We start from the raw sequence: 56,615 nt of genomic DNA, 5'->3' as shown, positions 1-56,615 counted from the left end.
CGGGGTCCGCCTGATGCCCGGAATCGCCGGCGTACGTCGCATACCCGCGTGCCAGCGGGGTCCGCACGCTCTGCAGTCCGAAGGGGACGTTCGCGCGAACGTCGGGGACGGTGCCGTTGTAACCGCCACCGCCGAACATCATGGATCTGCGGGTCCACTCCAGAGGCAGAGCGACGCGCATCCGGATATCGGGTGCCGACGGGTCGGCCGGGAAGAGTGCCGCATCGACGCGGCAGTACGTGACGCTCGTACCGCTGATGGTCTCCGACACCTCGGAAGCGTCCTTCACCCGGCCGCCGCCGGTGGGCAGTGAGATCACGGACGCGGGTATCGCTGTCCCTGCCAGCGCCTCACACCTCACAGCGGCGACGGTGGAGCTGGCCGTGCCCGGGTGTGCGTTGGGTGTGGTGGCGAGAAGTGCGGCGACGGCGGCGAGTGCCACACCGGCACGTACCCCGGCTCTTCGGGCGCTCCTGGGGTTCATGACTGTGTTCCTCCTGGTCTGCCGGCGTGGACATCGCGGAGAGGGGCGGCACCGCCCGGGCCCGTCATCGACCTCTCGCAGTCCATCAGGGCGTTGGCGCGCCGGTTCTCCGGTCGCGCAGTTCCGAGCGCCGCACCTTGCCCGCGGCGTCGCGCAGTGATTCGTGGACCAGCTCGATCGACCTCGGCACCTTGTGCCGGGAAAGCCGCCCGTCGAGGAAGAGCCGGATGTCGTCCGCCGCGACGCCGGCGCCTTCCGGCGTGTGGACGATCGCGTGCAGCCGATTGCCGGTGTCGGCATCGGGAAGACCGATCACGACCGCGGTCAGCACCTGCTCGTGTTCCACCAGCGCGGCCTCGATCTCCGCCGGATACACGTTGACCCCGCCCACGGTGATCATGTCCGACCGCCGGTCCAGCAGGTACAGGTAGCCGTCGTCGTCGAAGCGCCCCATGTCCCCGAGTGAGGACCAGCCGTCGCGCACGGTCGGCTCGGCGCCGATGTAGCGGTATGTGGCATCGGTCCCCGGCGTCACCCGCATATGGATCTCACCCGCGGTGCCCGGCTCGGTGATGTCAGCGCCGTCGGGATCGAGCAGCTTCATCTCACCCCACGTCACCCGCCCCACCGATCCGACGTGCTCAAGCCATTCGTCCCCGCCGAGAGTGCACCCCGCCTCGGCTTCCGTGCCCCCGTACAGCTCCCAGATCCGCTCGGGACCCAGCCATTCGATCCACCGCCGCTTCAGCCAGATGGGGCACGGTTCGGCGCAGTGCCAGACCGAACGCAGGGAGGCGAGCGTGTACCGGTCGCGGACCTCGTCCGGGAGCGCCACGATCCGGCGCATCATCGTGGGAACCAGATACACCCAGTCCACGCCGTGATCGTCGATCGCGGACAGGGTGCGTTCGGCGTCGAACCGGGTCAGCAGGACCACCGATCCGCCGAGGAAGATCGTCGAAAGAGCGGTCACGAACGGGGCGTTGTGGTGTAGCGGCGCCGTGATCAGCGCCCGTGCCCCGGCTTCGATTCCCCACATGCCGGTGTCGAAGCCGGACGTCACCGCCGGCCTGCCGGACAGGATGATCTTCGGGCGGCCGGTCGAGCCGCCGGAGGTCGGGGCCTTCCACGACGCGGCCACCGCCGGTTCCAGGTCGCCGTCGGGCTGTCGCCTGCCCAGGCCGTCCACGGTCACGGCCTTCGGGTGGCCGGCGAGCGTGCCGCCGGGTTCCGTGACCAGCACGGCGGGGTCTGCGAGTTCGAGGACCGCGTCGAGTTCCGCGGGCCTCATCCGCGTCGACAGCACCTGAGGGGTCGCCCCGGCCTTGTAGCACGCGAACACGGCCAGGACGAGGTCCGTCGAGTTGGGCAGCAGCAGGGACACGATCCGACCGGTGGTCGCCCCGGCGGCCAGCAGCCCCCGCGCGACCCTGTTGCTGCCGCGGTGCAACGCGCTCCACGTCAGTGTCGCGGTGCCGGCGCGCACCACCACGGTGTCCCCGAACCCGGCGGCGTACGCGCCGGGGATCTCGGACAGCGGGAATCCGTTCGGCGGCAGGAAGGTCACGGCTGTACCTCCAGGTCGGGCTGGACCGTCGTGGTCCGGGCGGTCTTCCTGTCCTCTCTGCGCAGTGCCCCGTGCAGGGCCACCGCGAGTGCGCCGCCGGCGAGGGACGTGGCGATGACGACGGGGAAGCCGGAGGTCGGATCACCGGAGTCCGACTCGGCGAGCCCGAACAGGTACGGGCCCACGAATCCGCCGGTCAGACCGATCGTGTTGATGAACGCCAGCCCGGCGGCCGCCACGATTCCCGACATCCGGGCCATGGCGACGGACCAGAAGATCGGCAGGGTGCCGAACGTGAGGGCGGACATGACACCGATCAGCGCGATGCGCACGCCGGGCGAGGAAACCGTCAGGAAGACCGCCGCGACCAGGGCGGGCGCCGCGGCGAGGACGCCGATGGTGAGGGACTCGCGCGGGACGCGGCGGAAGACCACCGGCATCACCAGCACGCCGATCATGCCTCCGACCCCCGTCACGCCGCTGAGGAGACCGATCAGGAACGACCCGCTCACATCCAGCGACTCGATGATCGAGGGCACGTTGAACGTCACCCCGTTCATCGTGATCTGGTTGAGGAAGTAGATGACCCCGATGAGCAGGATGAACGGCCGCCCGAACGCCTGCCCCATGGTGCCTCTGAGGGTGTGCCCGGTGTCCGGACGAGATCCCCGGCCGGCCTGCTCGCTCAGCGCCGCCGCCTCCTGCGCGGTCAGCCATGTCGCATCGGCCGGCACCTCTGGCAGGGCGGCCAGGACGACCAGCCCGATGCCCATGGTGATCAGTCCCTCGACCAGGAACATCCACTGCCAGCCGTGGAGTCCGCCCAGATCGTCCAGCTCCATCAGGGCGCCGCCGAGCGGACCGCCCAGGAGCAGACCGAGTGTGGGAGCGAGGTAGACGAAGCCGACCGCGGTGGCACGGTCCTTCTGCCCGAACCACCGGGTCACCATGAACATCATCGCCGGATAGAGACCGGCCTCCGCCGCACCGAGCGCCATCCGCCCGAGATAGAAGGTGACGTCGTCCTGGATGAACATCATGAGCGAGGTGACCGCGCCCCAGCTCAGAGCGATCCGCGCGATCCAACGGCGGGGCCCGATCCGGTACATGACCAGGTTGCTCGGGACCTCGAAGAGCGCGTACGTCAGAAAGAAGAGGCCGGCGCCGAGGCCGAAGGCGGCCGCACTGATGTCCACGTCCGCCTGCAGGTGGGTCTTGGCCAGCGCGATGTTCGTCCGGTCGACGTAGGACATGAAGTAGGCGAGGCACAGGACCGGGAGCAGCCGCAGCATCGCCTTTCGGACGGCGACGGTGTACAGACCGCCGGCGGCAGGAATCGACATCCTTGTCACTCCCCATGAAGTCAGGCCCGGACGCGGGCGCTTGCGCGGTCGAAAGTCGGGTCACCACGGTGTGCCGTGGGGCGAGGGTAGGGCCGCGCACGCCCGCCATATGATGGAAAGCCCCTCCACTCATGACGAAGCAGGGGTGTATGAATCCACCACCCGGGTCCTTTGCGGATCGGTCCTCCGCGGGTCGGCCTTCCGCGGATCGGTCCTCCGCGGAGCCGTCGACGGCCCGGACCCGTTCCGACGGGGCCGACACCGACACCGGTGCCGATGTCGGCGCCGAAGGCGAACTGGCCGCCTACCGGCTGCGCCGTGAACGCGAACTCAACAGCCTCTACACGACGGCCCGCTCCCTGACCGCGCTCGGCGAGGTCGACGAGGTCCTGCACCTGATCGTGAGGCACGCCCACGAGCTGATCGGCAGCGACTTCGCGTATCTGTCGCTGCTGGACGCGGAGGGGTACCTCGCCGTGAGAGCGTCCGCCGGCACGATCTCGCCGGAGTTCTCATCGGGCCGGCTGCCGCCCGGAACGGGCCTCGGCGGGCGGGTGATCGAGTCCAGGGCTCCCTTCTGGGTCAGCAACTACCGGCAGGCCCGAGCCCTGCCGCACGACCCCACGTTCGACCTGCTCGTGCCACGCGAAGGGCTCATGGCGCTGCTGGGCGTACCGCTCATGGTGGGTGACCGGGCCATCGGCGCCCTGTTCGCCGCCGACCGCACCGAGCGTCCCTTCGAGAACGACGAAGTGGCCCTCTTCAGTGCCTTCGCCGGCCATGCCGCGGTCGCCCTGGACAACGCGCGGCTCTACGAGGAGACCCGCGTCTCGCTGCGGCGCCTGGAGGACGCGTACCGCACGATCGAGGACCAGGTCACCACCATGGAACGAGCGGCGGCCGTCCACGAGGCCCTGACGCACGTGGTGCTGACGGGCGGCGGGCCCGGTGACATCGCGCAGCTCCTGGTCGAGCATCTGCGGGGCACGGTGACGGTCCGGGACCGGGACGACGAGGTCCTCACGATCCGCTTCCCCCGAGCGCGGGACGGCGATCCGGACCGGAACGAACGTCCGGACGTGCCGGGCGACTTGGCTCCGGACGCGCCTGGGGGCACCGCGCGGGACATGCCTGCGGATGTGTTCCGGAGCGTGTGCGAGGAGGCGCGGGACACCGGGCGGTGTGTCTCGGTGCGAGGGGCGGACGGCTGCTTCCGCAGCGTGGTGGCCGTCCGGCCCGGCGGAAACCACTTCGGCTTCCTTTCCCTGGCGCGCCGTGCCGCGCCGGAGCCCGCGGACGTCCGCATGCTGGAGCGCTCGGCCCAGATCATGGGCCTGCTGTTCCTCATGCGCGACGCCCACGCCGAGGCGGAGGAGCGGGTCCGCGGTGAGCTGCTCATGGAACTCATGTCCCGCTCGCCGCTGCATCCGGCCCAGCGCGACCGGGCGCTCGCCCGCGGCGTCGACGTCGACCACCTCGACGTCCTGGTGGTGGCCGACTGCCCCGAACGACCCGTGAGTGAAGTCGTCCGGCACTTGAAGCCCCTGTCGACCGAGCTGTCAGGACTGGCGGGCGAGTACCTGGGCCGGGCGACGATGCTGCTGCGTGCCGACGACGTGGAGGAGGTCGCGCGCACACTGCACCGCAGGCTGCGGCGCACGCTCGGTGTGCCCACGCTCGTGGTCGCCGACCGGATCGCGGGGGAGCGGTCCCGCGCGTTCACGCTGACCGAGCGCTGCATCAAGGTGATCCGCGCCCTGGGCGAGAACGACCGTGGGGCCGGCGCCCGGCAGTACGGGATGTACGCGCTCGCCTTCGACCCCGAACGCTCGGGCGACCTCGACCGGTTCCTCGACGACAGCATCGGCACGCTGCTGGAGTACGACCGACGACGGTCGACCGACCTCGTGGCCACGGCGTCCGCCTACTTCGCCCACTCCGGAAACCTGAGCCGGACGGCTCGCGCCCTGCACGTGCACCTGAACACGCTGCTGAAGCGCCTCGACCGTATCGGGTCCCTGCTCGGTGAGGACTGGCGCTCGCCGGACTCGGCGCTGCGCCTCCATCTGGCCCTGAGACTGCACGGGTTGAAAGCGGTGGTCGAGGGGACCCCGCCGGACACCGGCGGTTGATCCGAGCAGGGCAGGGCGAGTCGGAGCGGCCGGTCGAGGAGTAGTCGAGGAGCAGGAGTCCGTCGAGCAGGCTCATGTCCCTGTCGGAGGCGCTATGCGGCGGGTGGCGGCATCAGGCCGCTGATGGTCGCGGTGAGGATGCGGGCGAGGCGGGGTTCGACCTCCAGAACGGCGTGGGCGAGACGAGGATCGCTGCGGTAGAGCTCGGCGATCTCCGGGCCCGGTGTCGCGATCTGCCAGAACGCGCCGGCGAGTGCGACGGCGGTGGCGATCACGTCGAGGGCACCGGCACGGTCGAGCAGGGGCAGCCGCTCGTCCAGGGCGGTGAAGATGTCCTCGCGGGCGGCGAGCGTGGCCAGCTTGAAGTCGCGTACGGCGTCGACCGAGACGTTGCGTTCCAGGTTGAGCGGTGCCTGGGCGAGCAGGTCGCAGAACATCCCGCGCTCCGCGAGTGACGCCGCGAACGCCTGCGCCACGGCCGCCGGACCGGGTTCCTCGATCTCCCGCAGCCTCGCGGACAGGGCCGGCGCCCATTCCTGCCAGCCCGCCGCGGTGAGCCGCAGGAAGATCTCCTCGCGCGTCTCGAAGTACCGGAGCAGTGCCGACTTGTGCATCCCCGCCCTGGCGGCGATGTCCGTGAGGGTGACCTGCCTGATGCCGTGCTCGGCCCCGAGGGCCCTGGCCGCGTCGAGGATGGCGGCCTCGCGCAGCCGCTTGGCTTCGGGGGAACGCGCGCGCTGGAACTCCGAAGGGGTCATCGCACGATCTTAGCGGAACGCGGTTGCGTTATTAGCGCAACAGTGTTTTGCTAAGTGCATGCAGCAGACATGGTTCATCACCGGCTCCTCCCGCGGCCTCGGCCGCGCCCTCGTCCGTGCGGCACTCGAAGCCGGCGACCTCGTCGCCGCGACCGCCCGCGACCCCGAACAGCTCGCCGACCTCGTCGCGGACTTCGGCGACCGGGTACGGCCGATCCGACTGGACGTGACCGACCCCGAAGCCGCGCGCTCGGCGCTGAGCGAGGCGATACAGCACTTCGGCCGTATCGACGTACTGGTGAACAACGCCGGCTACGCCAACGTGTCGCCGATCGAGACCACGGACGACGCCGACTTCCGTACGCAGTTCGAGACGAACTTCTGGGGCGTGTACAACGTCACCAAGGCGGCCCTGCCGATCCTGCGCGAGCAGAAGGCGGGCCTGGTCGTCCAGATCTCCTCGATGGGCGGCCGGGTGGGAGGCAGCCCCGGAATCGCCTCATACCAGGCGGCGAAATTCGCGATCGACGGCTTCAGCCGTGTGCTGCGCACCGAGACGGCTCCGCTCGGGGTCAAGGTGCTCGTCGTCGAGCCGAGTGGCTTCCGGACCGACTGGGCGGGTTCCTCGATGGCCGTCCACGCGATCCCGGAGGCGTACGCGCAGACGGTCGGAGCCATGAACACACGCGTCCGCCAGAGCGCCGAAGGGCCGGCGGGTGACCCGGTCCGGGCCGCCGAGATCCTGGTCCGGGTGGCCAAGCGCCAGGACATCCCGGACCACCTGCCGCTCGGCGTGAACGCGGCCGAAGGATCCATCGGACTCGACGAGCGGCTCCTCGCGGAGGACCGGAGGTGGCGCGAGGTCAGCCGTTCCGCGGACTTCGCCGAGCCCTACCCCGTCCCGTTCCCGCCCGACCGGGCGACGGCCTGAGCGCTGATGGGCACAGGACGGCCGCCCGGGAGAACGGCGTCCCGCTCGCTCCCGGCGGCCCGGCCACCGCGAGACGCCCGGTCGGCAGCCCGGTCAGATGCCCGTCACCTTGCTGCTCGCCGAGATCTCGTACACCAACGTCACCGTGCGGCGACCACCGGAGGGGACCGTGACGTTCCAGCGGGCGATGCCCTCGGCGTCGAGGACGTCGGGCGCAGGGGAGCAGACTTCCCGACGGACGCGGATCTCGACCCCCGAGACCTCGGAGACGGGCACGCGCTCCCGCAGGACGACGACTCGCTCTCCGTGGTCCCCCGGGGCGGCGAAATGGGACAGATGCAGGCGCACCGTGCGGGTGACCACCGTGCGCTGGGACATTCCGGCCGAGGTACGGGACTCCTCGGTGTGCCGGACCACCCGGAAGTCGTCGGAGCTGCCGAAGGCCAGCTCGACGGGTGCCCCGGGAGCCGCGAACTCCAGCGTTCCGCGGCCGGTGAAGCCGCTGCCCCGGACCAGGTCGACGGGGCCCGCGAGCAGGGCGTGCCCGGACCTGTTGTCGAACCGCACCACCCGGGTGACCAGCGGGGAGAGTTCGGGCGAGCAGGCGTACTCGGTGCCGGCCGCCGTGCTGAAGGCGGAGAGCGGTACCCGGTGGGCGCGGCCGTCGCCGGGGACGGACACCGGCGCGGGGGCACGGAACACCCGTGTCTCACCGTCGTCGTCGACGCCCGGCAGACCGAGCACGGGGGCCGGGCCGAGGTCCCCGATCTCCTCCTCCCTCAACTCGACGTCGACCGTGCGGCGTTCGGCCGACGAACGGTCCCGCAGGGTCAGCCTGTCCTGGCCCAGCCGCGGCGGCTCGGTGGCCAGAGCCGACCGGGCCGTCGAGAGCGTCAGGCGTACGTCCGACCAGTCCTCGCCGGTCCGTTGCCAGACCACCGCATCCGTTTCGAGCGTCAGCGAGTCGCCGTCGAGTACCGCCCGGTAGGCGGGTCGCCACAGCGCGCACGGCAGGAGATGGCTCAGGCGCAACCCGGCCGGCCCCGCGGTCTCGGCCTCCACGGTCAGCTCGACATGGGCCACCAGTTCGGTGGGCGTGTCCTCCGCGAGGTGCAGGGCATGCCGCGCCTCGCGGAGTTCGACGCCGAGCGCCGCCAACCTGCTCTCCGTGGCACGCAGTTGCTCGCCGTACGTGTCCCGCCCGGCGTCCGCGCGGTCCAGTTCGGTTGTCCACCGGGGCCCGTCGACGGCACCGGAGCCCGCGCTCCGGCCGATCTCCCGCAACAGGTCGGCGGCCAGTCGCTCCAGCAGATCGAGACGGACGAGGAGACGATCGCGTACCCGGCCCAGGTCGCGTTGCTCCTCCTCCAGCGAATGCACGCGCCGGCGCAGCGCCGAGTCGTCGGCGGGGGACGGCCCGGGGGCCCGTGGCGCCCAGGTGCGTACGATCCGCGCGTCGAGGACCGTGGCGGGGTGCCCGGTGGTCAGCTCGGCGTGGAGCGAGCGGTCGACGGTCAGCGCGCTGACCGGGCCGAGCCGCAGCCGCTGGACGCCGGGCCCGAGATCGAGGACGGCGCCGCGTTCGACGAGGGAGCGGTCCTCCAGGCAGGTGACGGCGGTGACGGGCAGGGCGATCGGCTGCGCATCGGTGGACATGGGGTGGGTCAGCTCCTGCGGTTGCCGTCGACCAGGGCCTTGCCGGCCGGGATGCGTATCTCGTAGCCGCCGTCGAGCGTGGCGGAGCCCCCGGCGGGCAGCTCCACCCGCCGGACGCGGGTGCCGGGGGCGAATGTGTCGGGCCCCGCACCCTCTTCCGGGGTCGTCCACTCCGCCCGTTCTTCGATGCGGATGTCGGGGTCGGAGGTGACCGGTACCCGCTCGCGCACCTCGACGGCGACCGGCCGTGCCAGCCGGTTCACCAGCTCCACGTGGACGCGGTGGTCGAGCACGGTGGTGGTGTTGCGCAGCCCCGCGGTCGACTCGCGCAGTTCCGTGCGGCGGGTGACACGGATCGCCTCGGCCGGCCCGAGCCCGACCCGGCGCGTCCCGCCGGGAGCTAGTGTCGGGAGCGCCGTGGTCAGGAGGAAGTCGTCGTCGGCGGTGACCTCCACCGGTCCGGCCAGCAGCGCCTGATCGGTGGCGTTGGAGAGCACCAGTGTGGTGTGGACGGTCTCCTCCACGGACGGTACGCAGAGGTACTCGGTCCGCAGACCGACCGGGATCTCGGTGATGGTCACCGTGTGCCAGGTGCCGTCCGACGGGATGTCGGTGCGCGCGTGCGCGTCGAAGCGGTGGTCGAAGGAGCCGGCCGACTCGCGGGGCCGCACGGCGTGGCCGGGCAGCGGCAGCGATGCCACGGACTCGGCGTCGCGGCGACCCTCGGCGGCCACCGGGTCGAAGGACGAGTCCGGGAAGAGCAGGCCTCTGCGACCGGCCGGCTCCTCGGGACCGGCCAGGACGAGGCCGGCGTAGTCGAGTTCGGCGCCGGCGGGGTGCGGTGGGCCTACGGGTGGAGGCGCGGCCGGCATCGCACTGCCGGGTGCCGCGGGGGCCGGCGGGCCGCCGGGAGCCGACGGCAACTTGCCGACCGAGCGCGAGCTGCCGGGAGCCGGGGGAGGCGGGGCGCCGTAGGCCGGCTGGGGCATGTGCGGCGCGGGAAAGCAGGCCGCCGGTGCCGGTGCCGCAGAACCGTATTCCTGAAGTGGCGGTGGCGGGGGCGGTGGCGGTGCTGATACCGGCGCGGGTGGGGGAACGGCTGTGGAGAGTGCCGCGGTGTCGTACGCCGGAACGGCCCCGCCGGCCGCGGGCGGCGTCACCGACGCCTTCCGCGCGGCGGCCGAGGGGACGCGAAGGCCCGACGTGCGAGGGGCTGGGGTGCGGGGCGCCGCGATGTCGTACCCGGTGAACAGATCGGACAGCCCGGCGGGAGGCTCCCGCCAGCCGGACGGCGCGGGAGCCGGCTGACGACGACCGATCCGGATCGAACGCAGCCGGGGCAGATCGGTGCGGCGGCGAAGGTCCGCGGTGGCCAGGGAGAGGCGTACGGCGTTCCAGTCCTCGCCGGTCCGCTGCGCCACCGAGGCGCGCAGCACCAGCCGGCCGCTGCCGTCGCCCTGCCGGTGTTCCAGCCGGTAGGCCGGGATCCAGAGGGCGCCGGGCACTTCGTACTCCAGCTCCAGTTCCACCTCGGGGTCCTGCTCCGCGGCCTGTCCCTCAGGTGTGCGGCCGAGGGTCACCAGGGCCGAGACCGTGGTCGACAGATGCGCCGGGGGAGCGTCGGTGGAGGAGCGGGCCAGGGCGTCCACCGCGACGCGCAGGTCGTGCTCGGCACGAAGCAGTGCTTCCTCCGCCTCGTCGAGCCGGGCGTGCAGAGCGGCCAGCCGCGCGTCCACGAAGTCGGACAGTTCCAGCCACGCGTCGACCGGAGTGGGACGGGGCGGGTCGTCGCGCTTGCGGGCGGGCGGTATCGGACGGAGTCCGCGGACCTCCTCGACCAGACCCAGCGTCCGGTCCCGGCGCGCCCGCGCCGCCGCACACTCCTCGTGCAGTCGCTCCACCTCGCGCTCCACCTCATGAGGCGCGGCGACGTCGTTCGGTACGGAGTCGACCTCGACCCGCGCCTCGACCACCCGCATCCCGGAGGTGCCGACGACGCGGGCCGTGAGGGAGCCGGGGCCCAGTGCCCGGGGCAGCCCGGTGATCCGCACCCTGCCGTCCGCCGGCACACCGCCCCGCGCGACGCGCCGGCAGACCGCGCCCTGTGCGTAGACCACGACCGAGTCGAGTGCCGAGTCCCAGCTCTGTGTCGCCCCAGCCTTCAAGTGCTCCCCCTGGCGGTGTTCCTGGCTGTGTCCGTACGGCCGCCCGCGTCCGTAGCGCTGACAGCGTACGCCTGACGAGGTACGCGTCCTGAGACGGCCGGTGAGCAGGCCGGCGCGTGGGCAGGTGCGCAGGTGAGTACGGGGACGACGGACCGGATGAGTACGCCGACTCAGGGCTTCGGGCGGTCCCGAGGCGATGATGAATCCCGTCGCTCCACTACCGAGTTGCTCCACTACCGAGTCGCTCCACCATCGAGTCGCTCCACCTCGGTCATCGATCCGCCGCCCGAACGCAGGAGTCGCGTGTTCAGTCGCACAGCAGCCGCCGTCGTCCCCGCCTTCGGGCGTCTGACGACCTCCACCGACGTCAGCAGCCTCCCGGCCCCGGCGGTCCTCGTCGCCAACCACACCTCGCCCGCGGACCCCGCCGTCATGCTGGCCGCCCTGCGCTCCATGGACATCGAACCGGTCGTCCTCGCCACCGCCGGACTGTGGCGCGTACCCGTCCTGCGGTACCTCCTGGACCGGGACGGCCATGTCCCCGTGCACCGCCGTACCTCGCGAGCGGCGGACTCCCTGGACGCGGCCGCGGCGGCGCTCGCTGCCGGCCGCCACGTCCTCATCTACGGTGAGGGCCGGCTTCCGAGCCGGACGGACGCCGCCGAAGCCGCGCCCGAACCCTTCCGCAGCGGCCCCGCGCGGCTCTCCCTGGCCTCCGGCGCCCCCGTCGTTCCGATCGGCCAGGCCGGAGCGCGCCGGATCGCCTCCGGCAGCCGTGCCAAGCACATCGCGGGCTTCCTGACGGCACCGGCCCGCCGCCCGCGCCTCCACGTCCACGTGGGCGCGCCGCTCCACCTGCCCGCCGGGATCGAGGCGGCGAACGCGTCCACGCACCAGGCCGTCGTGTCGGCCTGGCGCGTCGCGGCCGGACGCCTGCTCGAACCGGCGGCTCTCACTCGCTGACGGGCCTCGTCCGCGAACGCTTGAGCCTGTCCGGCGTCCGAGGACGAGCCCACGCGTTCCGCGCCGTCGTGAGCGCCCGGCCCCGGTAGGTGCGCAGTTGACTGCGGGAGAGCCGGGCGCGTTGTCCCCCGCCCGTCATCATGGCGTTGACCGAGGCCATCGGGTCACCTCCGACCGCCCGTGCGGCGAGGGCTCCGACCACCAGGGGGAGGATCACGACCGCGAGCGCCGAACCGGTGGTGACGGCGGTGCGGGTGGCGGAGCGCAGGGGGCGGGCCGGGGGCATGTCCTTGGTCATGACGACAGTTCAGCAGCCGTCGCCCGGCGGAGCATCGGACGACCTACTCAGCAAGCCCGGCCGACGTACTCAGTCGCGGGGCGTGGGGAGCGGGCGGAGCCGACGCGCCGCCCGCCGGGGAGGGGGTGGATCAGGAGGTCAGCCGGAAGGACTGGGCCGCCGAACCGGAACAGGTCTGCTGGGAGAGCTTCGCGCCGTTCGCGGTGGACGATCCGTCGACGGCCAGGCACTTGTTGCTGTGCCGCGCCACGAAGCGGTACTGCCCGGACGCGACCGACTCGGGGCGCCACTGCTGGTTGGTGCCGCCCGTGTAGTCCCACAGATGGACCTTGACGCCGTCCGCGGTCGCGCCGGCGCCGCCGTCCACGTCCCAGGACTTGTTGTTGTGCTGGTTGACGGCCTGGTAATAGCCGTCGCCGGTGGAGCGGAACTGCCACTTCTCGTTGGCGCCGTCACCGCACGACCACTGCTGGAGCAGGGTGCCGTTGGCGGTGCCCCAGTCGGTGGCGTCCAGGCAGGCCCCGCTGTTGGTGTTCGCCACCCGGTACCAGGCGCTCGTGTCGATCGGACCGGTCGGTTCGCCGCCGGAGGGGTTCCACACGAAGGTGGCGACCGCGCCGCCCGGCAGGGTGTAGGCCAGCGAGCGGCCGTTGTCGGTGAGGGAGAAGCGCTGCGTGCCGCCGGTGTTCACGACGTACGCGACGCGGGTGCCGTCCGGATTCTGGAAGGCGACGTTCTGGATGCCGCCTCCCGGGCTGGTGGAGCCGATCCGGGTGGCGCCGACCTTGACGAACTTGCTGATGTGGCCGAGCGAGTAGTACTCCGCGCCCCGGGTGACATTGCCGTTCGCGATCTCCACCACGCCGTTGCACCGGGTACCGCACAGGCCCTGGTGGGGGCCGCCGCTCTGGTTGAGGGCGAGGTTCCAGGTCACCACGGTCTCGCCGCCGTTGCGCATGTTCTGCACGACGAGGTTCTCGGCCTGCCAGCGCAGACTGTCGGCGAAGGTGCTCGCGGTGTTGTCGCTGTCGGTGCCGGAGCACTCGGTGAAGAAGACGCGCTTGCCGGTGCTGTGGACCTGCTGCTGGGCGGTGGGACTGCCGGCGTAGCAGTGGAAGGCGGCGCCGATGACCCGGCTGATCCCGTTCGTACGGGAGAACACGTCGAGCGGGTAGTTGGGGTGGTCCCAGTTGTGGTCGAAGGCGAGCAGGTTCGTCGGCAGGCCGGCCGCGGTCAGCCGCTGGTCCAGGACCCGGATGAAGTCGGCCTGCTGTGCCGGGCTCATCGACATCGAGGGGTAACTCGTCGGATTCTCGGGCTCGTTCTGCACCGTGAGGTCGGTGAGGGTGATGCCCTCCTGGCCGTACGCCTTGATGGCCTTGACCACGTAGTCCGCGTAGTCGCCGTAGTTCTCGGTCCGGAGGCTGCCGCCGTTGAGCGAGTTGTTCGTCTTCATCCAGGCGGGCGGCGACCAGGGAGTGCCCATGAACCGGATGGACGGGTTGACCGCGAGGGCCTGCTTGACGACGGGGATGATCTCCGCCTTGTCGCGGTCGATGGAGAACTGCCCGCGGGTGTCCTCGTAGGAGTAGGGGCTGCTTGAGGCGTCGAAGTCGGTGCTGGCGAGCGGCTGGCGCAGATAGGACAGGCCGATTCCGTCGCCCGAGGTGGAGAACAGCGAGCGCATCAGCTCGCCGCGCCGGTCCGCCGGGAGTCCCTGTACGAGGCGTGCGGACGCCCCGGTGACCGAGGCGCCGGCGCCGGTGTAGCGCTGGCTCCGCTGATTGCCGTCGATCCGTACGTCGGTGCCCTGCGGCGAGCCGTTGAAGGTGAGGGTGCCGTCGGAGCTGAGCTTGCGGGCCCCGTCCCCGGTGGTCACCCAGACCTGGGCGACCGGGTCGGCGGCGTGTGCGGTGCCGCCGCCGGTGAGCCCGAGCCCGGCGGCGGCGAGAGTCAGGGTCAGGGCGGCGGCCCCTGCCCGTGAGGAACGAATTCTTCGGAGACGGAGACATGACACGGGTGCGGCTCTCCTTCGGTCGATGACGCGTGGGGGACCCCGGCCGTCCCACCGCGCGGTCAGGGAGGCGGCGGGGCGGCCGGAGTTCGAAGGGGTAGTGCACGCGTGCCGCCAGACCGGGGTGGCGAGGCGGTACGACGGCGCCATGAAAGCACACCTACTAAACACTTAGTAAGTGGTCTGCATCACCCCGTGCGGAGCATGGTCAAGATCATGGGTGGGCCCGGCGGCGCAGCGTATGGTGAGCGGGTGACTGACCAGTCGGTAGGCCGAGCCGCTCGGGGGGCCCGTGACAGGCCCCGTGTCCCCCGCAGTCCCGAAGCCCGGCAGCGCCAGCGGGACATCCTGCACATCGCGATGGACACGTTCGCGGCGCGTGGCTACAACAACGCCTCCCTGGCGGAGATCGCGGACCGGGCGGGCCTCACCCAGGCCGGCGTCCTGCACTGGTTCCGCTCCAAGTCGCTGCTGCTGACCAGTGTGCTCGAACTGCGCGACGACACGGACATCGAACAACTCGGCACCGAGCGTCCACGGGGGCTGCGGTTCCTGCACCATCTCGTCGAGACCGCCCGGCGCAACGCCGAACGCGAGGGGATCGTCCGGCTCTACGCCGTGCTCTCCGCGGAGTCCGTCACCGACGACCACCCGGCCCAGGACTACTTCCGCAGCCGCTACGCCGGCCTGCGCGGCTTCGTCGCCGACGCCGTCACCGAGACATGCCGGCTGGGCGACGGCGAGGCGGACGCGGAGCGCGCGCTGCACGCGGCCAACGCGATCATCGCCGTCATGGACGGCCTGCAGATCCAATGGCTCCTCGACCCGGCGGCGGTCGACATGGCGGCTTCGACCGAGCTGGTCATCGACGCGGTTCTCGCCCAGCTGACCTCGTAACCGCCGTCCGGCGCGCGCCGGTCGGTCTCCGCCCCTTCGTGGAGCCGGACGTGAGCCGGGCGTGCACCGGGTGACAGGTCCCGGGTGTCGCATCCGCCGGGTTCAGCCCAGCGTCGCGCTGGCCGCACGGAGTTCGTCGAGCGCCGCCAAGGTGTAGCCCGCCAGTTCGTCCTCGGCGTCACGGTCGCCTTCGGACCATTCGGCGAACCCCCGCTTGAAGGCCAGGATGCCCAGTTCGCCCGCGAGGGCCGCCGTCGGGCCCGGGACACCGCGGGCGGTCAGGGCGCTCGCCATCGCGGCCGCGAGGCTGACGCTCTTGAGGACGTCGCGTTCCTGCAGTTCGGTGCTGGCGGCGACGGCCGCCTTGAGCCGTGGTGCCAGCTCGCGGTTCATCGGACCCATCGCGCCCGAGGCCCGCTCAAGACCGGCGGCGACCGCCTCCAGCGGGCTGGCCGTACCGGGTGCCTCGGCGATGCCCTCGGTCAGCAGCCGGCTCAGCGTCTCCTGCCCGGCGACCAGCAATTCGCGCTTGTCGGGGAAGTGCCGGAAGAACGTGCTCTTGGTGACTCCGGCGCGCTCGGCGATCTGCGCGACCGTCGTGGCGTCGTATCCCTGCTCGATGAAGAGATCGACGGCCGCCATGACGAGGCGTTCGCGTGCGCCCGGTTCCCATCGACCCATGTGCCGATCATACGTGACGGGACTCTTGTCCCATCACCCTGTACAGTGATGGGACAAGAGTCCCATCACTTGCGGGAGAGTTCCATGCGCGTTTTTGTCACCGGCGGCACCGGCCTGATCGGTACCGCGGTCGTCGCCGAGCTGCTCGGCAACGGCCACACCGTCCTCGCGCTCGTCCGGTCCGAGGCGTCGGCGCGGGCCGCCGAGGCAGCCGGCGCCGAGCCGCTCCGGGGAGGTCTCGCCGACCTGGACGTCCTGCGGACCGCCGTCGGCAGGACCGACGGAGTGGTCCACCTGGCGTTCCGCAACGACTTCAGCAGTCCCGAGGCCCTCGCCGCGGCGATCGCCGAGGAGACCACCGCCCTGACCACCCTCGGCGAGGAACTCGCCGGAAGCGACCGCCCCCTCGTCACCGTCTCCGGTACGCCGTGGGTGCCGGGCCGTGCCTCCACCGAGGCCGATCCGCTGCCGACCGACGGTCCGGTGGGTGGCCGCGGTCGCACGGTCGGCGCCATCCTCGGCCTGGCCGCACGAGGGGTTCGCAGCACGGCCGTACGCCTGCCGCGTACCGTGCACCATCGGGGCGAGGGCGGGTTCGCCGGGGTGCTGACCGAGACCGCGCGCCGGACCGGAGTGTCCGGCTACCCGGGCGACGGCACGCAGCGGTGGCCGGCGGTGCACGCACTCGACGCGGCCGTCCTCTTCCGGCTCGCTCTGGAGCGCGGGCCGGCCGGTTCCGCCTGGCACGCCGTGGCCGACGAGGGCGACCAGGTGCGCGACATCGCCGAGGTCATCGGCCGGCGGCTCGCCCTGCCGGTGAAGTCGGTACCCCAGGAGACGTACGGTCCGCTGGGCCCGATCTTCGCCACCGACCAGCCCTCCTCCAGCGCCCGTACCCGGCAGGCACTCGGCTGGGAGCCGAAGCACCCGGGCCTTCTCCAGGACCTGGAGAACATCCAGCCCTGACGTCAGGCGGGCTGCCACAGTTCGACCCGGTTGCCCGCCGGGTCGGTCACCCGTCCGAAGCGGCCGACGCCCGCCATGTCCCGGGCCTCCGGCGACCACCGGGCCGGTCCTCCTCCTGGCCTCGGACGACTCGGCGTGGATGACCGGAGGCGTCCACGTCGTGGACGGCGGAGTGTCGGCCCTGACCCGGATCCCGAGCGCCGTGCTGCCAGCTCCTGACGCGGGCAGCGCGGCGGCGGGAGGTCAGTAGGGGACCGTGGCGGTGGGCGGAGTCCACCGGTGGGTGCGGCGCACCGACTCGGAGACTCCGTAGTCCCTCTTCAGCTGCTCGGGGATGGCGTAGTGCATGACGCGCCCGCGCGTGAGGGAGGACAGTTCGAGGACCGTGGTGAGGTGGCCGAGGCGGTCCAGCGCCCAGGCGCCGAGCGGGGAGCGGTCCTCGATGCTCTCCAGCACACCGAGAAGGTGCGGCACGGCCTTGACGACCGTGTCCCACCGGGTGCGGGGCACCTGGAGCCAGTCGCCGCAGGTGTCGCCGACGAGATGACGGATGAGCGCGGAGACGACCGGGTCGAAGAGGGTACCCGGGACGACCTCTTCGTAGAGGTCGATGAGCTGCCGGGTCAGGTGCGCGCCCTCCTCGGAAGGACCCATGTGCCGGAGCATGTACAGATCGAGGAACTGGCGTGCCTCTTCGAGGGACTTGGGGACGGCGTCCTGGTCGACACCGAGCATCGCTCCGACGACCCGCCAGGCGTAGTAGTACGCCTCGGCCCCCTCCGTGGACATGTGGATGCCGAGGCGGTGCAGGGAGTCCAGCACCAGCATGGAGAAGAACATCTGCCCGCCGATCATGTCCTCCTGACAGATCGGCGTCCCCAGGGCCTCGGTGTCCCAGCGGTCCTCGCGTTCGAGGTGGTGGCGGACGGAGGCGTGCAGCAGTCGGACCTTCTGGGCGGCGGGAACGAATCGGCTGCCGGACTCGAAGGCGTCGGGCTGCATGAGGTAGACGGTGAACTGGCCGGTCTCCGCCATCCGTTTGGACGGGTACTTCAGCCCGTGGGCGGCCGACAGGAGCTTCGCCACGTGCGGGACGACGTAACAGGCGGGCATGGAGGCGAAGGAGAGGGCGGTGGAGATGTGCACGTTGTTGTCGATGAAGAACAACCGGGCCTTCTCCATCTCCCCCCAGTCGACCCAGGCAGGCGGCGCGCTCGTCTCCTGGAGGTACTCCCGGGCCACCTCGGGCAGCCCGTCCGGCAGCGGCGCGCCGACGGTGGAGACGTACCGCATGAGGGTGTTGAACTTGCCCACCTCCCCGCGCTCGAAGAGAGTGGCGACGGTGGCGTCGGCGAGTTCGTCGCCGGACCGCCGCAGGGCGTCCATCGATGCCTCGGTGTGGTTCATGGCAGGGCTCCTTGTGATGGCAGCGCTCCTTGTGAGGGTCAGGACAGGCGGGCGGACGCCGAGTGGGCCAGCGAGGTCAGGGCCGTGGCGGCAGGCGCGGGAACGTCCAGCGAGTCCAGTACGGCGAGGGCCTCCTCGACCCGAGCGGTGATCATGGCCTCGACGCGGTCGGGTGCCTTCAGCCGCAGCATCACCTCGCGTACCGCGCGCAGGCCGTCCCCGTCCGGGTCCCGTCGGCCCAGGGCGGCGCGCAGCAGCTCCCGGTCGTCGGCACCGGCGAGACGCCAGGTCTCCGCGAGCAGGGCCGTGGGGCGTCGGCCGCGTACGTCGTCGGCGTTGGCCTTGCCGGTCCGACGCGGATCCCCGAACAGGCCCAGCAGGTCGTCGCGCAGCTGGAACGCCTCGCCCAGCGGCAGCCCGTACGCGGAGTAGCCCTCCCGCAGCCGCTCGCCCGCCCCGGCCAGGGCGCCGCCGATCAACAGGGGATGCTCGACGGTGTACTTGGCGGTCTTGTACCGGATCACCTTCAGCGACGCCGTGACGTCCGGCTCGTCCCCGGTCCGCAGGATCTCCAGGCACTCGCCCGCGATCAGCTCACGGGCCAGCACCGACCACAACGGGCGGGCCCGCGCCACAAAGGCCGCCGGCAGCCCACTGGTGGCGAACAACTGCCCGGCGAGCCCCATCAGCAGATCGCCCACCAACAGCGCCAGCGATCTGGCGGCGGCGACGGCACCCGGACGGCGGCGTACGGCACCGCGCAGCGCGATGTGGGCGGTGGGCCGCCCGTGCCGTAACGCGCTCTCGTCGATGAGGTCGTCGTGCACGACCGCGGCGGCGTGCACCAGCTCCATGGAGGCCGCGGCCCGCACCAGCGCGTCGCTGTCCGGCTGCCCCACCGCGCGCCAGCCCCAGTAGCAGAACGCCGCCCGCAGCCTTTTGCCGTCCGCGACCGAAGCCTCCACCTGCGTGGCCACCGGTCCCAGCGCCGGATCGATCGCCGCCAACTGCCCGGCTTCCTCGGCGACGAACGCGTAAAGCACCTCGTCGACGCGGGACTTGAACGCGGCCGGATCCGATCGGTCAGACGTCATCGGCGGCCCGTCGGGCCGACGCGCGCCGGGCGAGGATCTCCAGGTGCGCCGGGGGCGCGGACGCGTACCGGTCCAGCACCAGGCGCCCGCGCGCCAGCAGATCGTGCTCGGCCTCCGCCGCCAGCTCCGCGGCGTCCGAGCGCCGCAGCAGCCCCCGTACGGTCCCCAGGGCCGAACCCACCGTGCTCACCGTCAGCTCGGCCAGTCCGGCCACCAGCAGGACGGCCCGTTCGTCCAGGCCCCCGCGTCGTTCCGTCGCTTGCGTCACGCCACTCCCCACCACAGCACATCCGGACGGCGCCGGTCGCACGCCGTTCCTCCCAGCATCACGACATACCGGGCAGGGGAGGGCGGCAACTCACGATCGAGTGATCACCTCGCTTGACCGTACGGATCACGGTCGCCGCCGACCCACCACCGAGCGGGTCGCGCCCCGACCTGGGATCGGTAGGAGTCGCCGCGGTGTGAGCGTCGCCGGATGGATGCGCAGGGGATGCTCGAACTGTGGTGGACGGTGCCCGCGGGCGCGGCGCTGGTCGGCTACGCGGGCTCGCTCGCCGGGCTGACACGGCCCCAGCGCGCGGTGTGGGTGACGGCGCGGGTCGTGGAGGTGCACCGGCCGGCCCACGGCGACTCCAAGAGGCCCGGCATCCCGGTGACCGTCGCCTTCCAGGACCCTTCCACCGGGCGGGAGTTCAGACTGCGGCATGCGGGACGCAACGGCCATGTCGTGGCGGCGGCCTGGGTGGGCCGGGAGTTCCCGGTGCGCTATCCGCGCCGCCACCCGGAGCGGTTCCACCTGATGCTGGACCGGGTGGGGGAGGAACGGGGGCTGGGCGGCCCCAACTGCATGCTCCTCCTGCTGCTCGTGGGCCTGGTCGTCCAGACGTTCGTCGCACGCGGCTGGCCGGACGGGCTCATCTGCCTCGGCGGACTCCTGCTCGTCGTCGGCGCGCTCAGCCGGGACCGGCAGCACGCGCGCGCCCGCGCCGTTCTGCTGGACGAGGCGGTCGCCGTTCCGGGCCGCGTGGTCGCCGTGATCAAGGACACCTACACCGACGGAGAGGGCGACGAGATCGTCGATCACGCGCCCGTCGTCGCCTTCACCACCCGCGAGGGAGTCCATGTCACCGCGCTGTGCCGCGAGGGCATCGCACAGCCCCAGCTGTCCCTCGACCGCGACCTCACGATCCACTACGCTCCCGCCGACCCGGCCGTCTTCACCCCCGACCTCGACCACGACCGCCGCGAGCGGGCGTCGGCGGTCAGATTCGTCGTGAGCCTGCTGCTCACCGGGATCGCGGCGGTCGGGCTGGGAGCGGCCCTTCTCAACGGCCTCCTGCCCGTCACCTGACGATGCACGAGCCCCCGGCTGTCACCTGACGACGCAGCCCCCGACCCTCTCACCTGACGATGCACGTGACGGCCGCCCACAGCAGGGGCGCGTGCTCGATCCGGCCGCCGGTGCGCCAGCGGTCCAGTTGCGCACGTTGCCAAGCACCGAGGCGGCCCACGGGGTCGGGGTGTTCATGGGCGTCGTCGACGGCGACGACGACGTCCGTGAGCGGACGAACCGCCTCGGACAGACCGGCCAGCCGATGGAAGGCGAAGCTGGTCGGCAGCACCCAGCGGGTGGCGGTGACCAGCCGGGCCCCGTTGTGGATCATCGCGGACGCCAGGCCGAACGACTCGGCGAAGCGGAGATCGCCGCCGCTCTCGCAGGCGATCAGCGCGACGCGCTCCGGTGCGGGCCACAGCTCCGCTCCCGGTACGCCGTCCGCGCGCAGCGGGAGCGTACCCAGCAGGAGGTCCTTGGCCGACAACGGCCGGTGGGCGCGCACCGGTTCGGTCAGTCCGGTGGTCCGCGGGCCGCAGCACAGGTGCAGGGTGACGTCCTCGCTCCGGCCGCCCTCCACCGGCGCGCCGCTCACGTGTCCGACGTACATCAGACGTCGTGCGCCCTTGCGGAGCGCCTCGCTCAGCCAGTCGCGGTCCAGGTCCGTGCGGCGCAGGGCCTCGACGGGCGTGCCGACCCGCGGCACGACGGCTCCCGAGTCGAGACGGCGCTGTACGAGCGACAGCAGCGCGGGGTCCGAACCGGGCCGTCCGAGAACGGATCCGAGCGGGGAGTCGGCACGGAAGCCGGGCACGCGGGGGTCCAGGACGAGGACGACGGCGTCCGAGTCCGTATCAGCGTCCGGTGTCGCGGAATTCGGGCGCACGGCGCCGGGCCGCCGCAGCGAGGCCGGCACCGACGTGGCGATGTCCGCGAGATCGATGAGCCGGACATCGCCGTCGTCCGCACCACCGTCCACGGCCAGCAGCTCCCACGGCACCTGGGCGACCCTGGGCGACGGCTGGAGCCGGATCAGCGGACGGCCCAGGCGCGCCGACACCTGGCGGATCTGGTCGGTCAGACCCGGCGGCCACAACGACTCGGCCAGCAGGCGCGCGAGGCGGCGCTCCTCCTCGTACGAGGCCAGCGCGCCGGACTCGAACGCGCGCCGCATCCCCTCCGCGCGCTCGCCGCCGACCCCGTCCTGGCCCACGCCCGGCAGCGCCGCACCCAGCGCGCGGATCGCCTCGTCCACGTCGGCGGCGGGTGCGTACCCGGTGCCGAACCCCTGGACCGCGCTGACCCACGTCCAGGTCATATGGAGGTCTCCGGCGTCGGCCAGCTTGACCTGGACCACCGGCCGTTTCTGGTGCGTCAGCTCGTCGGCGGCCAGAACGGCACCTCTTCCTCACTCACGATCCGCCGGTGATAGCGGAACTCGGCCGCTTCGATGTACTCCTGCAGCGCTGTACGGCCCGTCCCCTCCGCCATCCGCACCCTCGGCGGCGGCGCGACCCGCAGACCGGCGGAGGCGGCGGCCTCCGCCGCCACACCGCCCAGCGCCATCGGGGCGTCGTCGTCGGCGGGCGCGTACGTTTTCATGGCGGCGTCCGGAAAGACGTACTGGGGCATACGGTCCGCAGGGCTCAGGACCAGCGACGCGCCCGCACACCGGTGTTCCACCAGCTCGAAGATCAGGCCCTGGTCCTGACGGCGCAGGGCGAGCCGGAACGCCAACCGCATCGCGTCGTCGGCCAGTTGCAGCCACTGGCTGCGCGCGTGCGCACTGGCGAAGTCGTAGCGCGCGGCCTCCAGCGCCAGCGCGGCGGGCAGGGCGAGCGAGAGCGCGGTGTCGACGGATCTCCGCTCGTGGTCGCCGTGGTCCGTCCGGTTCAGGTTGTCCTCAAGGGTTTTCGCCAGCATGAGGTCCACCTGGGCGCAGCGCTCGTACAGCGCGCGCTCCTGGTACACATCGCGGGCACCCTGGGCGAGGCGCTTCAACTCGTCGATGTCACCGCGTTCGTAGGCCTGCCGAGCACCGAGCAGCATGGTGTCGGCGGCGGCGACCATGGCACCGAGCCGTTCGAAGCGGGCCAGGCTCGATTCCGTCAGGGCCTTGCCCCCGTCGTGGTCGCCACGGTGATCGGCGAGGAAGGCGCGGGCCTGTTCGCAGACCGCCAGATCCTCGGACTTACCCTGCCGCTCGAAGAGGGCGGAAGCCTCGGCGTACAGCAGCTCGGCCCGGTCGAGGGCGCCGGCCCGCATCGCCGCGTACGCCCGATGCGAGAGCACCTGCTGCCGGCCGGAGGCATCACCCCGCGCCAGATACCCCTCGTCCGCGCGGGCGAAGTGGTCCTCGGCGGGTTCGGCCCGCCCGGTCGAGGCGCAGACGATCCCCAGGCAGTCCAGCAGTTGCGGCTCGATCGCGGGGGTGGTGGGCAGCAGCGCCGACGCCAGTTCCTCGGCGGCACCCCACTCGCTGCGGTCCAGCAGCAGATGCACCCGGGCCAGAGCGAACTCGGCGGTGCGCAGCCCTTCGGGGTCGTCGAACTCGGGCAGCAGGGCGGCCGCTTCGTCCACCGTCGCCAGCGCCGCGTCCGGATCCCCGGTCCGCCGGGAGAGTTCCGCAGCGGCCTTGAGCGTCTTGAGCAGGATCTCCAGCCACAGCTGGCGGCCTCGCGGCCCCATCGGAACGTCCGCCACATCACGCACCAGACCGAGCGCCTGCTGGATGGAGACGCCCGCCCCGGGCAGATCCGTGGCCGTCAACCGCACCGCCGCGATGTTCGACAGCAGATGCCCGCGCAGCAATCGCACATCGGGGGAGTCCTCGAACGACTCGGCGACGGTGAGCAGTTCCGCGTAGACGGCTAGTGCGGCGGGGAGATCCGGGGTCAGCTGATGGTGTTCGGCGCGTTCGAAGCCGCTGTCGAAGGGCTCTCCGTACAGCGCCGGGGGTGGCTGTGGCTGTGCGGCGTCATGAGGTTCGCTGCCCGGTGCGTTGTTTGCCGGGGCGTCGGCTGCGGTGTCCGGTTCGTCGTGCTGCATGGGTCAGAAGTCCTCTCCGGCGTCGGCCGTGGCGGCAACGATCTCGGCGAGGAAGGGCATGAGAAGCGGCTGTGCGTAGGTGTCCTGCGGCTCGGGCCGTGCCGCGGCGGCCAGCCGGTGTCGCGCGAGGTCGCGGACGGCGTCACGGTCGGAGCGGCTGTCGGTGCCCTCGGGGCCGTCGGGGCCGTCGGTACCGTCGGCGTCGGGCCTCGGTTCGGGGCCGGGGTCGAAGCCGGGCAACAGGACACCGACCTCGATACGGGTACGCGGCGGCAGCGAAGCCGGGACATCGAGGTCCGCCCGTCCCGCCCACACGTCGCCGCGGCGGGCGAGCGACACACGGGTCGGCGGTCCGCCGTCCACGCGGACCTCTGCCGCGAGGTGCACGCCACCGACGGGCGGCGCGACGTCGGCGACGGCCTCGACCTCGATGCGCCTCCGGCCGCCGACCGCGGAGACGGTCCAGGAGACCGCGCTCTCGGCCGAGTCGACGAAACCGGGCGGGTAGCGGCACCAGTCATTGGTCCCCGAACCCCGGGCGATCACCCGGCCGCCCGCGTCGAGCCGTTCACCCGCCGCGAGGGCGTAGTCGCCGTGGCCGGAGAACAGGCCGCCGAGGTCGAGCGGGGTGCGCAGTTCAGGCGCCCCGCGCGGGCCATGTGGCGTACCCGTTTCCAGGGCAGACCGGAGGCGGCGCAACGCGTCCCCCTCCAGTCCGGCGCAGTCCGCCGCGTCGTCGATCAGCCGTAGGACGTCGTCGAGTTGCCCCACCGGCCCCGACGCGGCCTCCCGCGCTGCCTGCCACCACCGGACCAGCGGGCCCAGGGCGGCCCGATGCGTCTCCAGCAGCTCGGCCGGATCCCCGTCGGGCTGGTCCCCGGGATCGTCGAAGAGCTGCTGGCAGCGATGGGTGAGCGCGGCCAACTCCACTCCGAGCAGATCGGGTTCGAGCCCGGGAATGCCGTCTGTGTACGACGCGGGCCACCAGCGGGCCGCCCAGTGACCGAGGGCGAGCCGGGCGGCGTACCCCGCGAGGGCGCCGGCCTGCTCCGGCGGCTTGGGCGGCGTGACATCGGCCGAGGCTCCCGGTGGCGCCGCCGCGAGAGCGTGCACGGCGGCAGCGGTGCGTTCGCCGTAGATCGCCCACAGCCATTGCTGTGCGCGGTCGGGGTCGTGGATCTCCGCTGCGGGAAGGGCTGTTGAGCCGAGGACCGGCCAGGTCAGGACAGCACCGGCGACATCGAGAACGGCTCGGGTGAAGGCGGGTCCCGTCACCGCGGGAACGGCGATCTGCACGGTGCCGTCCTCGGCCCGCGTGACACGGACGCCGGTGCCGCCGCCGGTCCCCGGCATCATGCGCTCCTCGGCTCGGGCGCCGCCGTCGCCCGCGCGGTAGCGGTACGCGTCGACAGGGCGCGCAGTGCCGTCCGGACCTTCGCGCGGTGGTCCATCATCACCGACCGGGCGACCCCGTCGAGCAGGGTCCAGGCCGACGCCGCGTCGGGCAGCGCCGCGTCACGGACGTCGCGCCCGTGCAGCCGCACCCACAACCGCCGCATGTACGCGACCCATGGGGTGAGCAAGTCCTGCGCGAGGGCGCTCAGTCGGCCCCCGTCCGGGTCGGGCCGGGAGGAGACGGTCATCCTGCGGGCCCGCAGGACCGCAGCCTCCCGCTGCCAGCGGCCGTTGACGACGCGGTGCGCCGCCGTCCGGCCGGGCCCGGTCTCCCCGTGGCACAGAGGATCATGCTCCCGCTGTCCGAGACCCAGGGGATCGAGGCCCACCGCGAGCCGGCCCCCGAGGACGACGGCGACGCGCAGGCTCTCGTCGTACAGGCCGAGTGGCGCGCAGCTGCGGCCGACCTCGCGCCGCACGAGTTCGGGCACCGTCGGCAGTTCCTCGCGGTGCGCCGATGCCTGGAGCACGGTGAAGAGCCGCTCGTAGAGTGTGCGGTCGAACGGTGCCGGGAGTGTGGCGGTCGACGCGCCGCGACCCACCTCGGGCCGGAGTGGCACGGGATGCGCGCTCAGCCCCAGGTGCGCGGGCAGGCCGGCCCGGCCCCAGATCCCGTCGGCGCGTGTCCACACGGCCTGACCGAGCAGGCTTCCGTGTCCGGCGTCCCGCAGGACGGCGAAGGCCGACGAACCCGCGTGCGTGCCCACGTCACCACCCGCGTCACCACCCGGCCCGGGCGCGGCGCAGGCGTCCAGAACCTCGGCCGCCAGGCGAAACGTGGCCACACCCGCCTCGGCGTTCGGGACGAGCGTCCGGGCACCCCACGCGTCGGCGAGCCGCCCGTCGAGACGAGTACGCCGGACATCGTCGTCCAGGTACTCCTTCAACGCCTCCACCGTGCGCCCGCCGCCCGCGTCCGCGATGTCCTCGACGACGCTCCGGGCCAACGCGTCCGCTTCGGTGGAGGCGGCGGGCGTGCCATGTTCGGTCGCCAGCTCGAAGCAGCGCTGGAAGTAGAGATCCTGAGGGTGGCCCGCGGTGATCCCCAGGGTTCGCCGTGTCTTCTTGAGCACGGTGAACCACTGCGCCGTCGCATGCAGAAGGGCAGCCGACTCCCTTATCAGGGCGCCGAGTTGCGTACTCTCCCGTGCGCCGAGGAAGTCGGCGGCCAGCTCGGGCCGCAGTGCGGGCCTGATGATCAGCGGCAGCACGATCAGCTTGACCGTCCGGGTCAGCGGCGCGCCGCCGGGGCCGCTCAGCGATTCCAGTCCGGGCCGCGCGCCGAGAGCGCGCCACGCACGGTCGATGACCAGGGCACGCGGACGCCCGTCGGTCGGCGGCGACTGGGTCGGGGACGGCATGGCCCGAGATTACGTGGTGGGGGAACAAGCGGTCGAACCTGGGATCGGTAGGCGATCCCCGCTCCCTACTGTCCAGGTCAGGGCCAGGACGAGAAGGGAAGACACAGCATGGGAATCTTCGGGAAGCGCCGCAGGAGCCGCGAAGAGCGGACCGCCGAGATCGTGGAGCAGGTCGCCGAGGGCAAGGGTTTCTACGGGCGGGCGACACGGGCGTTCCTCGGCAGCGAGGACTTCGCCAAGGTGCAGCAGTCCATCGGCGCGTACCACTCCGGTGTGAACGTGCAGCAGTTGCTGGCGATGGGCGCGTTGACGATACCCGCGGTCGTGGTGTCGATCGGTGACACCGGCAGGCTGGTCAACTTCGACCCGGTCGTGGATCTGGTCGTCCGGCCGTCCGGCGCGGCCACCGAACCGGTCGCGCTCCAGACCGTCGTCTCCAAACTGCGGATCCCGCGCACCGGCGACCAGGTGCTGCTGATCGCCGACCCCGCCCGGCCCGGCGGCTACCTCTACGCGGGGGACGGCGTGACGCCGTAACCCTGCGCACGTCCGCGCACAGCAATGGTCCCGGTGACAGGAGGAAGCCTCCACCACCGGGACCACTGAGTGCGCGCGCTGTCGGCTACGGCTTCTCGTCGCCGTAGAGGGCGCTCACCTCCTCCGCGGTGAGTGCCCGGTCCACGGCGTGGACCTCGTCGACCGCGCCGTTCCAGAAGTCGACGTTCGTGCCGTCCCAGTGGGCCCGGCCGACCGTGAGCGGGCCGGTGCTCCCGAGGGCGGCGCCGCCCGTGGTCGTCGCCGCGAGCTTCCCGTCGAGGTACAGCTTGATCTCGTTGGTGGCCGCGTCCCGGACCCCCACGAGGTGGTACCAGCGCCCGGTCTCCGCGGCGACGGCCACCTGGGCACGGCGTTCACCCGGGGTGCTGAAGGCGAAGTTGCCGTGTCCGTACTGCAGGTAGAACGAGTTGGCCAGCGCCCGGGAGTCCTGGCTGACGGCCGTGCCGTAGTTGCCGGGGATCCCGTCGAGCCGGACCCAGGCGGACACCGAGTAGCTGCCACTGGTGTCGAGCACCGGACCAGCGGTCTGCGCGTACTGCTTCTGGCCGTCGAACTTCAGAGCGCTGCCGTTGACACCGTCGGTCCAGGAAGCACCCTCGCGGAGCGTGAGGGGACTCTTGCCGGGCCCGCTGTCCTCGGCGGTGGTGCCGGTGCCCTCGTCGAGGGTCCAGTGCCCGCCCTTCAGCTTCTGCTTCGTACCGGCCGCGGCACCCGCCGCGATCACCTTGAGGTTGACCTTCCGTACCTCGGCGGCGTCCATCTTGATGTCGCGCCGGTCGTACGTGTAGAGACCGTTGAGCTCGTTCTCCAGGTCGGTGATCTGGGTGTAGACCGAGCCGGACAGTTCCGCGCCGGCCTGCTCGACGTAGAACTTCTCGGTGTTCTCGACGTACTTGCGGGTCAGCTCCGCCTTGGTGGTGACACCGCTGTAGATCACGGTCGGCGCGCCCGGCCACATGTGGCCGGGGGAGCGGAGGGTGAAGCCGCCGTGCTCGCCGTCCATGGCGGCCCGCTTGTCGTCGGGGAAGGGCGGGTCGTCGTTGTTGTAGTCGTGGTGGTCGATGATGTCGCCCTTGCCCGAGTCACCCTTCGAATTGCAGCAGTTGACACCGCTGTGGGCATTGACGACACGCGACGGGTCGGCGGCCTGGACGGCCTCGGTGATACGGCCCGTCTCCTCGCGGTTCCACTCGCCCCAGCCCTCGTTGAAGACGATCCAGCCGATCACGGCGGGCGAGTTGTGGTGCTGCTTCATCACCTCGCGGCCCTGGTCGACGAACGCCTTCTGGCCGCTCTCGTTGGTGATGTTCCCGGAGACGAAGTCCTGCCAGACGAGCAGACCGAGCTTGTCGGCGTGGTAGAACCACCGCGCCGGCTCCACCTTGATGTGCTTGCGCACCGCGTTGAAGCCGAGCTTCTTGTGCGCCTCCAGGTCGAAGGCGAGGGCGTCGTCGCTGGGCGCGGTGTAGAGACCGTCGGGCCAGAAGCCCTGGTCGAGGGTGGCGAGGGAGAAGATCGGCTTGCCGTTGAGGACCAGCTTGTTGAAGCCGCCCACCTTCTCCACGGCGATCTTCCGCATCCCGAAGTAGCTGCGCACCTTGTCGCTCGACCTGCCGTCGGTCAGCGTCACGTCGAGGTCGTAGAGGTACGGGTCGTCGGGGCTCCACAGATGCTGCTTCGCCACGGGCAGGGTGAGCTTCTTGTCGGCCGCGCCGCTGACCTTTCCGACGACCTTGCCGTGGACGTCACGGGCGACGGCCTCGACACGGGCGGCGGAGGAGGCGCCCTCGGAGTCGACCGTCACCGCGAGGGTGCCGGTGTCGATGTCGGGCGTGGTGACGATGTTCTCGATCGCCGCGGGAGCGACCGGCTCCATCCACACGGTCTGCCAGATACCGGAGGTCTGCGTGTAGAAGATGCCGCCCGGGTTCGTGGACTGCTTGCCCATGGGCTGGTCCGCGCCGCCCGTGTCGGTGACGGCGACCACGATCTCCTGCTTGCCGGTCCCCTTCAGGGCATCCGTGATGTCGACGCTGAAGGCGTTGTAACCACCGGTGTGCTCGGTGACCTTCTTGCCGTTGACGTAGACGCGGGACTGGTAGTCGACGGCGCCGAAGTTGAGCTTGAGCCGGTTCGACTTGTTGTCCTTGCCGACCTTCCAGCTCTTGGGCACGTCGACGACCCGCCGGTAGAACATGTGGTCCTCGTGCCGTTCGAGGCCGGACAGCTGCGACTCGACCGGGAACGGCACGGTGATCTTCTCACCGAGGTCCTTGCCGAAGACCGGCTCCTCGCCCGCCTTGGCGGCGCTGAACTGCCAGGGCCCGTTGAGGTTCTCCCACTGGGAGCGCTTCTGCTGCGGACGCGGGTACTCGGGCAGCGGGTGCTTCTTGTCGACCTTGTCGCCCCACTTGGTGGTGAGACGGTGGGTGGAGGCGTTCTCCGCGTACCGGATGACCTTGGGTACGGCCTTGCCGCCGACCGTCAGACCGCCCGAACCGTCGTAGGAGACCCGCACCAGCTGGGCCTTCTGGATCGGCTCCGACAGGTTGACGTAGAGGGAGGAGGAGTCCCCGGGCACGGACGTGACCGACTTGATCGGCATGGCGGTCGTGTCGGCCTCGACCTTGAGATGGTCCTTGACCGCCTGGAGGCTGCCCACCTTGCCCTCGAAGCGGGCGCGCAGCCGCGTCCCGTTCTCGGCGACGGTGTACTCCACCGGGTAGACCTCGAAGTCGGCCGGCGGGGTGAACGCGGACATTGGCACGATCTGCTTGGCCAGCGTCGGCGTCGACCAGCGCAGGTACATGTTGGCGCCGCCGGTGTCCTGGAACAGCTCCAGCCGGAACGAGTGCTTCTCACCGGCGGTCAGTTTGACGGCCTGGCTGGTCTGTTCCTTGTCCCAGTCGCCCACCCAGTGGTCGATGACGGGCTGGTCGTCGATGAACAGGCGGAAGCCGTTGTCGCCGATCGCGTGGAAGGTGTAGTCACCCGTGGCCGGCGCCTCGATCTGGCCCGTCCAACGGGCGGTCGTGTGCTCGGTCTTGCCGGTGAGTTCCTTGAACGTGTCGGTGAGACCGGAGAAGTTGATCTGGGGGTCGAGCGTCGTACCACCGAGTTCGGCGAAGTCCCGGGCACCGGGCGCCGACATGCTGAAGTACTCGCCCTTGAGGCCGTGCGTCACCACGGCGGCCTGGTCGGCGGCGGACGCGGACGAAGATCCGCCGGCCGGCTCCGAAGCCGCCGCGACGGGCAGCAGTCCGCTCGGTGGCAGCACGAGGGCCGCCATGGCGAACAGCGCCAGCACTCGGACTCTGGCTCTGTTCCTGGTTCTGGGGCGGGTGCCGTGTCGTGTCATCGAACCTTTCCTCGCATTGAGGCCGCACCGCGTCCGACTGCCGAAGCAGGGTAACGGGGTGCTCGGGTACGGCCTTTCCAACGTTGGAAACCCTCTGCCTGCGGTATGACAACACGCTCACAGGAACCTGTCCAGACCTCGTGCAGCACTCTGTTGCCTGGCGTCACGGAGAGGAGGTGTCGTGGTGTCCTCGCGTCACCGGAAGCGGTGAAGTGGGTTGCGCACAGGTGGGCGGACGTGCCGAAGTGGCCGATAGGCAGGAGGCATTGGGCGTGTGCGGTCGGGATGATCCGGGCCGTCCTGTCAGCAAGCAGGCCGCAACCGGTCCAACTCCTCGCCGATCACCGCCCGCAGCACATCGTGCCGCGGACCGAGCGCGCACCGCTCGTCGCTCCACCTCTCACGCGGATAGAGCCAGACCGGTCGGCCTACGCGATCCGCCGGCTCCCAGTAGAACCGCGGCCACGCGCCTTGGAGCGCAGGTCGGCAACGCCTCCCCCCGCACGCCGAGACTGCTGTTGAGCCGTTGTGCCAAGGGGACCCCGGAAAAGTTGGAATACCCTCGTCCTTGAAGACGTCAAACGTCACGGACGCGCACGTTCGCGGACGTACACGGTCACGGAAGTGTTCGTTCGCAGACGTGCGTATCGAGGAGGGGATCGTGTTGACGAGGAGCATGCGTCTGCTCGTGGGCGTCCTGGTCCTGGCCTGTCTGGTCCTCCTCGGCCGCAGCGGGCCGGTCGACGGCCCCTTCGCCAACTCGCTGCGGAGCGAAGCCACCGCGGACGCCGTACCGAACCGCGTCATGACGTGGAACATCTGCAATCCCTGCGACGAGAGCAGCGTCGACCGGGCCGCCGAGATAGCCAGGTACGCCCCGCAGGTCATCGGTATGCAGGAAGCGTGCGTACGTGACGTCGAGCGGACCCGGGACTATCTGGAGAGCCGGCACGGTCTGGTCTACCACGTCGAATACGGGTCGGTGCTGCGGAACTGGGGCCGCTGCGGGGGACTGCCGTGGAGCCCGGGAGCCTTCGGCCAGGCCATTCTCTCCGCGGCGCCCATGACCGACGTCGTTCGCGAGGAGTATCCGGACGGCGGGTCCGAGGACCGTGGGTACCTGGCGGTGACCACGACCGTGGGCGGTCAGTCCGTCCGTCTCTTCAACACCCACCTCGCGCAACGACGTCAGGAGGCGGTCCGGGCGGGCCAGACGCGCGTACTCGCCGCGCAGCTGGCGCGCTACGACCATGCGATCGTCATCGGTGACCTGAACGCCGTGTCCAACGCCCCCGAACTCGCGCCGCTGTGGAAACTGGCCACGGACGTCGACCCCGGCTGCCTTCCCTCCTCGTACTCCGGCGAGTGCGAGGTGACCACCGACTGGCAGAGCAAGTTCGACTACATCTTCCTGCGAGGCATCAGCCCGCTCGATCACCGTGTTCATCCGACGCAGTACTCGGATCACCACATGCTGTACGGCGATCTGGACCTGAGCAAGGGGCGGAAGAGCGGCTGAGGCCGTCTTCGGACGGCCGCCGTCCCGTCAAGACGCGAACGCACCGCACGGCCGCCGCTGCCATGACCCGCGCGTTGTGTTCAATGTATTGACACGTCCATTACAAAGGCTTTACGTTGCGCTCACCTGAGAGCGCTCTCAGGCACCCGTCGCGTGAGACTTGAGGTGCCGTATGCCATCCCCCCGCATCAGGCCGGCAGCCGGGTTGTTCCTGGCCTCAGCCCTCGTCGCCGTGGGCCTGGGCCCGGCCGCCGTACCCGCGGCAGCCGCCACCGTGCCCGTCGGTTCCGGCAGCTACTCCGACACCCGGCCCGCCGGCACGTCGGGCCCCACCACCAACACCGGAGCGCCGGCCACGCCCAAGCTGACCGCCGCCGCCAAGGACAGACCCGTCCCCACCAACGACTGGTGGTCCTCCCTCGCCTTCCAGCGCTACGGCGACAACCCGTACTCGACCCCCATGTACGGCCACCCCCTCACCTACCAGGCCGCGTCCGGCGGACTCGACGTCGGCTATCCGACGACCCCCGCGATCGTCGGCGACGGCCGGCAGTACGAGTACGCCCACAAGCGCGACCTCACCATCGGACTCACCGGCCTCAACTCGCCCGACACCAAGGCCGACGACTGGTCCGACTGGACGGTCACCCCCCAGTGGTCCGACGGCACCCGCACCCTGCGCACCACGATCGGCCACGGCTCCCCCTTCGTATACGCCAAGGGCACGGGCGGCAACGCCCAGATCACCACCGCCGCCGCGCCCGCCGTCTTCGCCGACCAGGGCAACGTCCTCGGCATCACCGTCGCCGGACACCACTACGCCCTCTTCGCGCCGACCGGCAGCGACTGGAACGTCGCCGGCTCGACCGTCACCGCGGGTCTCGGCTCCAAGGACTACTTCTCCGTCGCCGTGCTGCCGTCCACCGACGCGCTGGCGACCTTCAAGAAGTACGCCTACAGCTTCGTCACCGACTCCAAGGCGACCTGGAGCTACACCGGCGGCACCGTCAAGGCCACCTACACGCTCACCACCGAGGCGAAGGAGGGCACCGAGCGCGGCACGCTCCAGGCCCTCTACCGCCACCAGTGGCTGAACACCTCGGACGCCCTGACCTCGTACACCTACGTCTCGCCGCGCGGGACCATGAAGGTCCGTGAGTCGGCCTCCTTCAGCACGAGCCAGAAGGCGTCGGCGGTGCTGCCGGGGCTGCCCAAGTCGAGCGGCGTGGATACGGCCCGGCTGCGTGGCTATCTGAACGAGGTCGTGAACGCCTCCGACCCGTTCTCCGGCGCCTCCGACACCTACTGGACCGGCAAGGCCCTCGGCCGTCTCGCCCAACTCGTCCCGCTGGCCGACCAGATCGGCGAGACCGGTACCCGCGACAAGCTCCTCGGGCTGATGAAGGGCAAGCTGCAGGACTGGTTCACGGCGGGCGGCGCGAACGAGTTCAGCTACGACAAGGACTGGAAGACACTCACCGGCTACCCCGCCTCCTACGGCAGCGACACCGAGCTGAACGACCACCACTTCCACTACAGCTACTACGTGTACGCGGCGGCGATCGTCGCCCAGTACGACCAGGGATGGGCCGCCGACCCCTCCTGGGGCGGCATGGTCAAGGCCCTCGTACGGGACACCGCCAACCCCAGCCGCACCGACACCGCCTACCCCTTCCTGCGCGGCTTCGACGTCTACGCGGGCCACAGCTGGGCCTCCGGGCACCAGGGCTTCGCCGCCGGGAACAACCAGGAGTCCTCCTCCGAGTCCACCAACCTCAGCGCCGCTCTCGTCCTGTGGGGCTCCGCCACCGGTGACACCTCGCTGCGCGACCTCGGCACCTACCTGCTGACCACCGAGTCGGAGTCGATCGCCCAGTACTGGTTCGACGCCGACGAGCAGGTCTTCCCGTCCTCGTTCACCAAGGACACGGCCGGCATGGTCTGGGGGAGCGGCGCCGCCTACGCGACCTGGTGGACCGCCAACCCCGAGGAGATCCACGGCATCAACGTCCTTCCCGTGACCGGCGGTTCGCTCCACCTCGGCGGTGAGAAGGCCGCGATCCGGCGCAACATCGCCGAGATGGAACGGGAGAACGGCGGCCCGGCCGTCGAATGGCGGGACATCCTTTGGGAGTTCCAGTCCCTCGCCGACCCGGGCGCGGCCAAGACCAAGTGGGACGCGGGCAACGCCGGCTACACCCCGGAACAGGGGGAGTCGAAGGCGCACACCTACCACTGGATCAACACCCTCGACACCATCGGCGCCCCGGACGCCACCGTGACCGGAGACATTCCCACCTCCGCGGTCTTCACCAAGGGCACGGCCAGGACGTACGCCGCCCACAACTACGGTTCCACGGCCCGCACCGTCACCTTCTCCGACGGCAAGACCCTGGCCGTACCGGCCCGTTCCACCGCGACCGGCACCGGCACCGGTTCAGGGGACCCCGACCCCGACCCGGACCCGCCGACCGGGACCGGCAACACCTTCCAGCTGCGTACCGGCGGCGCACTGACCACGGCGACCGGTGGCACGGCGGGCAGCGACACCATCGCCTCCGCCGGGGGCACCAACCACGACGGCACCCCGTACCAGCCCCTCGTCTACGAGATCCGTGGCGTCGACGGCACCCTCACCCCCGGCGCCCAGAGCGCGTTCCGGCTCCAGGTCGACGCGGAGAGCGCCGTCGGACTCGGCCAACAGGCCCGCATCAGCTACGACCTGACCGGCGACGGCACCTTCGATCGCACCGAGACCTACCACTACTTCGCGACCGACCCGGTCACCGGCTGGGAGGAGTACACGCAGGCACGCGGCCTCAAGGCGTCCACCGGCACGGCGGGCGACCTCGACGGCGGCACCGTACGCCTCGAAGTGTGGAACGCCATCGGCAACGGCCCGTCGAAACTCCAGACGGGCACGGACAAGTCGGTGCTGGTCATCCCGTACAGCTGACCCGGCGGAACGGAACGTCCGCGGCGGGCAACGGCGTGAGCCCTTGCCCGCCGCATCGGCGGCTCAGCCCTCGACGGTGTTGTAGTTGACGATCCCCTCCACCAGGAAAGCGACCGCGCCGACGAGTGGACTGTCCGCCCCTTTGCGCACCACGTCGGGTAACCGGTGCGCCTCCTCCTTGGTGACCGCCACCATGCCCCAGAACGCGTTGAAGGCCGCAGGGTCCGCCGGTTTGTCGGTGGCCGCCCCGACGGTCGTGACACCGTCACCCTCGGCCAGGGCCAGCGCGCCCATCTGCCGCAGTGTGTCGGGATCCCGCTCCTCGGCGGCCACCACGCTCCAGCCCGCGACCTCCACCTGCTGCAGTGCCGCGAAAAGACTGCCGGCGCTTCCCGGACCGGAGACAACGATGTCGGGCAGCACGAGAGCCACCGGTCCGTGCGTCACGGGCAGGGCTGACCGGATCGCGCCGTCGAGGTCCGGTTCGAAGGACTGGTCCTGGTGGACGAAGACGAGTTGAAGGGTGTCGGCGTAACGCGTCAGATAGCTGACCGTGTCCAGCTTGTGCGTACCGAACACGACGACCAGGCGCACCTGGAGTCCGCTCTTGGCCAGTTCGACGACGGGCTCCAGACTGCGGTCCAGCACGGTGACCCCAGGAGCCAGGCAGTGCAGCTCCTTCGAGTAGGGCGCTCTGAAACGGGTGCCGAATCCGGCGCAGGGCAAGATGATCGAGACATCGGGGACGGGCGCGGACGGTCTATGCATGGAGCCGCTCTCAGTGGGTGTTGACGTCAGGGACCTTGCACGCGTCGGCGGGTACGGGCGCATGAAACCGGCGTCGGTCCGTCGGTCCGAAAGTCACGCCGCCGATCACGGTAGCCATCGGGTCTGTCCCGCGCGAGAGGGCGTGGAGCGACGGTCTCGTCAACGTCGGTCACCACGCGCCGTATTCGGCGGCGGCACACCCGCCACGGACCGGGGCGCGGTCGTGGACCGGTACCGTCCGGTACCCGTGTGGCCACGGGTGCGCATGGGCAGGCATGGCCCGAACGCATGGCAGGCCGGAGGGAAAGAGGGTGCACGATGCGTGTGTTGTTGTCCACGTACGGGACGCGCGGCGATGTCGAACCGCTGGTGGCCCTCGCGGTGCGGTTACAGGCGCTCGGTGTGGAGATACGGATGTGCGCCCCGCCGGACGAGGAGTTCGTGCGGCGGCTGGCGGGCATCGGTGTGCGCCTGGTCCCGGTCGGGCCGCCCGTGCGGGGCATGATGGGCGGGACGGGTCTGCCCTCGGCGGCGGACCTCGCCCGCTACCGCAACGAGTTGGTCGACGCGCAGTTCGACGTCCTGCCCGCGGCGGCCGAAGGATGCGACGCGCTCGTGGTGGCCGGCCTGGCGCAGATCGGGGCGCGGTCCGTCGCCGAGGCCGCGGGCATCCGTTATGTGTACGTGAGCTATTCGGCGGTCAACCTCCCGTCGCCGCACCATGGGCCGCCGCCCCGGCCGGGCTGGCCCGAACCGGACACCGACGACAACCTGACCCGGTGGGAGGTGGACGCCCAGCTCGTGAACACGCAGTTCGCCGGGACGCTCAACGGCCACCGGGCGCGGCTCGGTCTGCCACCCGTGGACAACGTCCGCGACCACGTCTACTCCGACCAGCCGTGGCTGGCGGCTGACCCGGTCCTGGGACGGTGGCTGGACACCCCTGGCCTCGACGTGATCCAGACGGGCGCGTGGGGCCTGCCCGACGAACGCCCGCTCCCCGCCGACCTGTCGACGTTCCTCGACGCCGGCGCACCGCCCGTCTACGTGGGCTTCGGCAGCCTGCGCCCGGCACCGGACATCGCCCGCCGCGCCGTCGAGGAACTCCGCGCACAGGGGCAGCGCGTCCTCGTCTCCCGCGGCTGGGCGGACCTGGACGTGGCCGAGGACCGGGACGACTGCTTCACCATCGGCGAGGTCAGCCACCAGACGCTGTTCGGCAGGGTGGCCGCGGTGGTGCACCACGGCGGCGCGGGTACGACGCTGACGGCGGCCCGGGCGGGCGTGCCGCAGGTGGTGGTACCTCTGCAACTGGCGGACAACCCCTACTGGGCGAGCCGGGTGGCGGCCCTGGACATCGGCGCGGCCCTCGACGGACCGACACTCACCGACGACTCACTCACCCTCGCGGTCAAGACGGCCCTGGCACCCGGGACCCGGGCGAGGGCGGCGGAACTGGGCAGCAGGATCCGCACCGACGGAGCGGAGGTGGCCGCGAGACTGCTGGTCGACACCCTCGGGTGAGCGAGACCGGCAGGACCGGGCCGCACCAGCCGCCCGGACGCCGACTGCTAGCGTGCACGCCCATGGAAGAGAGCGTGTACGTGGGAAACGCCGGCAAGGACGCGGCCCTGGACCGGGGCTGGCTGCTCGGCCACTTCAAGGAGCACGGCGATCCCCGCCACAGCGATGCCCTGGAGGTCAAGTGGGGCGTCCATCCGCGCGGCGAGCAGCGGGCCCAGTGGGTGAAGGGCGAAGTGCGGACCGCTCTCCTGGTGCTCGTCTCGGGCCGCTTCCGTATGGAGTTCCCCGGCCGTAGCGTGCTGCTGGAGGAACAGGGCGACTATGTCGTCTGGGGCCAGGGAGTGGACCACTCCTGGGTCGCGGAGGACGAGTCCGTGGTCCTGACCGTGCGGTGGCCCTCCGTGCCCGGATACGCGGTACCGCACGACGAAGCGGGCACAGGACCGCGGAGCTGAGCACGGCCTCGGCCCGTTCGCGACCCGGGACCGGTGGGCCGCTCGTGCGGCGGCCGGTGTCATCCGTTCACGTCGTGTTCGCCACACAACCATCGGCCGTTCCCGCGGGTCTCACAGGCGAACGTCACCCGTGAGCGGCCTTGAAGCCGCGTGCTTCCAGGAGGACTTGTGGGCATCCGTCGACTGGCCGTATCGACCGCAGTGGTCGCCGCTCTGATCGGCACCTTCAGCGTGCAGACCGTGGCGGGCACCGCGTCCGCCGCGGGGCGCGCCACCACCGTGCGTGAGGACTTCAACGGCGACGGCTACCAGGACGTCGCCGTGGCCGCTCCCGGCGCCACGGTGGGCGGCCACGCCTGGGCCGGCTACCTCACGATCACCTACGGCTCGGCGAACGGCCTGGACACGGCCCACGCCACCGTCATCACCCAGGACACCCAGGGTGTCCCCGGCGCCCCCGCGGACAACGGCGTCTTCGGCTACGCGCTCGTCCCCCGGGACCTGGACGGCGACGGCCTGACCGACCTGGCCGTGACGAGCCGCGAGTACCAGCCGGAAGGCAACATCAGAGGATCGGTCGTCGTCCTGTGGGGCCGCAAGACAGGCATCTCCGGCCTGGACTCCGTCCGCATCACCGGCGCTCCGGCCGACGCCGACGTCGGCGAGGACGTCACCGCGGGCGACTTCGACGGGGACGGCCACACGGACCTGTTCATGCGCAACGGCGACGACTACGACTACCGCGACGTGCTGTACGGCCCGTTCGACCGCACCGGCACCCCCGCCCGCAAGCAGTCGCTGCTGGCGTTCAGCACGGACAACACGATCTCCTCCACCGCGGCCGGCGACTTCGACGGCGACGGCATCGAGGACCTCGCGACCTTCTACGTCTACGAGAACCACGCCGAGGGCGGCAAGCTGTGGCTCGGCACGAAGGACGGCCTGTCCACCGTCCCGCAGCGGCTGTCCTCGGCGTCCGCCACCGCCGTCGCCGACTTCGACCAGGACGGTTACGCCGACCTCGCCACCCGCGAATTCCCGGGCGGCGACACGGAGATGGTCGACGACCCGGGGACCGTGAAGATCTACTACGGCTCGGCCGCCGGCCCCAGCCAGACCCGTACGCAGACCATCACGCAGCAGACCGCGGGCGTACCCGGCGTGAGTGAGAAGAACGACGCCTTCGGCGCGCGCCTGAGCGCGGGCGACGCGAACGGCGACGGCTACCCCGACCTGGCCGTGGGCGTCCCCGGTGAGGCGATCGGCTCAGTGGCCAGGGCCGGTTCCGTGGTCCTCCTCAAGGGCGGCAGGAGCGGGCTCACCGGCACGGGCGCCCAGGCGTTCCACCAGGACACCGCGAACGTGCCGGGGGTGGCCGAGAAGAACGACGCGTTCGGCGGTTCGGTACGGCTGCTCGACGTGACCGGGGACGGGAAGGCGGACCTCACCGCGGGCGCGCCGGGGGAGGACCTCGGCACGGTCAGGAACGGCGGCGCGGTGTGGCTGCTGCGCGGTGCGGCGTCCGGCCTGACGGCCTCGAAGTCGTCCGCGCACAACCCGGTGGACCTGGGGACGCCGTCAGCGCAGGCCGAGTACGGCTGGAACCTCAGCGGCGACAACGGCCCGGGCGTGCAGGTCCCCTGACCGGGAGGGCGGCCGTCAGCGTCCGGCCGTGCTGTGGAACCGGGCGGCCGGCCGCCCCGCGGCCATGGAGACTTCGGGCGGCATGCCGTCCGCCCTGGCGATGTCGCCCCCTGTCCCACAGGTGACGACATGCGGGCGGAGCGCGTCCTCTACCTGGCGGCCGCCGGGCCTGGCCGCAGCCGCAGGTCGTGCTGATACCAGGTGCCGGGCTCACCGCCGAGGTGGGCCGGGTCGGCCGGGCCGACGGGGACGAAGCCGACATGGGTCAGCACCGCCCGGGACGCGGCATTGCGATGTGCGGTGGCCGCCCGCAGAGTGTGCAGCCCGTGCCTGGCCGCCGCCAGTCGGCACAGCTGACGAACGGTCGCGGTCGCCACGCCACGGCCCGCCACGTGCTGCGCGACGCGGTAGCCGAGTCGCGCGGTGCCGACCTCCAGGTCGTACAGGTTGAACCTGCCGAGCACCGAGCCGTCCTCGGCGACGAGTACATAGAAGGCGCAGACGCCGGCCTCCTGCTCGGCCAGCGCGGCGCTGTGCCGGTCGGCGAACTCGTCGAAGTAGGCATCGCCACGGTCGGAGACTGCGGCCGTGAAGTAGGCGCGGTTCGTCAGCTCGAAGGCCAGGACGGCCGCGGCGTGGCCGGCGCGCAGTTGCTCCAGTTCGGGCACGGCCCGACTGTATCCAGGTGGTCCCCCGAAGCCACCTGGTTTTCCCCGCGGCACCCGCTGTGCGCCGGCAGGGGTCAAGGACCGACGGTGACCAGCACCCGTCCGCGCCCGCCCGCGTCGACCCGGTCGTGGGCCTTGGCGATGTCCTCCAGCGGGTGACGGTCACCGATGTCGACGGTGAGGGCGCCGGCCGAGGCCGCCGCGGTGAGATCACGGGCGGCCTGTCGCTTGGCCGCGGCGGGAAAGTCGTCGCTGCCGAGCAGGCGGAGGGTGACGTTGTTGAACAGCAGCGGCCAGAAGGGCAGTTCGGTGCGGTCGGTGTGGGTGCCGTAGGCCGCGATGACGGCGTCGAGTGCCGTGACCGCGTTGTCGAGATCCGCGTTGGCCGACAGGGAGACCTCGACGACCCGGTGCACGCCGTCGGGCGCGTACGAGCGGATCTCCGCCGCGGGGTCGGCGGAGTCCAGGGCGACGGCGTGGGGGACGACCGCCGGGTCGATGAGACCCAGATCTCCGCCGCGGCGGACGGTGCCGATGACCGTGGCACCGTCCCAGCGCGCGAGTTGGGCGGCGAGGGAGCCGACACCGCCGAGCACGCCGTGCACGAGTACCGTGCGGCCGTCGACCGGGCCGTCCGCGAACACCGCGCGGTGGGCGGTGATGCCGGGGATGCCGAGGCTCGCGCCGAGTTCGTCGCTGAGATGTCCGGGGAGCGGAACGGCCTGAGCGTCGGGTACGACGGTGAACTGGGCGGCGGTGCCGAAGGGACGGTAGGACTGGGCGCCGTACACCCAGACCCGCTGGCCGACGCGATGGGCGTCGACTCCCTCGCCCACCTCGTCGACGACGCCGGCGGCGTCACTGTGCGGGACGACCCTCGGGTAGGGCATCGAGGAGCCGAGCCAGCCACGGCACTTCTTCGTGTCACCGGGGTTGACGCCGGAGACGGACACGCGGACGCGGACCTCGCCGGGGCCGGGGTGGGGGTCGGGCAGTTCACCGACGCGCAGCACCTCGGCGGCGGAACCTTGTTCGTCGTACCAGGACGCAAGCATGAATGTGCCTCCGGAGGCTTTCAGGAGTGTGCGAGCGGCTCCTCGCCGAGTACCTCGCGGAGCCAGGCGCGTTCGGCGCGGCTGGTCGCGCGGGCCGTGAGGAGAAGGCCGCGCCGGTAGGGGTCGGCGACCTCCTCGGCGCGCAACGGCCGATCACCCTCGTAGAAGAAGCTCGCGGGCTCCTCCAGGAAGGCAAGGCGCCGACGCAGTACCGCGTGCTGTTCGGTGACGTCGGGCAACTGGGAGAGGAAGGCCAGCACCGTGTGGAACCGGCTGAAGTCGGTGATCTCATGGGCGGCGGGCTTGCGCAGCCGCTGGAGCAGGTCGACGCGACCGGCCTCGGTCAGGGTCAGCAGATAACGGGCCGCACCCGCGCGCGGGTCGGCGCGCCGTTCCAGCAGGCCCGCCTTGGCGAGGCGGTTGATGGCCGGGTAGAGGCTGCCGTCACTGACCGGACGGGTGTAGCCGGTCAGCTGCGCGACACGACGGCGCACCTCATGACCGGCCAGGGAGCCTTCGGCGAGGAAGCCCAGGATCGCGAGTTCCAGCATGGCTCCATCCTCGCACATGGCACATCGAATCGATGTGTGCATCGAAACGATGCCAGCGATGTCGTGATCCGGGTGCGGCATCGCGATGACCGCCAGAAGACGAGCTGTGTCCCTAGGTGATCACGTGGTGCGGCCGAGGGCCGTCACACGTCCTGTCTGTTCGGGTCTCGGAGGCGGTCGAGTCCCTTTTTGAGCGCGTTGAACGGTGAGCTGATCGGCCTGGGGATCTCCGGGGCGGACGACCGGGGCGTGCCGTCGCCGCTCGTGAACTCGGCCAGTGCGGCCTGGGCCGCGTCGGCCGCCTCGCGGTACAGGTCGCAGGACTTCGTCATGGCGTCGAGGGCCTCGGCGTACTTGACGGCCATGCTCTGGGCGTGGGTCAGTTCCTCTTCCGGGGTCAACAGGTGCCAGCCCTGGCGCAGTTGCGTCAGGGCCTGCGCGGCGTCCTCGGACAGCGGGCGCGGCAGGTCGGCGAACTCCTCGATGAGGGCGAGGAGTTCCGTGGGTTCGGAGCCGTCCAGGAAGACGGTGTGCACGCTGAAGTGCTCCGCGTCGTGGTCCCGGCCCCGCGGATGGACGGGCAGCATGACGGCGCCGCCGCGCGGCATCCGTACGCCCAGTTCCCGTTTCATCGCGAAGTCCGCCGTCTCCGCCTGCGCCGGGGTGGCCCGGTGCTCGACGACCCGGTGGCGCAGGCTCGGCGGCAGGAATCCGGTGACCGGCCGCTGCCCGCTCGCGTCGGGCGTCATGGCCTCGTGCACCACGACATGGATGTACCAGGTGTCGCGCGTGCAGTCCCGCAGGTGGCGGCGCAGCTCGCTGTCGTCCGCCGGCAGGTGGTTCGCCGCCCGCAGGCGCACACCCGGTACCCCGTCGTGATCCCAGGGGACCAGGTCGCTGTCGGGCCAGAACATGGTCGCGGGCGACGGCCATCGGAAGTCCCACGGCAGCTCCGCCTCGGCGGCCAGCACCCAGCTGACCGCCTCGTCGTCCGCACGGCGCCCCCGATGCTCGTACGTGGTCAGCTGCGCGCGCACCATGACGCCGTCCGCCACGCGCCAGCGTGCCTCGAAGAGCCGGCGGGCCGACGGACCGGGCGCGGCGGCCGCCTCGCGCGGGTACAGGACGGTGGACCGGGACGCCTCCACGGGATCGAGGTCCAGGAAGTCGTCGAGGACGCCGGCCGCCTTGAGGGCGATCAGATTGCGCCGGACGTCCTGCTCGGGATCGGTGCCGAGATGACGTCCGCGTGCCAGCCACACGGTGCCGGGGACGGTCGTCGGTGTGCTGCTGTTCTTAACCATGGAACCGTTCTGTGGAAGATCAATGCCCTTACCAGTATGGCCCCTGCCGCCGGACACGCGGTGCCGCGTCAGGCCGCGTCGGCCGTCTCCGTGACGAGGCCCCTGAAGAAGGTGGTGATCGCGGCCTCGAATGCTTCGGCGAATGCCGGGTGCATGAACGCCAGACTTGCGTCGGCCTGGAAGGCGGCGAGCTGCGCGGGGGCGGGGCGGCTGCGGGTCCACAGGGCGCCGACGAGGATGATGACCATGTGCGCGGCGCGCAGCGCCCGCTCCTCGTCGAGTTCGGGGAGCAGGTCGCGCAGCCGCTCGGCCAGCCAGTGGATGGCGTCACGCGAGGACCTCTTGTACCGGGCCGCGACCTCGACGGAGACGTTGTGCTCAAGGATCGCGTGCTGCGCGCTCAGGAGTTCGCACAGCATCGGGTGCGCGGCGAACGTGGTGGCCAGGCGTCGCGCGACCTGGCGTGCCCGGTCCGGCGCCGGTGCGGACGGGTCGGCCCAGCCCGGGAGTGTCTCGGCGACATCGGCCCGGTAGCGGGCGGCCGCCTCGGAGAGCAGATCGAGCAGCACCGCCTCGCGCGACTCGAAGTAGCGCGTCATGGCGGACTTCGCCAGCCCGACGCGGCGGCTGAGTTCGTTGAGGCTGACCGCCGCCACCGGCATCTCGTCCAGCATGCCGGCCGCGGTCTCCAGGATGCTCCGCCGACGTACCGCACGCTGTTCGTCGCTCCGCGCACGCTGGAAGGTAGCCATCCCCCGAGAATAGTCGACCGCCGGTCCATTGACTGTGGACCGGCGGTACATTAATTTCAATGTACCGCCGGTCCACTAATTCGCCCGGCGGGCGAGCGGACCACGTTGCCGCCGACTGAGGGGAAGGGGCACGTCATGGAGGTCACGGAAGCTGTCGGCTGGGTCGACCCCGACCGGTGGCGGGCCACCCCGCCGACGCAGCGCCTGAGACTGCTCCGTCTGGTACAGGCGAACATCGACCGGTACTTCGACGAGTTGATGTCGGCGGACTGCCGCGCCAAGGGCATCGACCCCGCGGACCCGGCCGACGCCCACCAGGTGGGCACGAGCATCCAGCGGGTCCTGGTGCCGATGGCCACGAACGTCGCCGCCGCCATCGACCTGTACGAGGGCCTGGTCCGCGACCGCCCGCTCCGGCCGCTCGCGGTCACCCCCGCCGGGGACGGCCGCTTCGACGTCCGGGTCTCACCGCGCGGGAAGGACCGGCTGCTCAACGGCGACCGCACCGACGTGCTGCGCGTCGTCGGAGAGCCGCGCAGGGTGGACCCGTACGCGAAGCCGGGCGGCATCGTCGCCGTACTGGGGGCCGGGAACGTCGCGTCGTCCTTCGAGATGATCCGGGCGCTCTTCGTCGACAGTTGCGTGGTCGTCCACAAACCGCATCACCTCAACGAGGACGCCGACCGGGTGTGGGAGAAGGTCCTGCAACCGCTGGTCGACGTCCACGCGGCCGCCTTCTCCCCGGCCGCCGAAGGCCCCGCACTGACCCGCGACCCGCGCCTGACGAAGATCTACTTCACCGGCGGGACCGCCTCTGCCAAGGCCATCATGGAGGCCACGGACACCGAGCTGGTCTCCGAGTGCGGTGGCAACAACCCGTGCGTCGTCGTCCCCGGCGACCGTCCGTGGACCGAGCGGGAGATCCGCCACCAGGCGCTCCAGATCGCCACCATCGTCACGATCAGCGGCGGCTCGATCTGCGGCCGTACGCAGACCCTGGTGACGAGCCGGCACTGGCCGCAGCGGCGGCGGTTACTGGACGCGATCACCGTCGCCCTGCGCGACCTCACACTCGGCTCCAGCACCAGCTACCCCGGGGTCGACAAGACCTTCGAGGCCTTCCGCGACGCCTACCCCGGCGGGCGGCTCATCCAGCCCGTGGACGGCCGCCCCGCCTCGCAGATCATGGTGATCGAGGACGTCGGCACCGAGGGCTTCGCGCTCGACCACGAGGCGTTCTGCCAGGTCATGAGCGAGGTCGCGCTCGACGTCGCACCCGACGCCGGGACGTTCCTCCCCGCAGCCACGGAGTTCGCCAACGAGAACCTCCTCGGAACCCTCGCGGCGACCGTCCTCATCGACGAGGACACCAAGAAGGCCCACGCGGCCACCGTCGACCGCGCCGTCATGGACCTCCGCTACGGCGCCGTCGGCGTCAACACGATGCCGCCGATGATCTGGACGAACCCCTACCTCATCTGGGGTGGCAACGAGGAGGGCCGCGCGTTCGTCTCCGGCCGCGGCAACTTCGGCAACCTCCTCGGGTACGAGAACGCCGAGAAGTCGATCGTGGCCAGCGCCTTCACCTCACCGGGCCATCTGCTGATGACGAGCAAGCGGGGCTGGCTGGACCTGTCGACGCGATTCGCCCGGTACGCCGTCCGCCCCACGTGGCCCCGCCTGCTCGCCCTCGCCCTCACCGCGACGCGCGGGCTCCTGCGCCCCGTCGGCCGGCCTGACGCGTCACGCCGAGGACGACGCGCGACGACCTGACCGAGAAGTACTTCAGAAGAAGTACTTCAGAAGGGGCGGGTGCGGGCTCCGCTCACGGCTTGCGCAGCAGCGCGCAGACGAAGTTCTCCTCGACGGTCCGCAGCCGCTCCAGAAGTTCCGGCTTGGTCGACTTGTTGACCTGCGTGGTGAGGGAGACGGTCAACGACCGCTTGCCGTCCGGGGTGGCCGCGATCAGTTGCGTGTAGCCGGGGAAGTTGCCCGTGTGGCCGTACACCACGCCGCAGCGGGTGGTGTACCGGAAGAGGGCGAGACCAGCCTTGTTCTTGCCGGGGCCGGCCGGTTCGGACGCGCCGTTCACCCAGGTCAGCTGCTGACGGCGGGTCCGGTCCGAGATCAGCTCTCCACCCGCGTAGCCGCGGATGAAGGCCGTCATGTCCTTCGGGGTCGAGATGATCCCGCCCGACGCCCACACGCCCGACGTACCCAGCACCTCGCTGACGTCCTCGGGCGGATTCTGCGCGGTGACGTCGTAGCCGTGCATGTACGGCTCGGGCATCCGGTACCCCTGCGGCAGGCTGGTGCCGCGCAGATCCAGCGGGCGGTACACGAGCTCGTCGAGCAGGTCCTCGTACCGCCGGTCCGTCACCGCCTCCGCCATGAGTGCCACGGCGATGTTGTCGGAGTTGGAATAGACGTACCGGGCCCCCGGACGGAACGCCAACGGCTCATCGGACACGAATTCCAGCAGGCGGCGGGAGTCGAAGCGGTGACGCGGGTTCTCGGTCACCAGAGCCAGGAACTCCGGGGCCGCACTGAAGTCCGGCAGCCCGCTGGTGTGGTTGAGGAGCTGACGCAGCGTCACCCGGTGCCACGCGCGCGGCAACCGGGGGAGCACCTTGCCGATGGTGTCGTTCAGGCGCAGCGCCCCGTCGTCGACGAGGCGCAGGGCGACGGCGCCGCTGTACGCCTTGGCCGTACTGGCGATACGCATGTGGTCGGTGACCCGGATCGGACGGCCGGTGCCGGTTTCGGCGACGCCCGCGCGGTAGACCTCGGTGCGGGATCCGCGTTGGAGGACCGCGATGGCCCCGGGCGGCCCGTCGGGCGCGGCGGTCAGGTCCCGCAACTGCTGCCGCAGCGAGCGGTCATGACCCGCGGAACCGTCCGCGGCCCGGGCCGAGTCCTGCACCGGAGCCGCCAAGCAGGCGGCGGCCAGCAGAGCGGCAAGAGGAAGACGGACCTGCGGAAAACTGGGAATTCGCACGGAGGGGCTCCTGAAGCGTGAGAGCGGTGGGACGTCGGAACGACGAACTGCCGTCAGAACCACTGACCGAACTTCCGGACCCACAGACCTTCCAGCACCAGCGCGCCTGTGACCAGGGCCCTTACGGCTCATCCCATAACACGATGTACAGAAACAAACCGATGGCCAGAGATCCAAATGACACGGCCGTACTGCACCTCAACGGGTGACACGCACATCGAGCCGGCGGCTGACACATGACGGCACGGAGTCGCTCGCACATCGAACCGCTGCACCCCGACACTGCGTGTGCTCCGGGCATGCTGTCAGCTGGCGCTCTCGGTCGCCCAGGCACGGAACAGGGTGAGGGCTTCGGTGAGGTTTCCGGGACCGCACGCGGCGTGGAAGGCCTTCTCGGCGACCCAGACGGAGACCCAGTCCTGCGGGGCGCGGTCGATTTCCTGGCGGAGATGGACGCGTTCTTCCAAGCCGGTCCCCTCCAGGTCGATGCTGATGGTCCAGCCAGGGTTGTCGAGCGTCGCGATCTTCACACCCCACTCGTGTTCCCAGTCGCCGTTGCACTGCTGCGCGTACCAGCTCTGCAGCCAGTCGAGAAGCGGCTCCGCATCACTCATGGCAGGAGATGCTAAGCGGCGTCGGACCGCCTCGTTCGACAGAGCGTGCACGTGACCGGGCAGACGTGGGCCAACGCCCGTTCGTGTCTCGGCCTACGGTGGTCCGGGACCTGGTGTTGAGTCTGTGACGCGTCCTGCGTGAGAGGAGTTGCCGAGTGACCCGTACAAGTGGACCCGTTCTGCGCACCCAGAGGCTTGTGTTGGAACCGATCCGCCGCGGGGACAGCGGCGAACTCTTCGAGGCTGTGGTCAGCCAGGACACTGTGATGCGATGGCTGGCGACCGGCCGGGCGGACAGCCGGTCCGCGGCCACCGTCATGTGCGACGAGCACGTCGCCCACTGGGGCAGGCACGGCTACGGCGACTTCGCGGTCAGGGATGCTGCCACGCGCGCGTTTCTCGGCCGGGTGGGACTGCGCAACCGGGCCCGGCACGGAGTCGACATCGGTTTCGCCGTGCACCCGCGGGCCCAGGGACGTGGGATCGCTGCCGAGGCGGGCGCCGCGTGCTTGGACCTGGCGTTCCGCCGCCTCGCCCTCCCTGCCGTTTTCGCGTTCGTCCTGCCCGGCAACACGGCCTCGACCGCGGTACTGCGCCGCCTGGGCGCTCAGCCGGACGGCACTGTCCAATCCAGCGGCCTGCAGTGCCTGCGCTTCCGTTTCGACCCCGCCACCGCCGCCACGGCTACCGCCACCGCTGAGAGACATGCGGGGCGCGACGGTCGTACGGACCTTCAGCTGGTCCACGTGCCGGGCCCCGGCTCGCCGGACGACAGAGCCGCACGCAACGACGGCGTGCCCGACTCCTGCCGAGTGGACGCGCTCGGCCTGGTGTGGGCCGACAAGGAGCACACGCTTACGGCCGTCTCCGAGGGCAGCCCGGTCGCCTCCGCGGGATGGTTGCTGCGGGACATGACCTTCGACGGATCGCCGCGCCGCGCCGCCGGGCTGGGCCGTGTTCTGGTGCACCCCGCGCATCGAGGCCACGGCATCGCCCGTACGCTGCTCAGCGTGGCGGTCGAACACGCACGGGCGGCCGGCGCCGAGGCGGCGATCCGCCTCTGCCGCCCGGACATGGTCCCGTTCTACACGGAGCGGGGATGGAGCCGCCTCCCCGTTCCCGTCGCTCTCCAACAGCCGGACGGCGTAAGGACTTTGCCACTGTCGGCCATGGCCTACGACCTGGCCGGCAAGCCTCTGTCCACCAAGAGTGTGGACCTGGGGGGCTGCCCTTCTGATGCGGCCGCGTTGCGGGGTCAGGAGGGGGCGAGGTTTCCGAAGCGGGCCAGGCAGTGCCAGACCTTTTCAGGTCCTGGAGGTCGTATCGGCCGGTGCGGGCAGCGTCTCCGATGTCCTTCGGGGTGAGCCGGCCGCCAACGGCGATATCGGCACCGAGGTCGGCGTACTCCGGTCCGCGATAGCTCGGGTGGCGTCGCAACTCGCTCGCGCTGAGGCGAAACCCTGGATGCCATTCGACCGGGCACGGGAGGCGACGGGCTGCGGCTTCGACGTCTGTGCCGCGGTAGCTCGGATCCAGCACCAGCGCCTCGACGTCACCATCGAACCTGACCGGTCCGTGGATCTGGGCCTCGATGTGGCAATCCAGGGCGTCCCCCTGCGCGGTGGCGGCAAGCTTGATGAGGGAGCAGCGGTCTGCGACGCCGAAGCTTGAGGGCTCCGCGGAACTGTCTGGGTAACAGAACGTCGTGCGTGTGAGCGTCTCGGCGTTCAGTCTGAAGTGTGAGGAGCCGAACCGCGGTGCGCCCCCGATCGGGCTACGGCGGTAGTTCAACGCACCGTAGACGGGGCGCTGTTCGGCCGGGGCGTCGTCGTACGCGCCGCCGAAGATACGGCTCTCCCAGCGCCAGCGGTCTCCGCCGGGATGAGCGGTGAGACCACCGTTGCTCGTGCCGGTCACGAACTGCGACCGGTAGACACCGTCATCTGCCATCCGGGACAGGATCGGACGGTTCCCCGCGAAGCGATCGGGGTGAAAGTGCATCGTCACCCGCAAGTCACCGGGCAGCGGCTCACCTCCACAGGAAACGGTGACATGCCGCAGAGCCTTCTCCTGCGGCGACGCGGAGATCTCAGTACCCATGCGTGGAGTGTGCACGGATCACCCTCGACCGGTCGAGCGCTTTGCGGCCGGGCGTACGGTGACCGTCCGAGCTCGTCATCGATGCGCTACTGCCACAGCCGGGCACCATCGGTCACCTGTCCGCGGTGACGGTCCCGTCGGGCGGACGAAGTGCACTGAGTCGTGGCTGAGGGTGGCCGCGATTCATCCAGGCGGCCGCCGTACTCTTCCGACCACGGACCAGATGTGCGTAGCGACCCGCATAAGGATGAAGAGGGACTGAATGAGCGTGGTGTGGGCGGCGACGTCACCGGAGTCGGGGCTGTTTCAGCCGGCTGAGAGGCATTCGGAGGTGACGGAGCTGTCGGACCGATTCAGCGACCTGCGTTCCCGTGGCCAGGGGTACGTCGAGGTTCGTTCGCCGCACACGGAGTTTCCTGTGGTGACCCTTGCTTTCCGAGGTGATCACGCGGTCATCCACCTCATGAGGGACACCGTGCGGATGTCCCTGCTCGTGGGGGACGGCACCGTGGTCACCGAGGCCGAGGTTCCGGTCATGAATGAATCGGTTGCCTTCTCGGGTGAATTTGTCCTGAACATCGACCGGGCGTGGGACCTGGTGACCTGCTTCATCCGGACCTGGGCGCCCGGCCCACTGGGTGAGTGGTCCCAGTACGTCGCGTGAGCAACCGCGTCAGGACTGCTCCATGCCCTCCGCCGGCAGGCTCTGCGGCAGTTCCAGTCGTGGGAACTGGTCGGCGTGGAACGTGGTGATCTCAGTGATCGCTCCGCCGGTGACGCGCAGGACGTCGATCGTCAGGGGCAGGTACGCGTTCTGCTGTTTCTGCCAGAGGTAGAAGGCGACAGCGGGCTGCCGGTTCACGGAGGTGGGGACGGCGCGCAGGCCCCTCATGTTCTCGAAGCCGCCTGCGACCCAGTCGTTCACCACCGCGTCGCGGCCGACGTACAGGCCCGGCGTGGGCGGCATCGAGCAGCGGACGTCGTCCCGCAGCAGCGCGGCGAGGCCTTTGATGTCCGTGGCCACGCTGGCGTCGGTGTAACGGCGGACCAACTCGCGTGTCCCGGCGTCCTGTTCGCCGCCGGTCCAGTCCTGCCGTTCGGCGGGCAGATGCTCCCGCAGACCGGCGCGGGCCCGCTGCAGCGCGCTGTTCACGGAGTTGACGGAGTCCCCGAGGTGCTCCGCGACATCCTTCGCCGGCCAGCCGAGCACATCCCGCAGGATCAGCACGGCCCGCGGGCGCGGCGCGAGGTGCTGTACCGCGACGAGGTACGCCAGCTCGATCGTCTCCCGCGCGACGGCGACGGCCTCCGGCTCACCCGCGTCGGCCGCGGGCAGTTCGTCGAGCAGCCGGTCCGGGTAGGGCTGCAGCCACAGCACCTCGCCGCCGGTCGCGGGCTCCGGGCGGGATTTGGCGAGCTGGTCCAGGCAGGCGTTGGTGGCGATCCGGTACAGCCAGGCCCGGAACGTGGACCGCCCCTCGAAGGACTCCCGTCGGCGCCAGGCGCGGAAGAACGTCTCCTGCACGGTGTCCTCAGCGTCCTCGAACGATCCGAGCATCCGGTAGCAGTGCACGTGCAGCTCCCGCCGGTGCCGCTCCGCCAGCCCCGCGAACGCCGGCTCGTCGACCTCGCCCAGCCCGCTCACACCCAGCCCGCTCACACCGCTCATGCCCAGTTCCTTCAGTCGCAGGTTCCCGCTCATCACATCGTCCTTCCGCCGCGGCGTATCCCGTCGTAGGTGTGACGGGTGCGGGCGCGAAAACTCATCACCAGGCCCCTCGGCACCACTGAGCGTGGCTCCACCCTCGCGCTGCCTCGCCTCTTGTGCGCGACACATGATTGCGTCTGGGTTAATCGTCGGTTCAGATATGTGCACTTGATGTTAAGTGGCGACCTCCCTAACGTTCTCGGCATGAACCTCACCGTCCTCGCGGCCTCCGGCCAGACCGGAATCGCCCTCACCCGACAGGCGCTGCGACGTGGTCACACCGTGACCGCCATCGCGCGTAACCCCGAGAAGATCGCCCTGCCCGACTCCCCGAACCTGCGCAAGGTCGCGGCCGACGTGCACGACGCGGCCAGTGTCGCCGCCGTCGTGGACGGGGATTCCGTGGTCCTTTCCGCCCTCGGTACGGACCGGTCCGGGACCCTCCTGGCCGGCGCCCGGGCCGTCGTCGCCGCCGGTCCGCGGCGCGTGATCTGGCTCGGTGCCTACGGCACGGGCGAGTCCGCCGAAGTGGCGGGGGAGGGGGCGGGCATGCTCGCCAAGGTGCTGGGCGACCGCCTCGCGGACAAGGTCGAGGCCGACAACACCGTTCTCGCGGCCGGCGGCACGGTCTTCCACGCGGGCATGCTCGCCGACGGTCCGGAAAGTCCTCACCGGCGCACCGTCGGTCTGGAGGCCGGGCCCCCCTTCGACCTCGGTGCGAAGGTGAGCCGGGAGACCGTGGCCGCGGCGATGCTCGACGAAGCCGAAGTGCCTGTTCATCCGGGCGCCGTTGCGCTGCCGCTGGCGGAGTAGGCGCAGTTGGCGGAGTAGTCAGCCGGCGGTGATGCTTCGGCGGTCCGCATGCCGTCGGTCGATCGGCGCTGTGCGCCCGCCGCGCCGGGAGATCACCACATGCGGCTGCCCCGCATGGAAGACCAGGCCGAGTCCGGCCGCGCGAGTGGTACGCGCGCATCGCCACCACGAACCGATCATCGCCCGACCGGCTCGGGCCGCAACTCGGGCATCCATCCCTCTCGATCAACCAGCAGGAGCATCCCATGAGTCAGGAACTGCTTGCCGCCACCGTCGCCGCCGTCCGCGCTGCCGGCGCCCGGATGATGACGCGCTACTCCACCGAGTCCCGCCCGCAGGCTCTCCCCGAACTGCTCGCGAACCTCCAGGCCAATGACGCGGCTGTGGTCGACGTGTTGCGCCCGGCACTGACCGAGGCCCTGCCCAGCGGGGGCTGGCTCAACGACGAGCACGGCTCGGGGCCGATGGCCACGGGGGAGTGGTGGCTCATCGACCCGGTCGGCGGCAACGTCAACGCCGTGCACGGCATGCCCGACTGGAACATCGGCGTGAGCCTCGTCCGCGACGGCCGCCCGGTGCTGGCGGTGGTCTACTTCCCCGTACTCGACGAGATGTTCACCGCGACCGAAGGCGGCGGGGCGTTCCTCAACGGCGTACGGCTGCAGGTCTCGGCCAAGACGTCGCTCGACGGCGCCCTCGCCGGGACCGGCCAGGCACAGCCGGGGCATGACCCCGAACTCGCGGAGCGGACCGGCTCCGCCTTCGCCGCGATGACGAACTCCGCCCTGTACGTACGGGTGTCCGTGCCGGTGACACACCAGCTCGCCCAGGTCGCCGCGGGCCGGATGGATCTGCACTGGCAGTTCGACCACGTCCGGTCCCACGCGGCAGGTGTGCTGCTGGTCCAGGAGGCCGGAGGCGTCGTCACCGACCTCGAAGGCAAGCCGTGGGAACTGGCCAGCGAGAACTACCTTGCCGCCGCGCCGGGCGTGCACGCCGCCGCCCTGGAGGTCCTGACCGGCTGAGGGCCCCTGAGAACCATCCGCGGGGCCGAGTTCGCACGTGGTTTCCTCCCGCGCGGCACACATCGGAGGTGCAGCGCGGGACGACGGGAAACCACTCGCCGCACATCGCTGAACTGAACTGAACGGACCCGCCCGGTCAGCGTCGTTGCTGGGCGGCCATCCACTGCCAGATGTGGGTTCCGTCGATGCTGGGGTCGTTGCGGGCGACGTAGATCCACGACCAGTGGCCGGAGAACTGGTGGCCGTTCCAGACGACGTGGTCGTAGAGCGTCGCGAGCGAGCCGGGGATGAGTTCGTGCGCGTGGACGGTGTTGGCCTGCGGGTCCACGGTGAGGTCGTCTCGGGAGGCGACGAGCCAGCTGGGCGTGCTGATCCGCGCCAGTTCACTGTCGGGGATCAGCGGCGCTCCGCCGGGCGGGAACGATCCGACGACGCCGCAGATCGGCACGGAGGCGGCGAACAGTGTGGGATAGACGGTCGTCATCTTCATGCTCATGTAGCCGCCGTTGCTGCAGCCGACGACGTAGATCCGGTCGTGGTCGATGCGGTGGGCGCGCGTGACCTCGCCGATGATCTCGCGGATCAGGGGGGCGAAACGGGGGCCGTCCTGCATCCAGGCGGAGGTGCTCTGCGGGGCCAGCACATAGGCACCCCCGAAGATGCGTTGCGCTTCGGGGGTGGCGAAGCCCAGTGCGCCGCGGTTGGCTCGGAGCGTGGTCTCGTTGTCGTAGTAGTCGGGCAGCGAGGCGCCCTCGCCCCCGCCGTGCAGCCAGACGATCAGCGGGCGCCTGCCCTTGCGGGAGGAGTGGGCGCCGGTGGGGGAGTACAGCCGGTACTTCATTCCCGAGCCGGAGACGTGGGAGCTGAAGGCGTCGACCTCGGGGTCCGACAGCCGGCGGCTCTGCACGAAGTTCTCGACGGTGATCGACCGGTGATCGAGCAAGGCGAACGGGGCCTGCTGGGTGATGGTGTAGGCGAGGTCGAGCATGACGTTGCGGCCCCTGCCGGCGATGTAGCCGAGCGTGCCGCCGCCGGTCTGGCCCTCGGCATGGCTCAGGTCGAGCACGATGTCGCCGCGACGGTCGAGCCGAACCGCGGTCACCGTGCGGTCGAGGTCGTACTCGCTGAAGATGGCGTCGCCGTCGGCGATGGGGATCGGACTGGTGGCCTTGGCGTGCACGGTGAAGGTGCCCGTGGTCAGGCTGGCGGGGTCGATCGCGCCGAGCCGGGCGGCGTCGAGAGTGACCGAGGTGACCTGTTCACCGCCGTCCAGCACTTGGGCGTTGAGGGTGAATCTCATGCTCCTGGCCCGACGGTCGCCGGCGTACGCGGCGACGCCGGGCAGCGACAGGCCGGCGGCGGCGCCCGTGCCGGCGGCCAGAAGGGTGCGACGGCTGAGCGGTATTGCCATGCGGACTCCTTGAGTGGGGGGCTTCATCGCGGCTTGCCCGGCGAATCCGGCGCTGCCGCTGAGGAGTTGACGGCGGCCCGCCCGTGCCGGATCAGGACGGGCAGTGTCATGAGCAGCACAAAGGCGAGCACCGTCGGCAGGTTACCCGTGTCACCGCGTAGCGGACAGGTGCCGCTTCGGCTTTTCTCCGCACGGCGACGGGCGGCCCTCGGACCCTGTCGCCCGGCGGTCGCCGTGCGCGCTTGCTGACCGGACCCCGACGAGGGTCCTTGCGGCCTTCACCTCGGCCGGCGGCCGGTGGGGGCGGGCCGCGCAGTTCCCCGCGCCCCTTGCGAGGCCCGCTACGAGACACGCGCTGTTCGTAGGGGCGCGGGGAACGGCGCGATCGGCCCCCACCGTCCCGCAGCCGAACGCTCAGCCCTGGCCGCCCGATCCCAACCCCAGCCCCTCCCCGCGGCGCCCGGACCGTGGCCGAGACCCGTGGGTCGGCGGTGACAGCGGGGAACGGCCGGATCCGTACGTTGTCCCCGGCGTGCGGCACGGCACAGGCTGCTGCCTGCCGGGCGGGACGACTAGTCGAACCGGGGGACCCTGCCATGCTGCGCATCCATTTCACACCCGACGACCTGAGCCTCATCCGGGTGGCGAACACACCCGATCCGCTCTGGGAGATCACGTCCAGCCTGCACCGACTCCAGACCACCCAGGGCCGTTGGGCCTACGCCCACTGGCATCGCGCGACCAGGGACGTCCTGGCAGGCACCCGGCTCGGTGCCGCCGTCCGGCGACTGCTCGTCCCGGTGCTGCCCAGGGCCCGTTACTGGCCCGACTTCCTCTCCCCGCAGGAGTCCGCGGACGGGCTCGAACCGGGACTCGCCGCGATCCTCGACACCCCGCCCGGCCGCGTCGCCGACGAGGTCGCCCTGCTCGCCCGCTTCGGCCGGGCCCCCGCCTGGGCGCACCGGCTCACCGAACGCCGCTTGCGCGGGGAACTCGTGCGGCTGCTGCGCGACTACCACGACACCGTCGTCGCCCCGCACCAGGAATTCATCGGCGCCGCGCTGGCGGGCGAACGCGTCCTGCTCTCCCGTGCCCTCCTCGACGGCGGTGTCGGCGGGCTGCTCAGCGGCCTCTCGCCCGCCATGCGCTGGCGTCCGCCGGTCCTGCACGTCGACTACGTGCAGGACCGCGACCTGTACCTCGACGGCCGCGGACTGCGCCTCGTCCCCTCCTACTTCTGCTGGCAGTCACCCGTCTCGCTGGCCGACGACACGCTCCGGCCGGTACTGGTCTACCCGCTGCACGACAGCCGGCCCGCCGCGCCGCCCGAGCGTTCGGAAGCCTCCCTTTCCGCGCTGCTCGGCCGTACCCGGGCCGCCGCCCTGCGCATCCTGGCCCGCGGCGCGACCACCTCCGAACTCGCCCGCCACCTCGGCGTCTCACCCGCGACGGCCACCCACCACACGACCGTGCTGCGGGACGCGGGCCTGGTGCGCAGCGGACGCGTGCGGAACACCGTCCTGCACACCCTCACCCCGCTCGGGGCGGCCATGCTGCGGCCGCCGGACACGGCACATTCAAGTCAGAGCCGGTCGGGCGTCCAGGCCCTCGCGAAGGCCCCGGACACCCCAGCGGCCCCACCGCTCACGCACGCCCCGCCGGAGCGGTGAACTCCGCTGCCGGGCCTGGGACTTTCGAGACGCTTCGAAGGTCGTGGTGGCGTCGGGGCGGGCGCTGCGACTGTTTCCCGCGGCACCGCACGAGCCGGTCCGACCACCGGTCCGACCGCCGGCCCGAGCCACGACCGAACGAGGAGACACGAAGCATGTCGAAGAGAGGCACCATCAACCGGAGCCTGACGGCGGGGGCGCTGGCGTTCGTCTGCGCGGGCACCGGCGTCGCGCTCGCCCCCGTGGCGTCCGCCGCCCCGGCGGCCTGTACCCCCTCGGCCATCACCACCGGGGAGTACGAGAGCCAGGGCACCGTCCGCAACAAGTCCGCCACCAGCACCTGCGGCGACCTCAACCTGACGTACTCCCTGAACAGCACCTCGCGGCTGTACGACTACTACGCGGGCCGCCTGCGCCGTTCCGACGGCACCTGGTTCACCTGCGCCAAGCGTTACGTCCAGGCGTACGACGGCAACCACAGCATCAACGACTCCACGTACTGGCTGTGCACCGACGTCAACGACAACACGCCGTTCAGCGTGGCCAGCCTCCTCGAAGGCGGCGACAGCGTCACGATCACCCACTGACCTCGGCCCAGACCCACGGGG

The 56,615-nt window shown here is 71.1% G+C and carries 45 protein-coding genes and 4 pseudogenes (1 of these 49 running past the window's edge); 19 read left to right on the top strand and 30 right to left on the bottom strand.

Going from position 1 to position 56,615, the window contains the following annotated elements:
- From ACFWGJ_RS03335 to ACFWGJ_RS03325, 3 genes are all read right to left on the bottom strand, one after another.
- Positions 1 to 484, bottom strand: partial view of a tannase/feruloyl esterase family alpha/beta hydrolase gene (locus ACFWGJ_RS03335; RefSeq protein WP_387320607.1) — the 5' end (the start) only. The gene continues 1,187 nt to the left of window position 1, outside the view; the window shows 484 of its 1,671 coding nt (coding positions 1–484); it begins with the start codon at positions 482 to 484; its stop codon lies off the left edge, out of view.
- An 85-nt stretch (positions 485 to 569) separates the two neighbouring features.
- A complete protein-coding gene (locus ACFWGJ_RS03330; protein WP_387320605.1) occupies positions 570 to 2,051 on the bottom strand; it encodes an AMP-binding protein in 1,482 nt (493 codons plus the stop codon).
- Positions 2,048 to 3,394, bottom strand: a complete 1,347-nt coding sequence (locus tag ACFWGJ_RS03325; protein ID WP_387320603.1) for an MFS transporter — start codon at positions 3,392 to 3,394, stop codon at positions 2,048 to 2,050. The genes ACFWGJ_RS03330 and ACFWGJ_RS03325 overlap by 4 nt, the downstream gene beginning before the upstream one ends.
- Before the next feature lie 149 nt (positions 3,395 to 3,543).
- Here ACFWGJ_RS03325 and ACFWGJ_RS03320 point away from each other — a divergent pair, with 149 nt between their 5' ends.
- On the top strand, positions 3,544 to 5,526 hold the full coding sequence (locus ACFWGJ_RS03320; protein ID WP_387320602.1) for a helix-turn-helix domain-containing protein: 1,983 nt from the start codon (positions 3,544 to 3,546) through the stop codon (positions 5,524 to 5,526).
- 92 nt (positions 5,527 to 5,618) lie between these two features.
- Here ACFWGJ_RS03320 and ACFWGJ_RS03315 read toward each other — a convergent pair whose 3' ends face one another.
- On the bottom strand, positions 5,619 to 6,284 hold the full coding sequence (locus ACFWGJ_RS03315; RefSeq protein WP_387320601.1) for a TetR family transcriptional regulator: 666 nt from the start codon (positions 6,282 to 6,284) through the stop codon (positions 5,619 to 5,621).
- Between the two features lie 58 nt (positions 6,285 to 6,342).
- Between ACFWGJ_RS03315 and ACFWGJ_RS03310 the strand changes: the two genes are divergently transcribed.
- The gene (locus ACFWGJ_RS03310; RefSeq protein ID WP_387320599.1) at positions 6,343 to 7,215 is read left to right on the top strand and encodes an SDR family NAD(P)-dependent oxidoreductase; all 873 of its coding nucleotides are present in this window, start codon (positions 6,343 to 6,345) and stop codon (positions 7,213 to 7,215) included.
- A gap of 93 nt (positions 7,216 to 7,308) precedes the next feature.
- On the opposite strand, the gene ACFWGJ_RS03305 is transcribed toward ACFWGJ_RS03310, so the two are convergent.
- Together ACFWGJ_RS03305 and ACFWGJ_RS03300 are read right to left on the bottom strand one after the other, a co-directional pair.
- The gene (locus ACFWGJ_RS03305) at positions 7,309 to 8,871 is read right to left on the bottom strand and encodes a DUF4139 domain-containing protein (protein WP_387320598.1); all 1,563 of its coding nucleotides are present in this window, start codon (positions 8,869 to 8,871) and stop codon (positions 7,309 to 7,311) included.
- 8 nt (positions 8,872 to 8,879) lie between these two features.
- Positions 8,880 to 11,036, bottom strand: a complete 2,157-nt coding sequence (locus ACFWGJ_RS03300) for a DUF4139 domain-containing protein (RefSeq protein WP_387320597.1) — start codon at positions 11,034 to 11,036, stop codon at positions 8,880 to 8,882.
- A gap of 303 nt (positions 11,037 to 11,339) precedes the next feature.
- Here ACFWGJ_RS03300 and ACFWGJ_RS03295 point away from each other — a divergent pair, with 303 nt between their 5' ends.
- Complete coding sequence (locus tag ACFWGJ_RS03295) at positions 11,340 to 11,999, top strand: lysophospholipid acyltransferase family protein (protein ID WP_387320595.1); 660 nt, start codon at positions 11,340 to 11,342, stop codon at positions 11,997 to 11,999.
- Here ACFWGJ_RS03295 and ACFWGJ_RS03290 read toward each other — a convergent pair.
- On the bottom strand, positions 11,989 to 12,297 hold the full coding sequence (locus ACFWGJ_RS03290) for a hypothetical protein (protein ID WP_387320593.1): 309 nt from the start codon (positions 12,295 to 12,297) through the stop codon (positions 11,989 to 11,991). The genes ACFWGJ_RS03295 and ACFWGJ_RS03290 overlap by 11 nt on opposite strands.
- 130 nt (positions 12,298 to 12,427) lie before the next feature.
- Complete coding sequence (locus ACFWGJ_RS03285) at positions 12,428 to 14,314, bottom strand: RICIN domain-containing protein (RefSeq protein WP_387320590.1); 1,887 nt, start codon at positions 14,312 to 14,314, stop codon at positions 12,428 to 12,430.
- Between the two features lie 249 nt (positions 14,315 to 14,563).
- Here ACFWGJ_RS03285 and ACFWGJ_RS03280 point away from each other — a divergent pair, with 249 nt between their 5' ends.
- A complete protein-coding gene (locus ACFWGJ_RS03280) occupies positions 14,564 to 15,208 on the top strand; it encodes a TetR/AcrR family transcriptional regulator (RefSeq protein ID WP_387320587.1) in 645 nt (214 codons plus the stop codon).
- Between the two features lie 102 nt (positions 15,209 to 15,310).
- Here ACFWGJ_RS03280 and ACFWGJ_RS03275 read toward each other — a convergent pair whose 3' ends face one another.
- Positions 15,311 to 15,889, bottom strand: coding sequence for a TetR/AcrR family transcriptional regulator (locus ACFWGJ_RS03275; RefSeq protein WP_387320585.1), 579 nt, complete (start codon positions 15,887 to 15,889; stop codon positions 15,311 to 15,313).
- Between the two features lie 84 nt (positions 15,890 to 15,973).
- Between ACFWGJ_RS03275 and ACFWGJ_RS03270 the strand changes: the two genes are divergently transcribed.
- Positions 15,974 to 16,855 (top strand): SDR family oxidoreductase, encoded by an 882-nt coding sequence (locus ACFWGJ_RS03270; RefSeq protein ID WP_387320583.1) that lies wholly within the window; start codon positions 15,974 to 15,976, stop codon positions 16,853 to 16,855.
- A gap of 2 nt (positions 16,856 to 16,857) precedes the next feature.
- Here ACFWGJ_RS03270 and ACFWGJ_RS03265 read toward each other — a convergent pair.
- The 4 genes and pseudogenes from ACFWGJ_RS03265 to ACFWGJ_RS03250 form a co-directional block, all read right to left on the bottom strand.
- A pseudogene (locus ACFWGJ_RS03265) lies at positions 16,858 to 16,944 on the bottom strand (VOC family protein); the annotation flags it as partial.
- Positions 16,945 to 17,098: 154 nt separating this feature from the next.
- On the bottom strand, positions 17,099 to 18,262 hold the full coding sequence (locus tag ACFWGJ_RS03260; RefSeq protein ID WP_387320579.1) for an oxygenase MpaB family protein: 1,164 nt from the start codon (positions 18,260 to 18,262) through the stop codon (positions 17,099 to 17,101).
- A gap of 38 nt (positions 18,263 to 18,300) precedes the next feature.
- Positions 18,301 to 19,356 (bottom strand): polyprenyl synthetase family protein, encoded by a 1,056-nt coding sequence (locus ACFWGJ_RS03255; protein ID WP_387320578.1) that lies wholly within the window; start codon positions 19,354 to 19,356, stop codon positions 18,301 to 18,303.
- Complete coding sequence (locus ACFWGJ_RS03250; protein WP_387320576.1) at positions 19,346 to 19,624, bottom strand: polyprenyl synthetase; 279 nt, start codon at positions 19,622 to 19,624, stop codon at positions 19,346 to 19,348. Before ACFWGJ_RS03250 ends, ACFWGJ_RS03255 begins: the two co-directional genes overlap by 11 nt.
- 210 nt (positions 19,625 to 19,834) lie before the next feature.
- Here ACFWGJ_RS03250 and ACFWGJ_RS03245 point away from each other — a divergent pair, with 210 nt between their 5' ends.
- Positions 19,835 to 20,710, top strand: coding sequence for a DUF3592 domain-containing protein (locus ACFWGJ_RS03245; protein ID WP_387320574.1), 876 nt, complete (start codon positions 19,835 to 19,837; stop codon positions 20,708 to 20,710).
- A gap of 49 nt (positions 20,711 to 20,759) precedes the next feature.
- Here ACFWGJ_RS03245 and ACFWGJ_RS03240 read toward each other — a convergent pair whose 3' ends face one another.
- From ACFWGJ_RS03240 to ACFWGJ_RS03225, 4 genes are read right to left on the bottom strand one after another with little or no spacing between them, the layout of a single operon-like run.
- Positions 20,760 to 22,049 (bottom strand): CHAT domain-containing protein, encoded by a 1,290-nt coding sequence (locus ACFWGJ_RS03240; RefSeq protein ID WP_387320572.1) that lies wholly within the window; start codon positions 22,047 to 22,049, stop codon positions 20,760 to 20,762.
- Positions 22,050 to 22,066: 17 nt separating this feature from the next.
- Positions 22,067 to 23,740, bottom strand: a complete 1,674-nt coding sequence (locus tag ACFWGJ_RS03235; RefSeq protein WP_387320570.1) for a hypothetical protein — start codon at positions 23,738 to 23,740, stop codon at positions 22,067 to 22,069.
- A 3-nt stretch (positions 23,741 to 23,743) separates the two neighbouring features.
- Positions 23,744 to 25,096, bottom strand: a complete 1,353-nt coding sequence (locus ACFWGJ_RS03230) for a hypothetical protein (protein ID WP_387320568.1) — start codon at positions 25,094 to 25,096, stop codon at positions 23,744 to 23,746.
- A complete protein-coding gene (locus tag ACFWGJ_RS03225; RefSeq protein ID WP_387320566.1) occupies positions 25,093 to 26,556 on the bottom strand; it encodes a hypothetical protein in 1,464 nt (487 codons plus the stop codon). Before ACFWGJ_RS03225 ends, ACFWGJ_RS03230 begins: the two co-directional genes overlap by 4 nt.
- Positions 26,557 to 26,664: 108 nt before the next feature.
- Here ACFWGJ_RS03225 and ACFWGJ_RS03220 point away from each other — a divergent pair, with 108 nt between their 5' ends.
- Positions 26,665 to 27,093 (top strand): hypothetical protein, encoded by a 429-nt coding sequence (locus ACFWGJ_RS03220; RefSeq protein ID WP_387320563.1) that lies wholly within the window; start codon positions 26,665 to 26,667, stop codon positions 27,091 to 27,093.
- An 85-nt stretch (positions 27,094 to 27,178) separates the two neighbouring features.
- Here ACFWGJ_RS03220 and ACFWGJ_RS03215 read toward each other — a convergent pair whose 3' ends face one another.
- Both ACFWGJ_RS03215 and ACFWGJ_RS03210 read right to left on the bottom strand, forming a co-directional pair.
- Positions 27,179 to 30,472 (bottom strand): LamG-like jellyroll fold domain-containing protein, encoded by a 3,294-nt coding sequence (locus ACFWGJ_RS03215; RefSeq protein ID WP_387320562.1) that lies wholly within the window; start codon positions 30,470 to 30,472, stop codon positions 27,179 to 27,181.
- Positions 30,473 to 30,775: 303 nt separating this feature from the next.
- Positions 30,776 to 30,937: pseudogene (locus tag ACFWGJ_RS03210) on the bottom strand (diadenosine tetraphosphate hydrolase); the annotation flags it as partial.
- A 211-nt stretch (positions 30,938 to 31,148) separates the two neighbouring features.
- On the opposite strand from ACFWGJ_RS03210, the gene ACFWGJ_RS03205 reads away from it, so the two are divergent.
- Complete coding sequence (locus tag ACFWGJ_RS03205; RefSeq protein WP_387320619.1) at positions 31,149 to 31,991, top strand: endonuclease/exonuclease/phosphatase family protein; 843 nt, start codon at positions 31,149 to 31,151, stop codon at positions 31,989 to 31,991.
- Between the two features lie 172 nt (positions 31,992 to 32,163).
- Complete coding sequence (locus ACFWGJ_RS03200) at positions 32,164 to 34,947, top strand: glycosyl hydrolase (RefSeq protein WP_387320561.1); 2,784 nt, start codon at positions 32,164 to 32,166, stop codon at positions 34,945 to 34,947.
- Positions 34,948 to 35,010: 63 nt separating this feature from the next.
- Here ACFWGJ_RS03200 and ACFWGJ_RS03195 read toward each other — a convergent pair whose 3' ends face one another.
- Positions 35,011 to 35,715, bottom strand: coding sequence for a hypothetical protein (locus ACFWGJ_RS03195; RefSeq protein ID WP_387320560.1), 705 nt, complete (start codon positions 35,713 to 35,715; stop codon positions 35,011 to 35,013).
- Between the two features lie 318 nt (positions 35,716 to 36,033).
- On the opposite strand from ACFWGJ_RS03195, the gene ACFWGJ_RS03190 reads away from it, so the two are divergent.
- From ACFWGJ_RS03190 to ACFWGJ_RS03180, 3 genes are all read left to right on the top strand, one after another.
- The gene (locus tag ACFWGJ_RS03190; RefSeq protein ID WP_387320559.1) at positions 36,034 to 37,239 is read left to right on the top strand and encodes a glycosyltransferase; all 1,206 of its coding nucleotides are present in this window, start codon (positions 36,034 to 36,036) and stop codon (positions 37,237 to 37,239) included.
- A 62-nt stretch (positions 37,240 to 37,301) separates the two neighbouring features.
- Positions 37,302 to 37,694 (top strand): signal peptidase I, encoded by a 393-nt coding sequence (locus tag ACFWGJ_RS03185; protein WP_387320557.1) that lies wholly within the window; start codon positions 37,302 to 37,304, stop codon positions 37,692 to 37,694.
- Between the two features lie 168 nt (positions 37,695 to 37,862).
- Positions 37,863 to 39,338 carry an FG-GAP and VCBS repeat-containing protein gene (locus tag ACFWGJ_RS03180; RefSeq protein WP_387320556.1) on the top strand — a complete coding sequence of 492 codons (1,476 nt, stop codon included), beginning with the start codon at positions 37,863 to 37,865 and terminating at the stop codon, positions 39,336 to 39,338.
- Between the two features lie 149 nt (positions 39,339 to 39,487).
- On the opposite strand, the gene ACFWGJ_RS03175 is transcribed toward ACFWGJ_RS03180, so the two are convergent.
- From ACFWGJ_RS03175 to ACFWGJ_RS03155, 5 genes are all read right to left on the bottom strand, one after another.
- Complete coding sequence (locus ACFWGJ_RS03175) at positions 39,488 to 40,006, bottom strand: GNAT family N-acetyltransferase (RefSeq protein WP_387320555.1); 519 nt, start codon at positions 40,004 to 40,006, stop codon at positions 39,488 to 39,490.
- 74 nt (positions 40,007 to 40,080) lie between these two features.
- Positions 40,081 to 41,061, bottom strand: a complete 981-nt coding sequence (locus ACFWGJ_RS03170; RefSeq protein ID WP_387320552.1) for an NADPH:quinone reductase — start codon at positions 41,059 to 41,061, stop codon at positions 40,081 to 40,083.
- A gap of 20 nt (positions 41,062 to 41,081) precedes the next feature.
- Complete coding sequence (locus ACFWGJ_RS03165) at positions 41,082 to 41,612, bottom strand: PadR family transcriptional regulator (RefSeq protein WP_387320551.1); 531 nt, start codon at positions 41,610 to 41,612, stop codon at positions 41,082 to 41,084.
- Positions 41,613 to 41,755: 143 nt separating this feature from the next.
- Positions 41,756 to 42,916 (bottom strand): hypothetical protein, encoded by a 1,161-nt coding sequence (locus ACFWGJ_RS03160; RefSeq protein ID WP_387320549.1) that lies wholly within the window; start codon positions 42,914 to 42,916, stop codon positions 41,756 to 41,758.
- 68 nt (positions 42,917 to 42,984) lie between these two features.
- Positions 42,985 to 43,668: a TetR family transcriptional regulator gene (locus ACFWGJ_RS03155; protein WP_387320547.1), complete on the bottom strand. Its 684-nt coding sequence runs from the start codon at positions 43,666 to 43,668 to the stop codon at positions 42,985 to 42,987.
- Positions 43,669 to 43,803: 135 nt separating this feature from the next.
- Between ACFWGJ_RS03155 and ACFWGJ_RS03150 the strand changes: the two genes are divergently transcribed.
- Positions 43,804 to 45,441: an aldehyde dehydrogenase family protein gene (locus tag ACFWGJ_RS03150; RefSeq protein WP_387320544.1), complete on the top strand. Its 1,638-nt coding sequence runs from the start codon at positions 43,804 to 43,806 to the stop codon at positions 45,439 to 45,441.
- A gap of 52 nt (positions 45,442 to 45,493) precedes the next feature.
- Here ACFWGJ_RS03150 and ACFWGJ_RS03145 read toward each other — a convergent pair whose 3' ends face one another.
- Positions 45,494 to 46,666, bottom strand: a complete 1,173-nt coding sequence (locus ACFWGJ_RS03145) for a serine hydrolase domain-containing protein (RefSeq protein WP_387320542.1) — start codon at positions 46,664 to 46,666, stop codon at positions 45,494 to 45,496.
- A 305-nt stretch (positions 46,667 to 46,971) separates the two neighbouring features.
- On the bottom strand, positions 46,972 to 47,280 hold the full coding sequence (locus tag ACFWGJ_RS03140) for an immunity 53 family protein (RefSeq protein ID WP_387320540.1): 309 nt from the start codon (positions 47,278 to 47,280) through the stop codon (positions 46,972 to 46,974).
- Positions 47,281 to 47,435: 155 nt separating this feature from the next.
- Here ACFWGJ_RS03140 and ACFWGJ_RS03135 point away from each other — a divergent pair.
- A pseudogene (locus tag ACFWGJ_RS03135) lies at positions 47,436 to 48,386 on the top strand (GNAT family N-acetyltransferase); the annotation flags it as partial.
- A gap of 149 nt (positions 48,387 to 48,535) precedes the next feature.
- Here the strand turns inward: ACFWGJ_RS03135 and ACFWGJ_RS03130 are convergent.
- Positions 48,536 to 49,380, bottom strand: a pseudogene (locus ACFWGJ_RS03130) (DUF3626 domain-containing protein).
- Between the two features lie 262 nt (positions 49,381 to 49,642).
- Here ACFWGJ_RS03130 and ACFWGJ_RS03125 point away from each other — a divergent pair.
- Positions 49,643 to 50,044, top strand: a complete 402-nt coding sequence (locus ACFWGJ_RS03125) for a hypothetical protein (protein ID WP_387320538.1) — start codon at positions 49,643 to 49,645, stop codon at positions 50,042 to 50,044.
- Between the two features lie 9 nt (positions 50,045 to 50,053).
- On the opposite strand, the gene ACFWGJ_RS03120 is transcribed toward ACFWGJ_RS03125, so the two are convergent.
- Positions 50,054 to 51,082 (bottom strand): RNA polymerase subunit sigma-70, encoded by a 1,029-nt coding sequence (locus ACFWGJ_RS03120; protein WP_387320536.1) that lies wholly within the window; start codon positions 51,080 to 51,082, stop codon positions 50,054 to 50,056.
- Between the two features lie 210 nt (positions 51,083 to 51,292).
- Between ACFWGJ_RS03120 and ACFWGJ_RS03115 the strand changes: the two genes are divergently transcribed.
- Positions 51,293 to 51,901 (top strand): NAD(P)-dependent oxidoreductase, encoded by a 609-nt coding sequence (locus ACFWGJ_RS03115; RefSeq protein ID WP_387320534.1) that lies wholly within the window; start codon positions 51,293 to 51,295, stop codon positions 51,899 to 51,901.
- A 245-nt stretch (positions 51,902 to 52,146) separates the two neighbouring features.
- Complete coding sequence (locus ACFWGJ_RS03110; protein WP_387320532.1) at positions 52,147 to 52,926, top strand: inositol monophosphatase family protein; 780 nt, start codon at positions 52,147 to 52,149, stop codon at positions 52,924 to 52,926.
- Positions 52,927 to 53,062: 136 nt separating this feature from the next.
- On the opposite strand, the gene ACFWGJ_RS03105 is transcribed toward ACFWGJ_RS03110, so the two are convergent.
- Entirely contained in the window at positions 53,063 to 54,337 is a 1,275-nt protein-coding gene (locus ACFWGJ_RS03105; RefSeq protein ID WP_387320531.1) for a PHB depolymerase family esterase, read from the bottom strand.
- Positions 54,338 to 54,933: 596 nt separating this feature from the next.
- Between ACFWGJ_RS03105 and ACFWGJ_RS03100 the strand changes: the two genes are divergently transcribed.
- Both ACFWGJ_RS03100 and ACFWGJ_RS03095 read left to right on the top strand, forming a co-directional pair.
- Complete coding sequence (locus tag ACFWGJ_RS03100) at positions 54,934 to 56,007, top strand: ArsR/SmtB family transcription factor (RefSeq protein WP_387320530.1); 1,074 nt, start codon at positions 54,934 to 54,936, stop codon at positions 56,005 to 56,007.
- A 155-nt stretch (positions 56,008 to 56,162) separates the two neighbouring features.
- Positions 56,163 to 56,594: a hypothetical protein gene (locus tag ACFWGJ_RS03095; protein ID WP_387320529.1), complete on the top strand. Its 432-nt coding sequence runs from the start codon at positions 56,163 to 56,165 to the stop codon at positions 56,592 to 56,594.
- Positions 56,595 to 56,615: the final 21 nt, after the last annotated feature.

Origin of the sequence: Streptomyces sp. NPDC060205 (assembly GCF_042728395.1) — a bacterium.
GTDB lineage: Bacteria > Actinomycetota > Actinomycetes > Streptomycetales > Streptomycetaceae > Streptomyces.
Note: the sequence above shows the minus strand (reverse complement) of the source record. Positions and strands in the feature narration are given on the sequence as shown.

Bases quoted from the DNA above. Each gene is read 5' to 3' on its own strand.
- ACFWGJ_RS03325 (WP_387320603.1), bottom strand. From the start codon at position 3,394: ATGTCGATTCCTGCCGCCGGCGGTCTGTACACCGTCGCCGTCCGAAAG.
- ACFWGJ_RS03320 (WP_387320602.1), top strand. From the start codon at position 3,544: ATGAATCCACCACCCGGGTCCTTTGCGGATCGGTCCTCCGCGGGTCGG.
- ACFWGJ_RS03315 (WP_387320601.1), bottom strand. From the start codon at position 6,284: ATGACCCCTTCGGAGTTCCAGCGCGCGCGTTCCCCCGAAGCCAAGCGG.
- ACFWGJ_RS03310 (WP_387320599.1), top strand. From the start codon at position 6,343: ATGCAGCAGACATGGTTCATCACCGGCTCCTCCCGCGGCCTCGGCCGC.
- ACFWGJ_RS03305 (WP_387320598.1), bottom strand. From the start codon at position 8,871: ATGTCCACCGATGCGCAGCCGATCGCCCTGCCCGTCACCGCCGTCACC.
- ACFWGJ_RS03290 (WP_387320593.1), bottom strand. From the start codon at position 12,297: ATGACCAAGGACATGCCCCCGGCCCGCCCCCTGCGCTCCGCCACCCGC.
- ACFWGJ_RS03275 (WP_387320585.1), bottom strand. From the start codon at position 15,889: ATGGGTCGATGGGAACCGGGCGCACGCGAACGCCTCGTCATGGCGGCC.
- ACFWGJ_RS03270 (WP_387320583.1), top strand. From the start codon at position 15,974: ATGCGCGTTTTTGTCACCGGCGGCACCGGCCTGATCGGTACCGCGGTC.
- ACFWGJ_RS03260 (WP_387320579.1), bottom strand. From the start codon at position 18,262: ATGAACCACACCGAGGCATCGATGGACGCCCTGCGGCGGTCCGGCGAC.
- ACFWGJ_RS03255 (WP_387320578.1), bottom strand. From the start codon at position 19,356: ATGACGTCTGACCGATCGGATCCGGCCGCGTTCAAGTCCCGCGTCGAC.
- ACFWGJ_RS03245 (WP_387320574.1), top strand. From the start codon at position 19,835: ATGGATGCGCAGGGGATGCTCGAACTGTGGTGGACGGTGCCCGCGGGC.
- ACFWGJ_RS03235 (WP_387320570.1), bottom strand. From the start codon at position 23,740: ATGCAGCACGACGAACCGGACACCGCAGCCGACGCCCCGGCAAACAAC.
- ACFWGJ_RS03230 (WP_387320568.1), bottom strand. From the start codon at position 25,096: ATGATGCCGGGGACCGGCGGCGGCACCGGCGTCCGTGTCACGCGGGCC.
- ACFWGJ_RS03225 (WP_387320566.1), bottom strand. From the start codon at position 26,556: ATGCCGTCCCCGACCCAGTCGCCGCCGACCGACGGGCGTCCGCGTGCC.
- ACFWGJ_RS03220 (WP_387320563.1), top strand. From the start codon at position 26,665: ATGGGAATCTTCGGGAAGCGCCGCAGGAGCCGCGAAGAGCGGACCGCC.
- ACFWGJ_RS03215 (WP_387320562.1), bottom strand. From the start codon at position 30,472: ATGACACGACACGGCACCCGCCCCAGAACCAGGAACAGAGCCAGAGTC.
- ACFWGJ_RS03205 (WP_387320619.1), top strand. From the start codon at position 31,149: ATGCGTCTGCTCGTGGGCGTCCTGGTCCTGGCCTGTCTGGTCCTCCTC.
- ACFWGJ_RS03200 (WP_387320561.1), top strand. From the start codon at position 32,164: ATGCCATCCCCCCGCATCAGGCCGGCAGCCGGGTTGTTCCTGGCCTCA.
- ACFWGJ_RS03195 (WP_387320560.1), bottom strand. From the start codon at position 35,715: ATGCATAGACCGTCCGCGCCCGTCCCCGATGTCTCGATCATCTTGCCC.
- ACFWGJ_RS03190 (WP_387320559.1), top strand. From the start codon at position 36,034: ATGCGTGTGTTGTTGTCCACGTACGGGACGCGCGGCGATGTCGAACCG.
- ACFWGJ_RS03185 (WP_387320557.1), top strand. From the start codon at position 37,302: ATGGAAGAGAGCGTGTACGTGGGAAACGCCGGCAAGGACGCGGCCCTG.
- ACFWGJ_RS03170 (WP_387320552.1), bottom strand. From the start codon at position 41,061: ATGCTTGCGTCCTGGTACGACGAACAAGGTTCCGCCGCCGAGGTGCTG.
- ACFWGJ_RS03165 (WP_387320551.1), bottom strand. From the start codon at position 41,612: ATGCTGGAACTCGCGATCCTGGGCTTCCTCGCCGAAGGCTCCCTGGCC.
- ACFWGJ_RS03160 (WP_387320549.1), bottom strand. From the start codon at position 42,916: ATGGTTAAGAACAGCAGCACACCGACGACCGTCCCCGGCACCGTGTGG.
- ACFWGJ_RS03155 (WP_387320547.1), bottom strand. From the start codon at position 43,668: ATGGCTACCTTCCAGCGTGCGCGGAGCGACGAACAGCGTGCGGTACGT.
- ACFWGJ_RS03150 (WP_387320544.1), top strand. From the start codon at position 43,804: ATGGAGGTCACGGAAGCTGTCGGCTGGGTCGACCCCGACCGGTGGCGG.
- ACFWGJ_RS03140 (WP_387320540.1), bottom strand. From the start codon at position 47,280: ATGAGTGATGCGGAGCCGCTTCTCGACTGGCTGCAGAGCTGGTACGCG.
- ACFWGJ_RS03125 (WP_387320538.1), top strand. From the start codon at position 49,643: ATGAGCGTGGTGTGGGCGGCGACGTCACCGGAGTCGGGGCTGTTTCAG.
- ACFWGJ_RS03120 (WP_387320536.1), bottom strand. From the start codon at position 51,082: ATGAGCGGGAACCTGCGACTGAAGGAACTGGGCATGAGCGGTGTGAGC.
- ACFWGJ_RS03115 (WP_387320534.1), top strand. From the start codon at position 51,293: ATGAACCTCACCGTCCTCGCGGCCTCCGGCCAGACCGGAATCGCCCTC.
- ACFWGJ_RS03110 (WP_387320532.1), top strand. From the start codon at position 52,147: ATGAGTCAGGAACTGCTTGCCGCCACCGTCGCCGCCGTCCGCGCTGCC.
- ACFWGJ_RS03105 (WP_387320531.1), bottom strand. From the start codon at position 54,337: ATGGCAATACCGCTCAGCCGTCGCACCCTTCTGGCCGCCGGCACGGGC.
- ACFWGJ_RS03100 (WP_387320530.1), top strand. From the start codon at position 54,934: ATGCTGCGCATCCATTTCACACCCGACGACCTGAGCCTCATCCGGGTG.
- ACFWGJ_RS03095 (WP_387320529.1), top strand. From the start codon at position 56,163: ATGTCGAAGAGAGGCACCATCAACCGGAGCCTGACGGCGGGGGCGCTG.